Source organism: Metamycoplasma auris 15026 (assembly GCF_000367765.1).
Taxonomy (GTDB): domain Bacteria; phylum Bacillota_I; class Bacilli_A; order Mycoplasmatales; family Metamycoplasmataceae; genus Metamycoplasma; species Metamycoplasma auris_A.
Map to the genome: position 1 here is coordinate 1 of NZ_AORI01000001.1, position 57,671 is coordinate 57,671.

Consider the following 57,671-nt stretch of genomic DNA (forward strand, 5'->3'; position numbering starts at 1 on the left):
TGAATCACTAAAAGATGCTAGTGAAGAAATTAATGCATATGCTGAAAAAATAAGTTACACAGATACACTAGCAAACTTAGGTATATCAATAAACTCTAAAAGAAATGAAATAAGTAGAAAATTAGAAGCACTAAAAAAAGAATTAATGTCATTAAAATCTGGGGAAGAGTCAAAAATAAAAGAAATTGATGAAAAATTTAAAAATGACACTGAAGAGATCAATCATTTATTAGAATCGGAAAGAAAAGAAAAAATTGAAGTTAAAAAATTACTAACTCAATTTTCTAATGGCTTAAAAGATTTTGATAAATATATCTTATATGAAACTGGAAAAACAAAAGAATCATACGAAACATATTTAAACAATATTATAGATACTTCTGAAGAAATTGAAATTATAGATTCAACAATTGAAAAACTTTCTAAATTTAAGGAAGAAAATGAAAGAAAAAGAAACATTTCAATTAGTAATATCAAGAACTCCTTAAATAAAAAAGAAAAAGAAACTAGCGAAGCTTCCACAACTTTAGATATACTAAATAAAGAATATAATAGAGTAGATGCTGAAATAAGAAAAGAAAACAAAGATTACAATAAAAGTAAAAGTCAAAGTCTTATAAATCTATATACTAAAAATCTAAAAGACATTCAAGGTTCATTATGAGAACTTGAAACTGAATTAGCTTCTTTAATTAGTTACCAAAACAAATTACAAGAAGAAAAAACTGCCTTAGATAAAGAAAACCAAGAAATTGATAAACAACTAGAAAAACTAAATGAAAAAGCAGAAGCAATTAGTGAACTAGAAGAAGAGTATGAAGAAGAAATTCTATCTTTAGAAAAAAAAGCTTATGCATCTGAAAAACTTTTAGTTTCCTACAAAGACAAAATTGAAGAAGCTCTAAAAAATCTTAAATAATCTACTAATATATAAAAATAGACTTAAGGAAATTTGCTTACTATAAGCAGCCCTAAAGTCTATTTTTATATCTTAAAAAAGTTTGCTTATTTCAAAATTCTTCTTAGTCAGTTTATATCTTAGTTTTTACATCTCTAGAATCTAATCAAAATAAGATCTTTCTAAAGACTTTAATTAACAAATTAAAAAACACTCAAGAGTATTGATTTATCTTTCCAATAATTATTCAATATTACTGAATATTCCTTAATATTAATATAAATATACTTATAAACTTATTCAATTTAAAGCATTATATATTTAATAAATTATAATTTAAATTGGATACATCTACTTAATGCTTTTGCTATAAGTATTATAGCCTTGAATCTTGGTGTATCTAATTCAAAAATTTTATTTAATTTATCTGAAAGGAAATATCATGGCCGACGAACAAATGGTTGTTACATCGAGCCCAACAAAGAAAATTGGGTTCTTTGCAGCAATCCTTGTTGTTATTGGTTCAACAATCGGTGTTGGTATATTTCTACGGGCAAAATCAGTTTTAGAAAACTCGGCTGGAAATATATTATGAGCTATCCTAGTGTGACTAATAGCTGGTTTTGCTGTTATTACTCTAGCACTAGCATTAGTAGAAGTAGCATCTGGGCGTAATGACAACTTAGGTATGATTGGTTGAAGTAAGGCATTCAACACTTTAGCTATTTATAAAGCTAATAAGTTCTTCATGACTTACTTATATTTACCACTTACATACTTCTTTATGCCTTACTATGTTATAGTTCAATTCCAAGATGGACTTGACGGATTTGGCGTAACTCCTAACTTCGGCGCAGCAGCTCCTGCAGCACCTTGAATTTACTTTGGAATTGGTTTAGCAATGACAGTTTGAATGTTATTCTCAGCTGGTCTAAGTGGACGTGCTGGTAACATTCAAAACATCATTATAACCTCATTTAAGTTCATTCCTTTAGTAGCTATTGTTATTATAGGTTTCATTTTCTTTGGTCTACGTGTTCAAACACATGACAAAGAATTTTGAAAAGCAGTTAAAGCTACTGACCTATTTAATAGTAAATCTACATCATTCTTAGGTTTAACACCATTCTTAGGAATTTTTGGTTCATTTGCTGGTATCTTCTTTGCTTTTGATGGATTCTATGTATCTGCAGGTATCCAATCAGAAATGAAGAACCCAGAAAAAACACCTGCTGTTTTAGTAGTAGGTCTATTCTCAATCACAGCTATTTACATCATCATTGCATTAGCAATGTCACTTGGTGCTAAAACTGGTGGATTCTATGACTATGGAGGTCTATTAAAACAAAAAGGTCACGGATGAGCATTTGGTGTAATTAACATTTGCATTGCTATTGGGGTACTTGGAGTTCTTAACGGATTCTCAATGTGATGTACACGTTTCGTTGAAGACTTAGTTAAGGAAGGTGAAATTTATCTTCCAGTTAAGGCTTATAGATACATGAAAAATAGCAAGATGCCAATTGTTGGTGCTCTATTCTCATTAATTCTATCTGTTCCTTTAGCATTAGTTCTAACAATTATTGGAGCTTATGCTTACACACAAACTACTTGAAAAGATGTAGATGGAACTTATGGTAAGCACATGAGTGCTCTACTATCATTCTCAGACCTAATGGCTGACTGAATGGCTCTATTCTCCTTTGCATTTATCGTAATGGCTGTAGTTGGTGTTATCGAAAATAGAAAGAAAAACTTCATTGAAGTTGAAAAGAATAAACACACCTTGTGAGCTGGATACATTGCAATCATCATGGTTATGGGAACATTACTATTCAAGATGATTGACCCATTCATTTCCTTAGGATTATCAATTGCTCAAAAATCAAATTCTGACATAATCGGTTATGCAGCAACTTCTGGACTATTCATTGCTTATGTAATCTTTATGTTCGGAGCAACTCCTATTGAAAAAATTCTTGCTCTAAAAAGAAAACAAAGACTTGACGCTATCATTGAAGATAACTATGCACCAGCTATAGCTGACGTTAATGAAGCTAAAGAATTAAACGACCTAGTTTTACAAACATACGAAACTGCTCGTTAATTAAAATTTAAATTTTAATGACTAGATGCTTTAATTAGCATCTGGTTTTTTTATAAACTAATAAAAAAGAGCAAGAACTGCTCGTTTTTAATTGCTTAATAATAACTAATTAATCTTATTTATTAATTCTAAAGTCAATCACAGCTCTCCCAATTAATTCCCCTTTAGATAGCTTTTCAAAAACTTCCCCTATTTGCTCTAAGCTAATTACTTGGCCAACTTTAGATATTATACCTTTTTCACCTAATGCTAGTGCTTCTTTAGTATCTTGTCTTGTACCAACGACAGAACCTAATACTTGCTGTTCGCCTGAAATTGTAGCTAATATGGACAAAGGAAATTCAATTTTGTTATTTTTATCTTTCGGAGGTACTCCTACTAATACTTGTTTGCCAGCCCTACGTAAAATAGACATACCAAGTATAGCTGAGTTAGTTGCAACTGATGTATTAATTACTGCGTGCACACCACCATTTGTAATGCTTTTAATTTGCTCAACTAATGAGAAATAATTAGCATTAAATGTGTAATGTGCACCTTCATTTTTAGCTGATTCTAATTTCTTATTATTAATATCAATAGCAATAATATTTAGTCCCATTGCCTTAGCATATGCTATAGCAAAATGCCCTAGTCCACCAATGCCAATGATAGCAACATAATCACCTACTTTTAAATTAGCTTGCTTAAGTGCCTTGTAACTAGTTACTCCACCACATAATATAGGAGCCCCACCTAAAATATCTAAATTATTTGGTATAGGTAAAACATAATCTTCATTACCAATCGTATACTGAGCAAAAGTTCCTGGTTTAGTTAATGAAGTAACAACTCTAGAAGGACACAAAATTTCTTTGCCTCCTACACAATATTCACATTGGCCACATGCACTAAACATATAACCAATACCCACTCGATCCCCAACTTTTATTTTTTTGCAATTAGGGCCTATTTTTGTAACAATTCCTATTCCTTCATGGCCAGGCACCATTGGATATTTAGGTTGTCTAGGTCAATCATTATTAGCTATATGCAAATCTGTATGACATACACCGCTAGTTTCCAATTTAACTAAAACTTCATTATTTAGCGGTTTTGGTATATCAATTAGCTCAACACTATATTCTTTAGGTCCTTTTACTACGAAAGCTTTCATTTTATTCATCTTTAATCCAACCTTTATACTAACTATTAATAAATTATATTAGGTTATATTTCTTGATGCATGAATGTAGAAAAAATAGTCTTATTTTTTAAAATAAAAGAAAATTAAGCCTTCACAAGACAATAGGTTTAGACCAAACATAGAAAACTTGCGAAGCTATAAAATTGACGTGTTAAACAAAAAAGAATAAAAAAAACACAAGATATTGAAATATGTTCAAAATCTTGCTGATTTACTAGAACTATAGTACTAGATTAAAACCTATAAATAAAGCTTTTAACTTAAATTAAGAAGAAAAAACTATCAAGCAATTTTAGTTTGATAGTTTAAGATTATTTAGTTATTTAGAATTGATAATTTAAAAAAGTCTTTAAGTTTACCTATTCCGCTATTTTTAGCATTAAGTTCAATCGAGTTTAGTATATTATTAATTTCTTCATTGAAACTTGCTCCATAGTATTGGACATCATTTGTTTTGTTTTTATTAAGCTTTAAAAGTAGTAATGTAATATTAAAGTTATTATCTTCAAATAGATTGATTTCTTTTTTGTTTATGTATCGTTTATATGACTTGATTAGCATTTTAGTTTTCTTTTCATCAATGTCTTCAAGGCTTTTAATTTCAATATAAAAATCATGATATTTTTTTTCATCATTTTTATCAATAATTCTAAAAATAAAATCAGGATATGCTTTTAATATTTCATTATCACTATTGAAATATTCTAAAAAAATACCTTGAAAAACAGGGTTTTTGGTTCATACTTTGATTTTGTATTCATCAGTTAGTTCTATAACTTCATAATCTTTAAGTAAACTAATGAATTTCTCTTCAGTGGCTGAATCAAAGTATTGGTTATTTGCTAAGCCTTCTTCATTTTTGTTTAAATAAGCATATTCATTAAATGGTAAATTAATCATATGCTTTCTTAGATCATCTACAAAAAAATCAGTTCTTTCAGGTAGTAAATGGTTAGTTTTTATTTTGTAAACTGCTTTATTGGAATTTGTTTCTTTGTTAACTTTTGTATAAAAGATATCTTTGATTTGACTTAAATAGTTTTTAGCAATTATTAATCAAAATAGATTGATTGAAAAATCATCATAACCAAATGTATTTTGGCGTTTAAAATCATTGTATTTAAAGTTTTCAATAGCTTGAATTGTGCCACTAGAAAAATACATTTTGTTTTTGCTTAAGAAATTCTCTTTAAAAATTTCAAGATCGATGCTGTTGCTTATTTTATCAGTAACAACTTTCTTTTTGCCAAAGTGTTCGGTATAAATTGGGATATATCCATATTTTTGATATTCATTTTTATATTTTTCATACTCATCTTTTATTAAATTTATATCAAGAGTTCGTATAAGCTCATTAACATAATTTTCATTTTGAATCATTTTTTGGATTTCTTGCTTATCAATATATCCAACTTTGAAAGTTTCATTTTTATATTGATCCTTTAAAAAGATATTAATATGATTTTTCCTTGTTTCAGAAACATTTGAATAATAGTAATAATTAAAAGATATCGAATTTTGCTTAGCTTCTTCATTAGGATTTGGATTTCTTTTAATTCTGCCCAGAGTTTGAATACTTAATGAAGCAGATGAAACATTACGTAGTTGCACTAGCATACAAGCACGCGGAATATTTCAACCAGTAGCTGGACCTAATTTAAAAATAACGACATCAACATCACTACTATTTTTAGAAATTGCATTCAATGAATAAGAATTAAGTCTTATATTTGAATCAATATCATCTTCCCCAAAATACTTTACATAATTAAGATTATGAGCCTTAAGAACCTCAAGGATTTCATTAATGTTAGCATCAAATATTTCTTTATTTGATGCATCTTTATTATTAACTTGAATTAACATTGCAGGATTGATATTTTTTAGCGTTGGTTCTTTATCTACATCTGCATATCTATCTTTAATGAATTTAAACTTTTTACAAGCAACTTCTAAAATTTGTTTATTTGTAATTGTTTCTTCTTGAATTTCATCTAGTTTTTCGTTGTATATTCCATTTTTTTTAAGTAAAAGAATGTCATCTTCTTTAAGATCATTTTCAGTTAATGAAATAAGTTCATTATGTCCTTTAGGAGTTGCTGTCATTTTAATAATAAAATGGGCATTTTTTTGAAAAGCAACTTCATAATGTACAGATGCATCTTTTGTTTTGGCTAGTAACTTATCAATATTAGCATTTGAGTCAAGATCAAGAAACTTTATTTTCTTTTCATCAATTTCACCACCAAGGTGTGCTTCATCCCGAATATAAACCAATTTGAATTCTTCATTTTCAATTTGAGATAAAAATGAATCAATTATTCCTTCTTCACTAAAAATTCTTTTTTGTCCAAATGATTGATTACCAAAAATAAGTATTTTATTTTGTTTAGCAAGAATTTGGTAGTGACGGTCTTTGTCTTTGTTAAATTTTTTAGATTTATCACTTGAAGAAGGGGAAGTTATATGTTCAATTTCAAGATCTTTATTGATTAAATATTGTTTATATTCCAAGAAATTAAAATGCATTTGCTTAGGTAATTTTGCGGCTGAAAGCGTTATTATGACAAAGCAAAATTTTTCATGTGGATTTTGCTGAATTAGTTTGTCAATAACATTTAAAATCATAAATGTTTTTCCAGAACCAGTTGGGGCTTGAAATTCAATAATCTTCTTATTTTCAATGTCATATTTCGAAACAATCTTTTCAACTACTTTATTTTGTGAATTAGTTAGTTGCATCATCTTTATCCTTTGAAATAGGTTTTAGGGCATTTAGATTTCTTAGTATTTCAAGATTATTTAATTCAATATTTTTAATGTCAAAGTCTTGTAACTCTTTTATAAAAGTTTTTTTGATTTTTTCATTATCATCAGCATTGCTAAATATTGAGCTATCAAAATATTCAATTTCAAATACATTAAGATTTGAATCATATGGATTGTTTTTCTTAATTCATTTAAAATTTGAGTCGCCATTAGTGCCAAGGCCTTTGTTTATGCGATGTAATCTTTCATAGCAAATGTCTTTACCAATATTATTTTCATTATTTGTTACAAGAGTATAACTTCTATTTCCACCATCTTGTTTATTAAGTTCCATTACTGCATGACCTGTAGTTCCTGAACCTGCATAGAAATCTAAAACTCTAGCGTTTCTCTTCGGATTTAAATTTATTAAAAATTTCAATAATTGCAAGGGTTTAGGAGTTTCAAAATCTGTATTATTTAATATTGATATTAAAAGTTGTGTTCCGTGTGTTGTTGTGCATTCATTATATATATTTGAAAAATTATTACCTTTTTCACGTGAAACAATATCATACGAATTATTCTCATTTTTTGAAACAATAACTTTTTCATAAACTTTTTTAATAGCTTTTCATACTAATTGGCCATCTTTTTTTATTTGTTTAAATTCAATAAATCCATTTTTGTTTAAAAAATCAAATAATTGTTTACCCGGCAGATAAACATATGATTTAGGTTTCTTTATGTTTCTATAATTTTTAAAAAATGTTCCATCAGGTGCTTCTATTAAATAATCTCCACCTTCAGTATATTTAAATTTACTTTTAGATGATCTATGGTCTATGTCCTCTAATTTATAAAAACCTCTTTCATTATAGTATTCATCTTTAAGTGTATACTCTGCGCTATCTACTTCTTTCTTATTTCATTTCACTTTATCTTTGTTTTTTGAATAAACTAATATGAATTCAGTCTCTATATCTATGTTGGCTTTGCCAGCTCCACCTCCTGTATTTTTCTTTTGTCAAATTATATTTGCTACAAAATTTTCTTCCCCAAAAATTTCATCCATTAAAACTTTTAAATAGGCTTGTTCGCTATCATCAATTGAAACAAAAATTACACCATCTTCCTTTAGAAGTTGGCGAGCCATTATAAGTCTTTCATTTAGCATATTTAGTCAGCCAGTGCGACTAAATTTGTCACGGTATATAAATTTAGAAGCGCTTACATCATCTTTTTCACTAAGGTTATTACCATCAGTTCTTGAAGATTCAGTATTATATGGAGGATCAATATAGATTACATCAAACTTAGAAGAAGTTTGCTCTCTCTCTCTCTCTCTCTCAATTACTAATAAATTCTTAAGTGCATCATAGTTTTCTCCTATGATTAAGTAATTTTGGTTAGGATCCATAAAATTACCAAATGATAAGCTATCATTCTTCTTAAGTAAAGCTATTTGTTTTGCATCAACACTTGGTGCAACATCAAAAACAAATCCTAGTTTGATTCTTTTAATCAAAAATTGGTAAACATTTTGTAAATTTTTATCATTATCATCAAATTTACCAAGTATTAATTTGATAAGGTCTTTTTGATCTCCATTTAATTCGTTTGTAAGTTTTAGCTCTTCTGCTTTTTTTAGATATTCTTCTTTTAAGCTACTCATTCTATTTTTTTTCTCCATATGCTTTTTAATCTAATATTTATTATATAAAAAAGCTAGATATTATATGGGTTTGTTTATTGTAATTTTTAATTTTATTCTTACATTATAGTTTGGGGAAATAAAACATAATATGTTAGGATTGTTTTAGAAACATATATCCTTGTTATTAAGCAGATTATAGTATGTTTCTAACTAAGCTTAGGTGTCTTCCCTCTTAGAAAACAAAAGAAAAAATATATACTATAATACAAATGTTCTTAAAAGAACTACATTGACAGTCTAGTTCTAGCTGACCCTCCTACCATTTGAGATGGTGAAACAAGGAGACAGAACTACTATAAACTATTATGTCTATAGTTTTTTTAACTTTTAAAGTCAATAAATTATTTATAGTAAACTATATATCCTTATATATTAGGATGCTTCTATTAAAACAAGTAAGAAAATATAATAGAAGCAAAAAATGTATTTTATAATGGTTACATATAAACATAGTTTTCTTGTTTATTAATGGATTAGTTTCAGCCATCATTTGGTCTTGTATCCAGGTTAAAAAAAGAAACAAATGTAGGTTTAATTACCTACATTTTTTTATTAATTTTAGAATTTGTATAATTGCAAATAATAATCTTGGTTTTACAGAGTTATATACGATTTGTAATAATAAAAATGTTTATATATTTACCAAAGATTAATAAAGAAAATAACCAATTGAAAAAAGGAAGATTAGCAATATCTTGGAAGCATAAAATACATTCTCAAGTTAAAAAAATTATTGGTATATAGTGTCTAAAACAGAAATTTTTTTACAATTTTTTCAGTCTTTTTATCAAAGATTGAAAAATTAAGGGTAATATTGCCCTTTTTATTTCGTCTGCATAAAAATTAGGAACTCTATTCTTAATTAGTAAATAACAAAAAAGAACAAATTAACTAGTAAGTTTAATTATCTAAATCTATCTAAAATTTTAAAAAATGACCAACAAAAACTAATTAAATCTTAATTTTAACCTTTTAATTAAAAACTTCCATTAACTCTTCTTTTGATATCTTTCTTAATTGCCCTAATTCAAGATTTTCTAAACTTAGGTTTCCAATTTTTATTCTTTTTAAATATGTAACATTAAATCCAAAGAATTTAAGCATTTGCTTTACTTGATGAAATTTCCCTTCATAAATACTTAAATAGCCACTTGATTCATTAATGAATTCAAATTTGTATTTTGTAACCAAATAATCATTTTCAATTTTGATAACTGAAGGATAGTGTTTTTTTATTTTGTCATCAAAAATACTATCAATTTCAAAATAATATTTCTTTTCAATTTGAAATTTTGAATTCATAATTTGATGCCCAACTTTGCCATCATTACTAATAATAAGAAGCCCTTCAGTATCTTTATCTAGTCTTCCATAAGCAAAGAATTTCTTTCTATCTAAAGGTAAAATATCAAAAATAGTTTGGTTTTTAGTATCAAAATTAGAAGTGATGTAGCCAGAAGGTTTGTTAAAAAGATAATAACTATAAGCTTCATAGCTAACAATTTCATTATCTATTTTTATGATGTCAACCTCAGGGTTTACTAAGATAGGTTTATCTATTATTTCATCATTAATTGAAATTCGTTTTTGTCTAATGATTTTCTTTACTTTTAATCTTGAAATACCTAAAAATAAGGCAATAATCTTTTCAATTCTAATTTTCATTTTTAAATTCCTTATGATATACAAAAAGAAACATTTTAAATTATTTTAACATTTTAATTAGATAATCCAATTATTGTTTAATTTAGGTTAAAAGTGTTTTTTAGGCCTATTTTATTTTTAATTTTAGAAAAGTTTTTTGCTTGCAAAAAAAAGTTTTTAGAAGTTTTTAAGGACTAACAAAACTTTAATTTACTTTTATTTTTTTAGGACTACAATATATAAATAGAAAAGAAGGTTTGTTAATATTATGAGTTTAATTGAGATTAAAAATGTAACGAAAAAATATGGCAACAAACTGGTATTAGGTCCAATTAATTTAAGTATAAAAAAAGGAACTAGTGTTGCTATTTTTGGTGCCAATGGTGCTGGTAAATCAACATTAGTTGAAATTATTGCTAACACAAAAAATCCAACAACAGGCGAAGTTATTTATGCTTTTCCAAAAGAAAAAATTCCATATAAAATTGGAATTAGTTTTCAATCCCAAGTTTATCCAAATTTTATTAATGTCAAAGAATTAATAAAATTCTATCAAACACTATATAAAGGTATTATTGACAAAGAATATTTCAATCAAATGATTGAAAAATTCAATCTTAAAGAACTTTTTAAACAAAAAATTAATGCTCTTTCAGGCGGTCAGCGCCAAAGACTTAATTTATTTGTTTCTTTGTTCAATAATCCTGAAATTTATATTGGTGATGAAATTACAACAGGACTTGATGTCGAAAATCAACTTGAAATTATCAATCTTTTAAAACAAGAAATAAAAAATAAGGGGATGACTTTAATTTTAGTTAGTCATAATCTTAATGAAATTAAAGAATTATGCGAAAGAGTAATTTTCTTAGATCATGGACAAATAATTGATGATACAAGTGTGCAAGATATTCTTAAGCAAAATGAAACACTTCTAGATTACTATTTAAAAAAGATTAATTCTAATAAAAAAGAAGGTAAATAAGATGTTAAGACAATTCAAAGCAATGTATGGCTTACTTTTTAACTATTGAAGAAAATCATTTCATAATGTCTTTTTTGCTTTTATTTTTCCCATTATGTTTTTATTAATTCTAAGTGCGATTCCAACATTTTCAATCAAAAACTTAGTTCCCAGGCATGATTGCTTCAGCAGCTCCTGTTGTAGGCATTGTTTCACTTGCTATGTCTTTTAGCGATCTAAAAGAAACCATTATTTATAAGCGTATCTCTTTACTTCCTTTAAAACCTTGAATTTTTGTTGCAAGCATTATTTCATTTTATACAATTCTAATTTGACTTAGTGGGCTTTGAATTTTTCTTTTTTCTTTAATTTGATATAAACAACTGCCCCTTGTTACAATCAATTTTGGTTACATAATTCTTGGCATGATATTTCTTTCTATAATTTGTTCTTCTCTTGGCCTAATTGTTGCAACTATCACTAAGGATTACAAGAGTGCAAATGCAATTTCAATGCTTTTTTATTTACCACCTGCTTTTATATCAGGAATGTATTTACCAATTAGTATCATTATAAAATCAGAAGCTCTAAGAATCATTGCTATAACAATGCCATTTAGTTATCCTGTAAGCTTAATTAATTATGGATGAAATAGCAAGCAATCTTTATTATTTAACCAACCTATTTATGTATTTATTTTAATATCTTTAGGAATTGCTATTTTATTTGTTAGTTTAGCAATTATTACTTTTAAATTTCGCAAGAAAAATTAAAATTTCATTCTAAAAAAGCAACAAAAAAACTAGAAAATAAACAATTATTCTTCTAGTTTTTTATTTTATTTTTTTGCCTAACTTAAGATTTAGATGCTTCTTTGTTATCAATATCAACAATGGTATAACGTAATGGTTCACCCCCAAAAGTTTCATCAAAAAGAATTTTTTCAGCGCTGCCTTCTCTTTTATTACCATCCTTGCTTAGAACACCTTCACCCTTTTTTAAAACAGATACATATCTACCTAAATCAAAATCATCTTTAATTCTTTTTTCATTATTAAATAAATCAGGATAGATATATGAATATCTAAAAATTGTTGTTGATATTTTTTTAGTTTTTTTATCCTTTTTAAGATCGGCTTTGAAAATAATTCCTTCTTTGGTAATGAAATGCACTTCTTTAATTCAGTCATTATAAGTATCAGGTTTATTATTTCAAACTGCATAACTATAAATTTGATTTGTTTTTGGACGGTTGAAAGCACCTAGTTTTTGGGCATTTTTTTGGAGGTCTTCATTTAGATGATCAAATTCCCCTTTAAAGCCATTAAATACTTCATAGTTAATGAAAGTAAAGCGGTCTAAGTTAAATAAGAATCAAAGCCAATCCTCTGTAAAAAGCTTATCCAATTTTGAAGAAAATTCCTCATAGACAACATTATCTGTTACATGATGAGACAAAGCGACTGCATTTGTATAATACAAAGCTTCTTTGATTTCATTAAGATAAGCTTCGTCACGTTTTTTTTGGCTTTCAATATATTTATCTCTTTCTTCTTTATTTTCGAAGTTTAATCTTAAAAGCAAATCAATATATTCATATTTTAAAAATGTATTTCAGTTTGTTTCCTTATTATTCTTTGCTTCTTCTTTTTGTGATTTATTAATATTTATATCTGCATTATTTTTATTTATATTTTCCTTAGTAACACATGAAAGAGAAACCAAAGGTAAGAAAGTTAGAAACGGCATTATAACTAAGAATTTTTTATTCCATCTTTTTTTCTTTATTATATGCATTTCAAACCTCCTTGTCAATTAAAATACCTAATGCTGGAAAACCATTATTGTGCACCAAAACTTTTTCGAAACTATCATATCCAGCCTTATCCCCATGAATTACTCCTTGGTGAATGGCATCTGAAAGAATTTTTATTGAAACATCTTTTTTTCTTGCACCAGCTTGTTCATTTCTTGGTGGAAAATAAATAAATTTATCAAAACTTAATTCAGTATTGTCTTTATTTTTTGAAACTAAAATACGCATTAAGAAATCAGATTTTGATAAATAGAAAACATATCTACTTGATTCTTTAGATTCATCGCCTTCTTGAAAATGTATAAAATGGTTATTTTGAAATACTTTTTCTTTTGGTTCATACTCTTCATTTAATTGTTTTATTTTGTCAAGGAATTCTTTACTGTGTGTTGCATATTTTTGGCCATTTTTTCCTTCCTTAGTTGGAAGAGTTCACCAAGTTTCATAAGTTCAAACTGTTTCTTTTAGATTTTGAATGATATATAACCAATTTTTTGCATAAAAATCTTCTAGTTCTTTTTTTGCTTTTTTAGTTTCAATTTGCTCTTTATCTTTATTCTTGCTATCTTTATTTTTTGCTTCAAGAAACTTTTTTGAAAGGTCTTTAAATTCTTTAGATATAGCTTCCTTATTTTCTTGACTTTTTTCAAAAATTACTCTTTTTTCTTCATTAGTTTTAAAAGTCTTTTTAATTAAACTATCAATAAAGTTTTTGGTTTTAACTTCTTCTAGATCCTGAGAACTTAAGGCAATATTAAATTTATCCTCAATTAATTTATTTACTTCTAATGGCAGTTTAGTTGTGATACATGACACTAAGAAATAACTTGGAAGTAAACTAAGTAAAGAACTAGCAATAATTAATTTATTTTTATTCTTCATCAATTAACCTCATAACATATTTATATATCTTAGAATCTTCTTTATTTATCTTAGTTAAAACTTCAAATAGAAATTGGTTATATTGTTCTTTTGCTTTGTAAGCCATATAGTGTTCATCATTGAAAGTGTTGATTATTGTTGTGTCATTTATTTTATTTAAGGTTTGTTTAAATACTTCATTTAGAAGCGATGAATAGTCTTTTTCAAACTGTCTTACTCTTTCGTTTGCTATTTCAGTTTCAAGGTTTTTTAGTTGCTTGTCTATATTTTTCTTATTTTCAAGCACTAATAAATTGGGAATTAATTCAACAACATTTTTTTCTTTGCCATTATCTTTAGTTGTATATTTTCAAAGTCTTAAAACCTTGTTTCCATCATAAACTAAATAAATTGCTTTTTTATTTTTATATCTATCTAGTTTTAATAAGGACTCTTTTATTTTCTTAATTACTTCATCTTTTGTAAAAATATAATCATCTTTTAGTTTACTAAAAGCAATTAGATCAGCTAGTTTAGCATTAATTTTTTGATAAATTGGTTCAATTTTTTGCTTTATTTCTTGAAGTTTTTTATCATCAACTTCTTTAGGTTTTTTGCCTCGCCCTGTTGGTATTAATTCTTGTAAAATTTCATTAAGTGTATCCTCTTGATCAGCTAGAAAGCCATCGTCTTCATTATTCAACTTTTTAATATAATCATTAAAGTTTTTAGAAGTTAAGTTTATTTCATCAGTCTTACTACTATTTTCTGGCTTTTTCTTTCATTCGTTGTGCTTCTTCTCATCTAGTTCAAGTTTTTCTAATATAACTTCCAATTTTGAAATTTTTTGAATAATACTTGCTCCACGAGAAAACTTTGACTTTAAGGTTTTTTCATCCTCATTATCCCAAGATAAAAGTTTTATTATCTTACTAATATCATTTGAATTAGATTCATTAACTAACTTATCAACATTAGACAAAAATTCTTTACTTAATTCAATGTTTGGAATATCAAATTCATAGATTTCTGGAATCTTATTTTTTATTTGTTGAATTAGAGATTGATTTTTGTTTCTTACTTTGATATATTCATCAATTTTTTTCTTATCAGATTCATCTAATAAATCACCATAAGGATGATAGATAAATTTGAATTTATTAATATTATCTAAGCTTCATAATCAATCTTTAGAAAGGGTATTTTTAATTGTTTCGTTAGCATCTCGAATTAAGATTTTAAATTCACCAGTTTCAATAGGATCACTAAAAACAAAAAGTGGTGCATAAATGAAAGCAAATTTTAGGTCATTAATTTTTGAGGTTGGAATATTTTTTTGTTGGGAGATATATAAATCTTTCTTTTCTTTGTTGTTAGAAGAAACAAAATCAAGAAGGGCATTAATTGAAGCAGCTTTTTCGATAGAAAAATCATTAATATTTTTGTTATTGTTTTGATTGGAAGAAGGTTTTGTGTTAGTGTTATTGTTTGCTGTATTTGGGTTTTTTTTGATGCAGCTTATTGTAAATAATGGCAAAGAAATAAAAGAGAAACTAGTTAGTATTTTTAATGATTTTTTCATAAAATAAATCTTCTAAAGATTGATTTTTTTTGCCATTATATAAAATATTTCCGTTATGAATTAAGGTCACAGAATTAACATATTTATCAATTTCAGCAAGAACATGAGAGCTTATAAAGATTGTGATTTTTTGTTCTAGATTTAGTTTTTTTAATAAGCTAAAAAGTTCATATCTAGCAGTAGGATCTAAGTTAGCTGCAGGTTCATCTAAAATTAAAAGTCTTGGATTGTGAATTAAAGCTTGAATTAAAAGGATTTTTTTCTTTTGACCAGAAGAGAAGTTATATGGTTTGTCATGAATTAGATTTTCAATGTTAAATAGCTTTAGATACTTATGAATTTTTTCTTTAATTTCTTCTTTTTTGATATTTGATAAGTAAGCTAGATTATATAAGTATTCATAAACACTTAGTTCTTTAGGAAAATCAGCAACTTCAGGAATATATCCGATAATTGCTTTTGCTTGGGCATTTTTTATATCAATATTATTAATTAGAATATTTCCTTCAAAATTTGTATAAGCCCCAATAATGCTTTTAATTGTTGTTGTTTTTCCAGCACCATTTTCACCTATAAAAGCATGAAAGTCGCCATCTTGGACACTGAAACTAATTTGGTTAACACCACGGTTTGTTTTCCCAAATAATTTTTTTAAATTGTTTACTTCTAAGATTGCACTCATTACTTATAATCCTTTCTTGTATACAATTTGAAAACACCAACGAATAATAAAGCAATAATGCCTAATCAAATTACAAAATAAATATTTTTATTAACAATTAATTTATCTCTTTTAATTGATTTTACTTCCGAGCTTTGGAATAAAAAGTTATTATCACTTTGATTTAATTTATATCTTTTAATAACTTTATTTTTGTTTTCTCCATTTTTTGGAGGTCTGACATTAATATCAGTATCATATGAACTATAGCCACCGATTTTGTAGTTATAACCGCTAACTTTTAGAGTAATTTGGTTATTACCAAATGTTGAATGAATAGGTTTTTTTAACATGGCATCTAATAGGGTTGTATTTTGGTAATTGAAATAAATGTAGTATAGAATACCAACTGCAAAATAGATTTTTCTTTCAAATTCAGTTGCAATTTTTTTATCTAAAATTGCTTTTTTATCAAAAATTGTCACTGAACTATCTTCTATTTTAGTAATTGGATTATCAGGATTATCAGCTCCACTTAGATAAACTGAAGAAGAAATTTTATCTAATAACAATTGATTAATTGCATCTAATTTAGCATTTTTAGATAATTTATTTAGTTTTAATTTCTTATCATTAATTTCTTTAATAATGTTTTTTTCAATGAAGTCTTTTGCTATTTCATTGAATTTTTTTGATCTTAATAGCTCATAAACATATTGTCATTTGATTTTACCTACAATATCAGGAGCATTTGATGTATATTCATCTTCAGGAAAATCAACGTCTTTATTTTCAGCATTTTCTCTTGCATAAATTAAATTTGTATCAATTACATTATCAATAACCGATTTTGCTTTTAAAATACCAGGAACTATGTAATTATCTTGAAGTTTCGTACTATCAAAATTTGATTTAGTTATGTATTTATTTAGAGAAACATTATTTGTTAATTTATATTTATAAGCAATATTGTCTAAGCCATTATAGTAAACATATTTATCTAAATTTGAAAATTTGTTTTTGGAAAGAGATTCAAAAACATTGTTATTTTTTGCATTAAAAATATCAATAAATTGGTAAGGAAGAGATAATCATGAATAAATTTGTCAATCACTAGAAGACTTATTAGCAATATTAACTATAGTTTCTAAGTATTTTTCTTGGCCACCTTCATTATTTTTTTGTCCTTTACTAAATTCTTTATTATTCACACCATTTGGAATAATAAATAATTCATCTTGATTATTGTTTAAATAAAATAATTCAGTATTGCTTACATTCCCTGAAAGATGATTGTTTTTTTCTTCATTTAAAAAATAAGCTGCATTATTGATATTACTTGTTGCGTTAGCTGAAATTAAAGAGCCTCCTAAAGCCAAAGGAATAAAAATTACAAGTGGAATTGTCATAGCAATTTTTTGGTTTAATTTATAACCAATCAATGCAACAAGAAGTCCAATTAACATATAAACATTTAGTCCTACATATAAAAATAAAAAGGAATAAATAAATAAGTTTGCAGGACTATAAATTCCATATAGTGAAATAAGGGAAGAAACTAATAAAATTAAAGACCAAATTAAACCATAGAAAAATAATGTTAATAGCTTACCTAAAATAAGATTTTTTCTTGTAATGGGTTTCGATAATCCAAGCAACTCAATGCCTTCTTTTTCCATGTCTTTAAATATATTTAAAGACTTAATGGAAGCAAAGATAACTGTTGTTATCATCAATCCTAAAATATATAAAAAAGAAGAAAGTTCTTTATAAATTTCAGGAACTACAAATTTAAAAAGAAAGCCAATAATAAAAGAAGCAATTAAAACCAAGGAAGGTAGAATTATTGAATTCTTTCTTTTTAAATTTGTATTAAAAGTAAAAATAGAATATTTTAAAACTGATACTTTCATATATTTAATAACCTTTCTATCACAAGAAATTTTAACATTTTTTTTATTATTATAGTTTTATTTTTTATGCAATTTTTTTATATCTCGTACTTTCTTAAAGAAGCTAAAAAATACTTAAAGTAAGAATGATTTTTCTTATTTTTAAATAACAAAAAATAGGATTGCATTTTTAGTAATGCTAAATCCTATTTTTAAATTTCAGTTTTTTAATCTTATTAATTTGTTTCGTTATCTTTTGAATCTTGGTTATCTTGATTTGGTGTTGGTTGTTGGTTTTTCATGAATTCCATAGCTTGAGCTAATTTTTGTTCAAATTCATTAATTTTCTTTTCTAATTCATCAAAATTCTTATCTTCAATTAACTTTTGAATTTCTTCTTTTTCTTTTTTAATTGATGCAAGTTGGGATTCATCTAATTTCTTAGCTTCATCAGATTCGATTGATTTATCAATTTGGTGAATGATTTGTTCAGCTCTTACTGTTAGTTCAACTTCACGACGTTTTTTCTTATCTGCTTCACGGTTTAGTTCAGCTTCTTGCACCATTTTTTCAACGTCTTCCTTTGAAAGGGCAGAGGTATTTTGAATAGTAATACTTTGTTCTTGGTTGGTTTTTTTGTCTTTAGCTGTTACTTTTGTAATTCCATTAACATCAATTGAGAAACTAACTTCAATTTGGGGAACTCCTCTTGGAGCTGGGGCAATACCACTTAAATCAAATCTTCCTAAGAATTTATTATCATGTGCCATTTGTCTTTCACCTTGGGTAACAACAATTGAAACAGAAGTTTGGTTATCTGCAGCAGTTGAAAAAATTTGACTTCTTGTTACTGGAATTGTTGTATTTCTTGGAATTAAAGGAGCTACAATATCACCCTCAACAACAATTCCTAAAGTTAAAGGAGTAACATCAAGTAATAGCACATCTTGAATATCACCAGCTAAAATAGCACCTTGAATAGCCGCTCCGACACTAACTACTTCATCAGGATTAATTGATTTATTTGGTTTTTTGCCTGTAATCTTAGCAACTAATTCTTGAACGATTGGCATTCTAGTTGAGCCTCCAACTAGAAGCACTTCTGTAATATCATTTCAACTTAATTTAGCTTGTTCTAGTGCATCCATTAAAGGTTTCTTTGTTCTTTCAAGTAAATCAGTTGTCATAGCTTCAAATTCGGATCTTTTTAACTCTAATTCCACATTAATTGGGCCATTTGCATTCATAGCTAAGAAAGGAAGTGAAATGTTAGCTACCATTGATTCAGATAAGGCAATTTTAGCTCTTTCAGCTTCTTCTTTTAATCTTGCCATTGCCATCTTATCATTTCTTGGATTAAAGTCATATTTAGCATTAATTTCTTTAATTAATCATTCAACAATCTTATTATCTCAGTCATCACCACCTAGATGGTTATCTCCTGAAGTAGACAGCACTTCAAAAGTTCCATTTTCCATTTCAAGAATTGAAACGTCAAATGTTCCTCCCCCTAAGTCAAATACTAAAATACGGTGGTTTTCATCTTTGGATTTATCAAGTCCAAATGCAAGCGCAGCTGCAGTTGGTTCATTGATAATTCTAACTACATCAAGACCAGCTATAATTCCTGCATTCTTTGTTGCTTCACGTTGGGCATTATCAAAATAAGCTGGTACTGTAATAACTGCTTTTTTAACAGGGCTGCCAATCTTTTTTTCTGCATAATCTTTCATATAAGAAAGAATCATTGCACTAATTTCTTCAGGTTTGTATTCTTTTTGGTTTGCTTTAATGGTAGAAGCACTACCCATTAATCTTTTAATTGAGGCAATACTATCTGGATTAGTTTCAAGTTGTCTTTTTGCATTTTCTCCAATAATTGTTTCATTATTTTTGAATGCAACAACAGATGGAGTGGTACGTTTTCCGTTAGGATTTTCTAAAACTTTTGGATTATTATTTTCAATAATAGAAACTACTGAGTTAGTTGTCCCTAAGTCAATACCTAAAATAATTTCTTTTGCCATATTTTCCCTTTTAATCTCCTTGTTTAATATATCTTAAAAAACATATTTCGAATTACTCTAATCTAAGTTCCAAAATTATTTTACCACACTTTTTAGCACATTACAAAAAAGAGTGCTAATTTTTTTATTTTATTTTTTTGGTTTAAGTTAGTGCTTTTTTTAGCTAAATTTCCTTAAAGAAAAAAGCATTTTAAAAACTTAAGAAAGATAAAAGTTAAAAAATATGGTACTCAAATAATTTAAATATCATCAAAAATAAGGAAATTTTAAATCTTAATCTTTATAATTAGTTTTGTTAATTTCAAAACATAAAAAAAATATTTAATCTTAATTTAGGAAAAAATATGGGAAATAAAAAACACACAGGCCACTATATTGCATATGTTGTATTATTCTCATTAACAATGATTTGAATCTTTGCAACATTAGCAACATTAGGCTTTTTAGTTAATGCTAGCCAAAAAGCACCAGAAGCAGCTAAAACAACAAGTTTAGTTAGTGCAACTGCGATTGCTTTCTGAGCTGTTTTAGCTTTACTAGGTGTATCTATGTTTATTGTGCAAATTATTGCCACAATTAAGGCATTTATGCATGGTTCAGTTTGAGGTGGAATTCTTTATTTAATAGGTTTTGTATTACCTCCATTTGCTTTAATTGCTTCTGTTGTTGCAGCAGCACACACCTCAAAAATGTAATTAAACCATCCAATTAATTAAATAATTAAAGTAAAAAATGCTTAAATTACTTCATTAGTGCTTTAAGCATTTTTTTATTGTTTTTTTTAGAAATGAAATTAAATTTCTTAGGTTTATTTTTTATATACTTAAGAATATTTAATATTGAATTTTAATTAAGGAAATATAAAAATTATGGAAGAAAATAAGAAGCAATTAGTAGTAATAACAGGCGCAAATTCAGGAATTGGACTTGCTTGTGTTAATTTATTTTTAGAAAAAGGCTATCCAGTTTTAGGGATTGATAAAGAAATTGAGGTAGTAAGTCAAATTAAAGACAAAAATCTTGTAGTATCTAAAGTTGATGTTAAAGATTATGCAAGCCTTAAAAAATCTATTAAAGAAGCAAGACAAAAATTTGGAGATGTAGATTTATTAATCAATAATGCAGGGGTGATGTATCTAGAAAGATATGATAAACAAGATTTAAATGAAAAATATGATATGTTAGATACTAACATTAAAGGTGTAGTTAATGGCATGGATGCTGTTTTAAGTGACATGGTAAAAAGAAACTGTGGCACAATTATTAATATTTCAAGCGTTGCTGGCAGATATACATATAATAACCATGCAATCTATAATTCAACTAAGTTTGCAGTCAATGCTGTTACTGAACAAATAAGAAGAGAACTAGCGCATACAAATATAAGATTTTCTTTGATTGAACCTGCTATTGTGGATACTAATCTTTTAGAAAATACTAAAAACAAAGAAATATATGACGATTATAAAAAATGAAGAGATGAAATTAATGGTGGTCTAAAACCAAAAACAATTGCAGAAACTGCTTTTTATATTTATTCATTACCACAAGACATTTCAATCAAAGAAATTATGCTATCACACACAAATGAAACTGATGTATAGAATTTATTAAACAAAACAATTAATACAATAAAATAAATGTATAAATACTAATTTTAAAAAAAGAAGGGAACAAGTGTTAGATTACATTAAAGAAAAAAGAATTCATATTATTAATATCGTTCTATCAGCTATTGGTGCTTTTAGTTACCTAATTTTATTTATACTTATAATTCCATTTGGCTTTTTATTAGATTATATGGATAGAAGTGAATCACTACTACTAAGTTTAGTAGAAAGTGAATTTGGTGTTACCTTTCTTATCTTATTTGGTTTAGCTATTTTTGGTATTTCAGTAGCTAATTTAGTATTTGGAGTTTTTGGCACAATTTATGCAGGAAAAAATGACTATACAATTGGTCTAATTTTATATATTGTTGGCTTCTTTGTATTTCCTTGCAAAATAATAGCTGCTGCTTTATGTCTTATAAATCTTAAGAAGCTATACACTAAACAATTTCAACAAAATTCCTCTAATCAAGGACAAATTAACAAAAATAAAGAATAAAAAATTGAGGTTAGAAATTACCTCATTTTTTATATATTTCTTTTTGTTTTTCACTAAAAGCATGACCACGCATTTCGCTTTCATACTCAGCGCATCTTTTAACTAAATAAGAAAAAGCATATTCAAAATCTTCAAAGCTTAACTTTCGTATTTTTTCAATTCCTTCTCAACGCCGCCCTTTACTTATTTTATCAGCTACATACAGAATCTTATCTAGCAAGCTTAGTTCAATATCTAAAGAAGTATGCTTTTTAATAGCATTTAAAACTTCTTCATTATCATACTTATATACATCTTTTAATCAATAATATGCAGTAGTTTGATGCAATTTATATACTTCTAAATTGTTTTTATCATAGCCATATTTTTCTAAAAAAGCATATGATTTTTCGATATCTCAAAATTTAGTAATATCATGTGCTAGTCCAGCTTGGTAGGCATTTTTTATTTTGTAATTTAGATTTTTAGCTAACTCTGCTGCATATTCTGCAGTTCAGTGTAAATGAAAGTAGCGAAATTGTTTGTCTTTATTTTTTGGATCAAATAATAGATTTCTTGCAATATCATCAAAATATAAGAAATTTTTTCCAATGTATTCTTGAACTTTGTCTTCGACAACTAAGAAATTACCTTTTTTATATTCTGTGGATGAGTAGTTTCAAACTGGATTATTTAGTAATTTAACATTATATTTTTTAATGTTTATTTTTGAATATTTATTTCCACGATTGAATGCTACTAATTGAACTTTTTTTGCAATTTCATCAATATTTTTTCATTTATTCAATGAATTAATGTTGTCTGTCCCAATTAAAAAATAAATTTCATCATTAGAATATTTTTGTCTAAAATAATTAATTGTGTCAATTGTATAAGAATTACCTTTTCTTTTAGTTTCAAATAAAGAAATTTCCATCTTATCACCTAAAACTAATTCAATCATTTTAATTCGGTGTTCTGCATCAGCATATGCATTTTCTTTCTTAAATGGATTTTTGTTGGAAGGAACAAAAAATAACTTATCAAGTTCTAAATTTGAAATAGCAAATTTAGCTACTTCAATATGTCCTTTATGAATTGGATTAAAACTTCCTCCATAGATTGCTATTCTCATTCATCCTCCAAGTTTAGTTTTTTGTTATAAGACTTTGTATTTTTTCTTAAAAATTTAATGTTTTCAACATTCTCATTGATTTCTTTTTTATATTGGTCTAAAGTTTTAAGTGTATTTTTTCCAATTGCAAAGTTATTTTCAGAAATAATTTTTTCCACAAGATTTTTTGATTGATTTGCAAATAAATCTAAAGAATTATTATCATCAAAAATGGAAACTAATGTATTAAGTGCAACACCAAGGCCTCTTATCTTATTATCATCTCACATACTAATAAATAAACTGGAAACATATTTAAATAAAGTGTCAAAATCGTTTGTTAGCGCTGCCATTTTTTTGCTTTTATGAATCCAGATTCGCTCTTGGTTTCTTATTGAAACTGCAATTTCTTTACCTTCAAGATTTAAATCTTTTGCTCTTTGTGAAATGTTAATCGTAATTGCTCTTAATTCATTGAGTAAAACATTTAAGTCATCATAATCTTCTGACATAAAAGTTTTAGAATTGCTAATGCTTTTAATATCAGATACCAAAATGTGCTCTTTAGTATTTTCACCTTTTAAATCTTTGATAAACAAATAATAGTTTTTACCAAAAATGCTTCTTAATAAAAGATCATTTTCACAATTTATCAAGTCTTCATATGTGTTTATATTGCTATGAATAAGTTTTGGAGCAATAGCTTTCCCTACTCCAAAGATTTTGTTTACAGGAAGATTATAGAAATTATTTTTAATATCTTTTTTAGTTGTTTCTAAAATGCCAAAAGGTTTAGCTTTGTTTGTTGACATTTTTGCTAAAAACTTTGTATAAGAAATTCCAATGGAACATGGCATTTTAAAAATTTCAAGAATTTTATTTTGAATTTCTTTTGCCATTTCAATTGGTGAATGAAATTTTTTAACTTCATCAGTAACATCAATATAGCATTCATCAATTGAATAAATTTCAATTTTTGAACTAAAAAAGTCCTGAATGAATTTAAAAATTTTTTTGGACATTAATGAATATAATTCATAATGAGGCTCAATTACAACTAGATTAGCAATTTTGTCTTTTATTTTATAAAAAGGATCTCCTACTTTAAATCCTTGGTTTTTTACTTCATATGACATGGCTGTAACAATTGCCCTTCTTGAATTTGAGGCAATAACTACTGGTTTATTATTCAGAGATTCATTTTTTGAACGTTCACAACTAACAAAAAATGAATCCATATCAATATGAAAAATAATTTTAGCCATCTAATCCTTTTTTAAATGCACGATAGATTATTGATGCACATTCTAACCTATTTAAATGAACTTTAACATTTTCAAAAACACATAAGTCCCCTAAGTCAATGTTTTTTGCATCAAATTCAGTTTTGTTAATCATTTTAAAATAATTATCTAATATGACATTGATTTCTTGCTTATTTTTGTTAAGCAACTGCTTAATCATTATTTCAATACTAGAAAGAAAAATTGCACAACCTAAAGCATAATAGTTAGCATCAATTAAAATATCATCTTTAAAAGTTAAATGTAATTCAATTTCATCAACACAAACTGATGAATGTTCAAAAATACCACAGTTTTTTTTGTTATCTAACTTGTATTTTGGATTGGCATAATTATCAAAGATAATCCGTTGCTTTTCTTGATTACTATATGATTTCAATGAAGTTACCTCCATTTGCCAAAGTGTCAGCTAAGATATCAATATCTTTTTTTGTATTATACATAGCTAGTGAAACTCTTACATACGAATTACTATACTTATCTATGTTTTTAAATTTATAAGCACAAAAAGCTCCAGAGCGCACATAAATATCACGATTTCCTAAATAAGAAGCAACATCCTGCGATGGGATATTTTTAAAGTTAAATAAAATTATGCCATCGCCTTTTTTAGATGCAATTTCTATGTTTTTTAGTTTTGATAGTTTTGAGTATGCATAATTTGCAATTTCTTTTTCATGCGCAATGATTTCATTCAAATCAAAAGAATTAAAAAAAGAAATTGCCTCGCCTAATTGAATAATTCCAGCAAAATTTGGTGTTCCTGGTTCCCATTTGCTTCCTAATTCTCTTAAATTTCAATCAAAATTATCATAAATATCTTGCACTTGCCCACCACCAAATTTGATTGGTGATAATTTTTTTAATAGCTCTTCCTTGATAGCTAATATTCCAATACCAGTTGGACCATATAATTTGTTAGCTGAAAAAGCCAAAACATCACAAAAACTAAAATCAACTTTGTCATGCACTATTGCTTGTGCTGCATCATTGATTAAAATTGCATTATTTTCTTTACATTTTTTATAAATTAATGCCATATTATAATCAATTTGAAAATTATTAGTTTTTTGCGGAATGACAACTATTTTTGTTTTCTTGTCAATGGAATTAAGAAGATCATTTTCGTCACTTGCATATTTAATTTCAATATTTTTATGCTTGAAGTTTTCAAGAAATGGCACAATAGCTGAAGAGTGGTTGAAATAGCTTAAAATGATTTTTCCTTTATCAATGATTTTAGATAGCATCATGGCAATTTGGTTAAGACTATCAGTAGTTCCCTGGCTAAAAATAATTTCATTATCTTTAGCATTAATGAAATTAGAAACTTTATTTCTTACTTCCTTAATTTTTGAATTAATACTAATTCCTAATTTTGAGTCTGACGTTCTTGTAGAAATTGAGTATTTTTCGTAGTATTCAGATCCTTTATTTATCACAGATTCAGGTTTGAAAGTCAAAGCAGCATTATCCAAATAAACAATATTTGAATTATTTTTAAACATGGGAAAAAATTTCTTGTTGTCTACTTCAAACATTTTTATAATTCCTTTTTTTTAAAATATGCTAAATATTCAATATTCTTTGACTTGTCACCTAAAATTGGACTTTTAATAATTTCTTTTTGCAAAGCAAAATTATTTCTAGCTGCTATTTCAACTATCTTATTTTTAATGTAATCATGATGCTTTTCATCCACATATCCACCAGGTAAAACATATTTCTTGCTTGCTTCAAATTGAGGTTTGATTAAAACAATTAATTGCACATTATTTTTAAAAGTTTTATTACATACTAAAAGAACATGTTTTAAACTAATAAAGGAAACATCACAAGTAATTAAATCAATATCTTCTAAAAATAAGTCTTTCTCAATATTCTTTAAGTTAGTTTTTTCATAAACAACAACTTTTTTGTTAGTACGAAGTGAATAATCCAACTGATTAGTGCCGACATCCAAAGCATAAACTTTTTTGGCATTATTTTCTAAAAGAATCTGAACAAATCCTCCTGTAGAAGAGCCAATATCTAAACAAACTAAATCCTTAGGATTAATTTCAAATTTTTCAAGTGCTTCTTTTAGTTTATATGCTCCCCTAGAAACATATTTTTCTTTTTGATACTCAATTCTTATGTTAACTTTTTCATCGTATTTTTGACTTGCTAAAAATACTTTTTCATTGTTAACATAAATGCGACCTTGCATTGCTAAAGATTCAATTGTTTTTTCATCAATGTCATATTTTTTCTTAATAAGATCTTTTAAAATGAATTTCATAATCTATTTTTTTGCTATTTGTTTTGCTACTCTATCTAAAATTCCATTAATAAATTTATAGTCTTCATTAGGAGATAGTAATTTTGAGATATTAATCATTTCATTAATAACGACTTTTGGTTCATTATAAGTTAATTCATAAATTCCAAAAATAATAATTGCACGGCTTAGTGGACTAATGCGGGATCACTCTCATGAATTTAATAGAAACTTTTTAGCTATGTTTTTTAAAGTTTCATATTTACATTCAATTAATTCAAGAGTTTTCAGCTCATTTTCATTAATCACATTCAATTTATTATTTACAATTTCTTCTGTATTTAGATTGATATCAAAAAGTTCAAATTGGTAAATGTAATTAATGATATTTTTACGAAAATGATATTTTTTGACTAAAAAATTACCCTTATTTTGAATATCTTTTTTAGTTTCCATGTATTACTCCCAAATCCTAATTAATTTAATTTTTTTATCATTTTCATTTTTTGTTAGAGTAAATAAAACTGCATTTAATTCACATTTATTGTTTGAAACTTTAAATGGTGCTCTTGCATCATAACGCATTTTTTGATATACTTCTTCAAAATTTGAACCAATAGCACAGTCTCTTGGCCCACACATTCCAACATCACTAACAAAATATGTTCCCTTAGGTAGCATTCTTGCATCATTAGTTTGCACATGTGTATGTGTGCCAAAAATTGCATCAACTTTTCCATCAACATATAAAGAAAAAACGGCTTTTTCTGATGTTGTTTCAGCATGAAAATCAATTATTCAATAATCAGCTAAGGCTGAATTATAAACTTCGTCAAATTTATCAAAGAAATTGTTTGCAATTTGCTGTTTTCATGGTTCTAATAGTGGATTGAATGTAACACCCATAAATGACATAATTGCAATTTTTTTATTTTTAATCTCAAAAAAACGAATTCCTTGTCCTTCATAACCTTCATCAACATTTATTGGGCGAATTAAATCATTGTTATTAATGATTTCAAGGATTTCTTTCTTTGCTCAAACGTGGTTACCAAGTGTAAATGCATCAACGCCTGCTTCTTTTAGTTCCTTATAATCTTCAGGAACAAAGCCCTTTCTTCCAGAAACATTTTCAGCTTGAGCAATAACAAAATCAACATTATTATCTTTGATAAGCTTTTTAAGATTCTTTTTTACAAAATTTATACCAGGTTTTCCAAAGATATCTCCAAGAAATAAAACATTCAGATTTTCTTTTTTCATAGTACTAAATTATATATAATTTAATACCTTTATAACTAACTTATTATTACTAAAAAATATTAGAAATATCCTAAAATTTCCTAATCTTGAAACACATTTTATTCATTGTTTAGTTTCTCAATTACTAAATTATAAATTTCATCATACAAAGGTTTATTTGTTTGTAGCAGTAATGATAAATTGAGTTGCCCTTGGGCAATATTTTCATTATTATAACTATATCAAGAACCTTTTCTTGTAATAATTTGGAAACTTTCAGCAAGTTGAATTACTTCAGTAACCTTAGAAATTCCTTTTGAAAAAATAATTTCAATTTGTGTGCTTTTATAAGGTGGAGCTAACTTGTTTTTTACTATCTTACATTTAATTTGATTACCTGTTATATCACCATTATTTGTAATATTTTGCACTTTTCTTACTTCTAATCTAATTGAAGCATAAAATTTCAGAGCTTTTCCACCCGTTGTAGTTTCAGGATTACCAAATAAAACACCAATTTTTTCCCGAATTTGATTTAAGAAAATAATTGCTGTTTTATTTTTAGAAAGTGTTCCTGTAATCTTTCTAAGCGCTTTTGACATAAGACGCGCTTGCGCACCAATTGTTTGGTCGCGCATTTCACCATTTAATTCCACCTCAGGAACAAGCGCTGCGACTGAATCAACAACAATTAAATCAATTGCACCTGTTTTTACTAATCTATCCACAATTTCAAGTGCTTCTTCACCAGAACTAGGCTGTGCTAAGATTAGATTTTTAATATCTACTCCTAAATTTTTTGCATAGATTGGATCAATTGAATGCTCAGCATCAATAAATGCTGCAATGCCACCTGTTTTTTGAACTTCGGCAATTGCATGCAATGCTAAAGTTGTTTTCCCACTACTTTCAGGGCCAAAAATTTCAATAATTCTTCCTTTAGGTCATCCACCTATTCCTAGAATATTATCTATACAAAGTGAGCCACTACTAAAAGTATCGGGAATAATGCTAGGTTCCTCTCCTAAAAGCATAATTGATTCTTTCCCAAATTCTTTTTCAATTTCTTTTAGAATCAAACTTATATCAATGGTCTTATTTTCTTTAGTTTCTTTGTTTTCATTCATTTTTTATTGCCTCCAATCTATATTTTCATTATATACCTTTAATAAATGTCTAATTTGGGAAAAATTAGGGAAAAAAGAAAGAAAAAAGTAAAAAAAGAAACATTTTTCTTATTTCTAAGCTTTAAATGTTTCTTCTAGTTTTTTAATTGCTCAGTCTTCAATCTTAAAGGAAAAAGTCACATTTTTAGTTTTTTCATCTTTAACATAAGTATCAATAATTTGGTATGAATGAATTCCTTTGATTGTTTCGATTTTTTTAATAATTTCCTCTGTAGATTCAAATTTTGGTAGAGAAATTGTGATATCTCGAACTTTAATTGGTTCATGTTTATAATTTTTAAATTCAAGTTTGTTATCACTTAATTCATTCAGTTTTATCTCAGCAAAGAAGGCATCTTCTAAATTATATTTAGGATGCATTTTTCCAAGATAACCAATAAGTTTTTCATCTAAATAAATAAAGGCTGCTGCATTTGGATTAAAAATTTCAAGATTTGCTTGTTTAAAAACTAATTTCTTATTAGTTAAGGAAATTAAATCTCTTTTAATTTCATTGAAATCTTTGGAATTAGAAATGATTCCTAAAACATTAGTTTCTCTTCCAACCATACCAATATCAAAATAAGAATTGCATTCAAAACCTTGTTTTTTATTATGGAGCATAATAAAGTTAAGGGAGCTTATCATTGATAATCTAATTTGGGAGTGGTCGTAATTTTTTGCATCAATAGCATTGAGCTTTTCTTGCATTGAAAAAGGATTAAAAATATTGTCTTCAGGCTTTATTAATGTATATGTAATTACATTAGTGTAATTTTTTTGCACTAAATTTTTTATATAGTCAAATGTATTTGATTTTTCATAATTTAGCCGACTTATTTTAGGTTGCTTAAGTGGAAAATTATCATAGCCATAAAATCTAAAAACTTCTTCAACAAAGTCTTGAATGGTTTCTAAATCATAACGGTAATTTGGAAAAGTTACTGCCGAAAAATCTGACTTAAATTTAAAATCAAGTTTTTCAAGTTTACCTATTACTTCATCAAATTTTTTAGTTTTGCAGATATTAAAACCAGCTAATTTATTAATGTAGCTTTTATCTAAAAGAATTGTTTTTTTATGCAATCTTGGAGCATTAATTTGCGCTGAAAAATCAGTTAGATAACTACTTAAAAAGTTATAAGCTAAAATAAGCGCGCCGTTTGCTATTTCTTTACTTGCTCTTTGGGATGAAGCTGTTGCTAATTTGATTTGTTTAGCATTTTTTCTTACATCTGAAGGATTAAAAGAAGCAATTTCAAAAACAACTTTTTGACTTAAGTTATTATATTGGTAATTTTCAAGTCCAATTGTAGCAGCCAAAGCTACTGGGCTGACACCATTAAAAACACAAAGTCCATTTTTTAAATCTACTTCTTTATTACCTAAAATATTAAGTTTCCCTGAATAATATCCAACACTAAATTCATTGGATTCCAAATCATCTTTGTTATATAAATGACATGGAACTCCTGTATATAATAAAACTAAGTTAGTCAAATCAATTGCATTATTAAATGTTTTAATTCCATGTTTTCATAACAACATTTTTTCTTTTATTGAAGCATTTAAATTGAAGTTGGAAGCTTCAATTAAACTAAAAGCATTTGTGTGTTTTAAGTTATTTACTACAAAGTTTGAGATGAGATTATGATTTGCTTTTTTTGGTCATTTAATTTCACTATTGAAGTATGCACTTAATTCTTTAGCCATCACTAAATATGATTGTGCGTCCGCACGATTAGATAAAATCGAAATATCAATAATTCAATCATCTAAATCAAAATATTCAATTGGATCAATATTTAGATCAATTTTTTCAAGTTGAAAAATTTGATCTTGAAATTCAGTTGGAATTACTTCCTTATCAAAGCCAATTTCACTAAGTCCAACAAACATTCCTTCTGATACAATGTCTTGCATTTTTCTTGAAGAAAAAACTAGATTTTTGCTTCTTGAACCTGGGACAAATGACATGACGTATTGACCTTCTTGCATATTTGTAGCTGTAGTTTGAATAATGGCTCTGTGTCCGTCACCATATTCAACTTCACAAACAGTTAAACGGTCAGCATTTGGATTTTTATATACTTTTGTAACATAAGTTAGTTTGATTCCTTCAACATCAGCAAATTTATAATATGATTCAACTTCGAAACCAATTGAGTTGATTGCATTAACTACTTCTTGGACTGAAGTATCTTTTAGATTTGCTAATCTGCATAAATTCTTATAAGAAAAAATCATTTTTACTCCTTATTTAAATTGTTTTAAAAATCTTATGTCATTTGTATATAACTCACGAATGTCATCAATGCCATATTTAATCATTGCAATTCGCTCAATGCCAATGCCAGCTGCAAAAGCACTCATTGAATTAGTATATCAAGCTGCCCTTAGCACTTTTTCATTAAGCATTCCGGCTCCTAAAACTTCAATTCATTTATCCTTGTAAAAAATATCAACTTCAACACTTGGTTCAGTAAATGGAAAATAAGAAGGACGTAATCTTATTTTTATTTGTTGTTCAAAAACATAAGATAGCATCTCTTGCAATGTATAAATTAGTGATGAAAAAGAAACATTGCCAACACTAACTAAATCAAGTTGGGTAAATTGGTGTGTATGTGTTTTATCTTCTTCATCATTTCGATAGACTCTGCCAATGGCAAATTGGGAGAATTCTTGGTTGGCAAATTTTTCTAGTGCTCTTGCACTAATTCCTGTATTATGTGTACGTAGTAACTCGAAATTGTTAAGATACAATGAATCTTGCATTTCTCTTGCTGGATGACTAGATGGGATATTAAGATTCTCAAAATTATATTTATCATTCTCAATTTCAGAATAACTTAATTCAATATAACCATTTAATAAAAGTCATTCTCTAAAACGCATTGCAACTAAATTGATTGGATGAATAATTCCATCAAAAGAAACAGGAGTAGCATAATCAATATATTGGTCGCTTAGTTTTTTTTGGATTTCTAAATTATTAAGTTTTTCTTTTGCAGCATTAAAAAATAATTCAGCTTCGTTTTTTAGTTGCTGAATTTTTTTTCCAATTTCAGCTTTATTTTCTTTAGAAGCTTCTTTTAATTGCGTCATCAAACTTTTTAATTCATCTGAATTATTGAATTGATTTTTTGCAATCTTTAGGTCTTCTAAAGAATTGATTTTGTCTAAGTCAAACATCTTTTACTCCCTGTTTTTAATTTGTTTTCAGTATTCTTTAATTTTTTTCTCTCATCCTTCATTTTGAAATGCATATGCTTGTAAAGAACTTAATTCATTTGGTAAATAAGATTGATTAATTCAGTGATTTGGATAATCATGTGGATATTTATAACCAATACCGCGATTTAATTTTTTAGCTGAAGAATAGTGGGCATCTTTTAAATATAGGGGCGGTTCATAAATATAATTGTTATCAAGTAATTGTCTTATGTTACTAATTGCTAAATATGATGAATTAGATTTTGGGCTTAAAGCAATATTTAAAATTGCAAAACCAATTGGTAAATAACCTTCTGGAAGACCTAGTCTTTCAAATGCTTGAATTGCATTTAGAGTTTGTACCCCACACATTGGATTAGCAAGTCCAACATCTTCATACGCAGCACAAAGCATTCTTCGAAATAAGTCATCGACATTTCCTAACTTTAAAATTAAAAGTCCTCAGTATAAAGCTGCATCTGGATCAGATCCGCGCAGTGATTTATGAAATGCACTTAGTAAATCATAATGTCCATCACCATTTTTATCAGAAAAGAAATTAATTCTTGGAATAATTTCTTTGATGCTTTCAATAGTGATATTTGTATCAGCACTTAATTTGTTGATTAATTCAACAATATTAATTGCGATGCGAAAATCAGAATTAGCTTGGGTGGCTATGAAGTTTTGTATTTCTTTTTTTTCTAATCATGAAATTTGCAGTTTTTTGGCAATGTCAGATAATTTCTTTTGAATTTGGTCTTTGTTAGGACTTTCTAGTTCAATAATATGTGCTCTTGAACGTAGGGCTGGATTTAATTTAAAATATGGATTTTCTGTTGTGGTTGCATAAATACTAATATGTCCATCTTCTAAATATGGAAGCAAAATATCTTGTTTATCTTTATTTAGTCGATGAATTTCATCAATAATTAAAATATCGTTATTTTTAATTTTGATAATTAGATCTTCTTTTTTATCAATGGCAGCATTAAATAAATCATAGTTAACATTCATTGCATTTGCTAGAATATTTGCAATTGTACTTTTGCCAACACCGGGTTTACCATAAAAAATAAATGATGAAAAATCTTTATTTTTTATGATTGATAAAAATAGCTTCTTTTTTGCTTCAGAACAGATAAAATCATCCAAATTATCAGGGCGCATTTGACTTGCCAGATTTATATTCATGTATTTAATTATATCTAAAAAAATACCATAAATTTTTTATCCAAAATGAAACTAAATTATTTATTTTATAAATAATAATTGTTAGTTAAATGCCTAAAAAAAGCAAGCAAAATAAAATAAAAAAATTAAAGCCACATGAATGCAAAAGGCTTTAATTTCTAATTTAAATTAAATAATTATTTTTCGTCTGATGTTTCAGCTACAGGTTTAGTTTCCTTAGTTGCAACTACATCTTTTTTAATGAATTCTTTTTTTACTGAACCAATGTAAGGCAAGATTGCTACTGATCTAGCTCTTTTAATTGCTAAAGCAACAGCTCTTTGGTGTTTTGCACAGGTTCCAGTAATTCTTGATGAAATGATTTTTCCTTGTTGGTTTACTAATTTTGATAATAATTCTTCGTTTTTATAGTCAACATAAACAACAGGAGATTTACTTAAACAAAATTGACATGGACGTTTACGAACAAATAATTTTTTACGAACAATTCTAGCCATTTTTTTCTCCTATTTAAAGATCCCAAGTTAGTCCATCATAATTGATATCGGATTCTTCATCTTCATTTTTTTGTTCATTAGATGTACTATTAGGTATAGTTTGTTTTTTTTCTTCTTCAGAAATACTAAATTCTTTTTCAAATTCACTATTTTTTCTTCTTGATTCTCTGACTTCTTTTGATTCAAGTGGTTGCATACGATCGACACTAACTACATATGAATTAATTGGTTGTCCATTTTGGTCAGTAAATCTTGAAGATTGAAATGATCCCTCTACTAAAATTAGTGAACCTTTGTCTAAGAATTTATTTATGAATGCTGCATTTGATCTTCATGCCACACAAGGCACAAAGTCAGTAACAGGTTCAGTGTTAGGAATTGCATACTCCCTTTGAACTGCAACAGTAAATCTTGAGTATTCAATATTTGATGCTGTAATTCCTTTAAAAGGTTTTGATGCTAATCTTCCTACCAAAATAACTTTATTCATAAAAAGTATCTCCTTATTAGATTTCAAAAACTAAACTTATTCTTCAGTGGATTCTTTTTTAAGTGCTGGTTGTTCTTGTTTCTTTTCTTCTGTTGTTTGTGTTGATTGTCTGTTGTCTTGTCTTTCAAAAGTTCTTTTATTATCAAAATTTCTTCTTACAAATCTTTTTTGTCTTTTTGGTCTTAGACCTTTTTCTGAATCTAGGTTAATTACTAAACTTCTTAAAATTGATTTATCAATATTAAATTTTCTAGTTAATTCTTTAATTAGTTCAGGATTTGTTCTTGTGTGTACAAGGAAATAAGTTGCGTGTGTTAATTTTTTAATTGGATATGCTAATTCAGTTCTCTCTAATCGTTCGAATTTTGTGCTTTTTTCGTCTAGAACTGAAAATAACAATTCCTTCACACTTTCTTCTTTAGATGTAGGGTTAACTAAAATCATAATTTCGTATTTTGACATTATAGTTTTTTCTCCTTTTGGACTTTTGGACCATTTTTTGGCCAAGGAGTCTCACCCTTTTTTTTGTTAAACTTAATAGTTTTTAGACTATATTAACTTAATAATTATATATATTTAACTCTTATATTTAGATATTTTATTACTTTATAATTATCAAATTTCAAACGCTTTTTTTAAATTTATTATTCTTTTAATTTTTCTAGAATTTTCTTAGTTGTTTTGAAAGATATTTTTGCAACATTATATAGTTTTTGCTCACCAAAATCTTTAATGAATTTTGCCCCTAAATCAATGGTCGCATTGCTTGCTCCTAATATAAAAGGGAAACCATTATATTCTTTAGTTTGCTGTTGCATTTTTTGTAGCAAAATATATCTAGCCATCATGGAAGCACAAGCGACATTTAAATATTTTTCTTCAGCTTTTGTTTCTAAAACTAAAGAAAAATTATCTAATTTTAAGCTGCTATTAATTAGATTTTTTTCTTTTAGTGTAACAAGATGCTTTTCTAAATTTGGCTTGGATGCATATTGGTCAATTACAACAATTAAATTCTTTTTTAGGCTTTTTTGTAATCTTAAAATTGAATTAAAATGAATTAATGTTTTTAGGGCATTGTTATTAATTTTTAGTTTTGTTAAGTCATTATAACCTTTTTGACTTAGTGTTGTATCTTTAAAAATAGCTAAATTATTTTGCTTGATAATTTCAATTAATTCAATGATTTTTTTGTCGCTTAATTTCTTGCTATCTTTAATGCCTAATTCTTTTAGTTTTTTTATATTTTCTTTGGGAATAAAACAAGCTACTGAAACAACTGGACTAAAATAATCGCCAACGCCGCTTTCGTCAACACCAATGTATTCTAATTCAAAATCATTCATTATTTTTCTTCTTTACTATAAAAGTTATCAGCACTAACTGTTTTTAGATTTTTATTTGCTTTTGCTCTTTTTTCTTTAGCTAGATTTATATATTTATCTGGGTTATTTAGAAACTCATCAATGAAATATCCAACAGCACCTTCTTTGTTTGTTTGCTTCATAACTACAGTTGAAATGTTCTTAATTGCTTGTTCAGCATTAGCTGGAGCTACTCCGACATTTCCAATATCATACATGCTTAAATCATTGTATGAATCGCCCATAACGATTGTATCATCAATATCGATATTATAGTATCTCATCATTAATGAAATAACTTTCCCTTTGTCAACACCAATGGAAGTAATATCAAATACAGGACTTAAGCCTTCACCTTTGGATCAAGATGAAAATTCACCTAAATCTCCGTATCTTCTTTTTAGATATGTTAATAAATCTAAAACGTTTGTAGTTGGTTGGCAATCAAAAACAATTCCAGTTGGTTTTAAAGGTAGCTTTTCAAGATTAATTGATTCTTTAAACTTGGTTGCTTGATTGAAACCAAAAACTCTTTCAAGATGCGGATCACGATGCATTAATTGCACTCAGTCAGGCCCTTCAATTGCATAGTTAGAAATTTCATTTTTAACTTTTGGATCACCTAGAATATATAGCACTTCGTTTAAATCCAGATATGTAATTGTTGGAATAAAAAATGGATCAGCAGGATTATGAATATGCGCACCATTGTAATTTCCAACAATTGCATTTAAACCTAATTTTTCATAAACAGGCATAGTTGATCTTCATGGTCTACCTGTAATAATTGAAACAATATGTCCTTCTTTAACTGCTCTTTTAATTGCTTCTTCAGTTTTTGGATGCACTGTTCCAGCACCTGAATCAGCTAAAAGGGTACCATCTAAATCAAGCGCAAATAAGAATCTTCTTTGAGTTGAGACTTTATTAAAAGCCATTCCTTTTTCCTTTCAATAGTATTTTTTAATTTATCCTATGTTTTTTTAGTTGGTAACTATTTTTTAGTTAACCAATTAAACGACAAAAAGAGACATGCAGTCTCTTTATGTTACTTTTTAGTTCCAAAAATACGGTCTCCAGCATCTCCTAAACCTGGAACAATGTAATCATTTTCATTTAACTCTTTATCTTTTGTTGCTAAGTAAATATCAACATCAGGAAATTCGCTACTAATTTTATTAATGCCTCTATCCACACCTAAAAGACATAATAATTTAATATTTAAAAATCCGTCATTTTTTAGTTTTTTTATTGTATGAAAGGCTGAGCCACCAGTTGCCAACATAGGGTCGACAACAATAATATAACTATCTTTTGAAACTTCAGGAATTTTATAAAAGTATTCAAATACTTGTTTTGTTTCCTCATCACGATACATGCCAATATGCCCTACGCGAGCTTGGGGAATTAAATTTAAAATTCCATTAACCATGCCAAGTCCTGCTCTTAAAATTGGGATAATGACAATTTCTTTATCTAACTGTTGCCCTTCAAAAAAATGCCCAATTGGAGTTTCTACTACTAATGGTTTAGTTTTGTAATCTCTTAACATTTCATAAACCATTAGTGAAGTAATTTCGTCTAAATTCTGCCTGAATTCATTGTTGCTAGTATTTTTATCTCTTAATTTTGTTAACTTAGCATCAATAAGGGGATGTGAAAATATTTTTACCATAATTTTGTTACTACTTTTTTTTTTTTTTAGTGCGTGTGTTTATTTTTTTAGATTACTTGAATTTTAGTAATTTGAACTATTATCAACTTTGCCTTCCATAATCACAACTGATTTAGAAGTCCCAAGTCTATTTGCACCTAGCTCAACCATTTTTAAAGCATCTTCTTTAGATTTAATACCACCTGATGCTTTTATTAATAGATCATCTTTGGCAATTGATTTCATAATTTCAATGTCTTCAAAAGATGCACCACGGAATGAAAATCCTGTTGAAGTTTTAATAAAATCAGCACCTGATTGTAAAACTAATTCAGTTGCTTTGGCAATTTCTTCTTTTGTTAGAAGTGCTGTTTCAATAATAACTTTTAGAACTTTATTGCCACAAACTTCTTTAATTGCTTTAATTTCGTTTAAAACATATTCATATTGTTTATCTTTGAAACGGCCAACATTCATTACCATATCAATTTCATCAGCACCGTGTTCTAAGGCAATCTTAGTTTCAAATACTTTAACACTTGTAACATTGTATCCTAGTGGAAAACCAATTACTGTACAAATTAAAATATTTGAATCCTTTAATTGTTCCTTAGCATATTTTACATAAGAAGGAGCAATACATACTGATTTAAAATCATATTTAAGTGCTTCTTCAATGATTTTGTCAATATCTTTTGTTGTTCCTGCTTGACCTAAAAATGTATGGTCAATCATTTTATTTAACATTTTTTTGCCTCTTTTTTTATTTCCATTTTTTTATTTTTCTAACTTAGTTTAGCTAAAACTTCTTTGATTTCAAATGGGTTTTTACTAAATTGAATTACGCTTAATAAATCTTTTGCAAGACCAATATTGATTTCTTTGGATGAGTATAAAGTAAATAGCACGTCGCCTTTTTTAACATAATCATTTGAGGTTTTATTCAAATAAATTCCAGCTTCAAAGTCGATACTATCTTCTTTTTTACTTCGACCAGCTCCTAGTTTCATTGCAACTAAACCAAATTCAATTGCTGAATCAATTTTTAAATATCCTTCGTTATCTGAAATAACTTCATATTTGTATTTAGGATTAAATCAATTTTCTTTGTAAACTAAATCAATATCACCATCTTGCGCTTTAATTCATTCATTGAACTTTGTGATTGCTTTTTTATTGTCAATCACTTCTTTAATCATCGCTCTTGCTTCTTGTTCATTTTTTGCTTTATTTGCTAAAAGAAGTAAAGTAGAACCTGATGAATAAATTATTTCCATGAAATCTTTAGGTCCTTTGCCATTCAATGAATCAATGGCTTCAAGAATCTCAATTTTGTTACCAATTGCTCTACCAAGTGGTTTTTCCATATTAGTAATTTCAACAGCAATATTTTTATTTAGTTGTTTACCAATTTGAATCATTAGTTTCCCAAGTTCTTTAGCTTGATCTAAGTTTTTCATGAATGCACCATTGCCACATTTAACATCTAGCAAAATGCTAGTTGAACCAGTTGCTAATTTCTTAGACATAATTGATGCTGCAATTAAAGGAATTGAATCCACAGTGCCAGTGACGTCTCTTAGTGCATATATTTTTTTATCTGCAGGAACTAATTTTTCATTTTGCCCAACAATTGCCATGTTGTGTTTTTCAACAACATTCTTAAATTCAGCATCAGATAGTGAAATTCTAAATCCAGCTATTGATTCTAGTTTGTCAAGAGTTCCTCCAGTGTGCCCTAACCCTCTACCTGACATTTTTGCAATTGTTAAACCTAATGAAGCTAGTATTGGACATAAAACAATACTTACTTTATCCCCTACTCCACCGGTGGAGTGTTTATCAGCAATGACACTATTTAAATAAGATCAATCAATTGTGTCTCCAGAATTAATCATTGCATTTGTTAAGTAAGATGTTTCAACTTCATTCATTGAGTTTAATTTGATTGCCATCAAAAGTGCAGAAGCTTGGTAATCTGGAATATTTCCATTTACATAGTTTTCAACAAAAAACTCAATTTCTTCTTTGCTTAATTCTTGCTTACTTGCTTTTTTGTTTATGATATCAATTATTCTCATTATTGGAAGTCCTTAGCTAAGGATAAAGCTAATTTCATCATTTCATTGAATGAATTTTGTCTTTCTTCACTTGTTGTTGATTCATGTGTCACAATGTTATCTGAAATAGTTAATAATGTTGAAGCTTTCTTACCTAGTTTTTCAGCAACTGTAAATAAACCATATGCTTCCATGTCAACACAAACTGCACCACCTGAAATATCAACTCTATCTTGTGCTGTTTGGTAAGTGTAGAATGCATCTTCTGTAATAATTCTTTCTAGATGCACATTCATATTTAATTCTTTAGCATTTTTTAGAATTAAGTCATTTAGTTCTTTATCTGGATATACAACATTTGTAGTTGGTGAGTCTTTTAAAACTGTATCTCTAAATGTAGTTGATTGGCTATATGTGGAGTTAGCTAAAACTATTTCGTAGTTTTTTAAATCAGCTTTTAGCGAACCGGCGGATCCAATTCTAACGATTGCTTCTACCCCATATTCAGCAAATAATTCGTGTGAATAAATACCCATTGAAGGAACTCCCATTCCAGATGCACAAACTGAAATCTTATTTCCTTGGTAGTATCCTGTATACATAAACATATTTCTTACATTGGAAACTAATTCAGCATTTTCTAAATAAGTATCAGCAATATATTTTGCCCGAAGTGGATCTCCTGGCATTAAAACTAATTTTGCAAATGCATTATCTTTTGCATTTATATGTGGTGTCATTTTAATTTCCTCTTTTCCAAAATTAACTTAAAAATTTTTTTAAATTATTTATATTTTTTATAAATTCCATTAATATTTATCATTTAAATTATATTATTAATTTATTTTATAAAGATACTTTATATCTATTGGTCTAAATGTTGCTTAATTCAATAGATTTTTAAGTTAAATTATCTCTTAGAAAATTTCTGAAGTTTCTGTGATTAATTCAGCTCCTTGGTTAATCAAATCAACATTGCCATCCTTTTTATCATGGTCATTAAATAAAAGACACTGTATATTTTTTCCTTGGTCTAAAAATTCATTGATTAATGAATTATATCTTTGGTCAATTGATGATAATAAAACTAGACTACTACATAAACCTGCACTAATTCGATTTCTTGAAATAAATGAGTTTTTTGTTGGATGAATATCATTAGGAAATTCGGATAAAAATAAGCAGTTAGGATTTTCAAATTTGCCTAAATTTAGATTTTTTATTGCTCAATCAATTCCACAGGGTAACAATATTATTGTTTTGAAATTATTTCTAAAAAGAGTGTTTAGAATTGATTGTTCTAACCCAGGTCAAATTAAATTCAGAAATGTAACATTTTCTTTTTTACTTTTTAATTTGGATACATAGTTATTTATAGATTGCGTTTCATAAGCACCTGTTAAATAGATGCATTTGTTTGTTTTATTAAGAATTGATATATTGCCTTTATAATACAAAACAAATGGCGGCTGTGTGGTGTGCATTAGCTGTTTTGGATATAAATCATCAAGAATTGTTATATATTCAATTTGATGTTTTTTAAAATCTTGCATTCTAAGATTAAAATCATTTTCATCAATCATTTCTTTTTTTAATATAGCTTGGTAAATTTCTTTTCATTCGCCTTTATACTTAAGTGAAAAATATAATAAAATTTCATTCATTTTGTTTGCTCCTTTGATTTCTTAATGCTAATATGCTTTTTTAGAAATTTCTATCAAATGAAGAAAAAATAGCGAAAAAAGAAAGAATAAAAAAAGGCCTTTTTAATAAGACCTTTTTTGCACTATAAACCGCTTTTTGTACTGTGAATTAATTTAGAAATAATAAAGAACATCAATCATTGAACAACATTATGTAAAGGAGTTAAAAAATGGATAACAATCGATTATTTTCTAAAAGAATTATTACAAAATTAATTACACAGCGCCAACTATTTATCTAAGCTATTTTAAAAATAACTTCCTTGCTTTAGTTTGTTTCCCTTAGCAAAGGTTCCCCTACCAAAATTTGGGTTTCTAACTCATGGAGTTTACACCGTTGCACCTTAATTTAATAAGCTCGTCTCTGTTGCACTAGTCGTCAACTTCTAAAAAGAAGGTTGCCTAGGTTTATTAGACCTAGCATGATCACTACTTGCATCACAGCAAGTGCTAGAGCGGATTTTCCTCTACAATTACTTGCAGCAGTTGGCCATGCAAATAAAATTTTACATTAAAAAACTACAAGTAAGCATTTTACTTGTAGTCATTTTTTTCTGCAAAAACTAATTTATTTCTTTAGGATAAAAGTCATCAACATTTAAAGTATTTAACCCTGACCATTTAGATTCTGATTTTTTGCTGTTCAATTTCATGAATTTACCATATCCACCTTCTTTTAGTGTTAGGAGGATATATTCTTTTTTAGATATTCTTTTTGACTTTTCCTTTTCATCTACAGAATATTTAAATTTAAAGTCCTTTAAATGTTGTTCTTTTTCTTTTTCGTTATATCCAGAACTTGTAATAATATAGGTTATTGATTCAGGACCATAGTCATCTTCAGTAAAGTAAACATATTTTTTACCAAATCCTAAAAAACCACTAGTTTCATCTTTCAGATAATTAGTAAATTGGCGACGCTCATTTAAATCTTTAAAATATCCTGCCATTCCATAAAATTTATTACCTACTCCAGGAATTCATTTAAGGTTAGTTCCTTCTTGTAATTCTCACAATAAAGCTCTAGTTCCAGAATATAGATTTACCTTACTTCAATTATCACGATCTTTTGTTTCAGTTTCACGTCCAAACATTTCAAAGACAAGAAAATCAATTGCTACCTTCAAACGATAAACAGCTTTTCATTCATTTGTTTGCGACTTTTCTTTGAAATCTTTTTTGTCTTTAGTTTTTTTCGAATATTCACCATAAATTATTTTAAAAATATCATCGGCAAATTTCAATGCATCCAATGATGGAGTCATATTATGTGGATCATTACTATCGCTTGAATTAGACCCTCTATTAAATGAAAAAATTCCACTAATTGCATTTCCAACTGCATCATTTAATGTTTTCATATTTGTTCTCTTTGAAACATCAGGATTCATATTTATATTTCTAAGTGTTTTGTATAATAAGGAATTAGTAAAGTCACTTTTACCAAATAATAAGTTAACTAGTTTAACTAAGTTTTCTCCATTAATAGGTTTATCTTCCCCTACTAATTCACCTAATATATTTAAGTCTGATAGACTAAATCCAGATTTAATTTTATCTATTGCATCTATTATTCATTTGAATGGTTCTTTTATTTCAAATTTCTTGCTGTAATCAGTTAAGTGTTGTGTAGTTCTTTTTACAATCTTAGTTTTTAAATAATTATTATTAGCTAGATTTTCTAATATTTTTTTCAATAGTTCAGACAAGAATTTTTTGTCTTGTTCGTTTGTATCCTTTAAACCTAGAAAATCAATTAAGCTACTTGCAATATTTTCCATCAATTTATCGTCACTAGATAAGTTCTTAATCAGATTTGGAATATCTCCATTGATTTTATTTGAAACTCTTTCTAATACTTTGTTTAGTATCTCTGAAGATTTATTTTCTTTAATTTCCTTCTTGGATAAGAAATCATCAATAACATTTTTAATTAAATCTTTAAAGTATTGATTATCTAAAAATGCTTCTATTATTGGAACTAATTTATTTGATGATAATAAATCACTTTTAATATTCTTAATTGCCTTAGATAATTCTTCTTTAATTATCTTTGATATAGTTTCAACAGTAGCTTCTCTTATATCTTTATAACCCCCATCAGCCAAAGCACCATTCAAACCTTTTAATGAATTAATAATTAGTTGTTCAAGGCTGTCAAATAGTTTCTTCATTTCTTCGCCTTCACCATTTGAAGAATCGCCACGACCAGGATTGCCAGAAGGACTACTTGAATTTCCATTACTTGGTTTTAAAGCAGCTATTAGCTTAGGTATGTTAGTTGATAAATAATAATATAGAGAAGTTAATTCTTTTGTGAATTGTTCTTTAGAAATTGACTTATCAAATACTGCTTCAGCAGCTTTCTTAAAGAATTCTTCGTTTAGTGTCTCTTTATAATCAAACATCTTTAGTGTTGATAGAACACTATCTTTTATTTTGTTAGAATCAAATCCCTTGTCAAAAATTCCATTGTTTAATAATGAACCAAATATCTTAATAATTAAGTCTGAAAGTCCATCGCTTTTATTCAAATTACTAATTGATCTTGATAAGAATTCTGCAATGTCGTTAACTTGATCATTTATTGAAGTAAAGTTAAATTTCTTACCTACAACTTCTAAAGCAAACTTAATTAATTCTTTTAAGTATTTTTGATCCCCAATTAATTCACTTAAAATGGTTTTAAGTTTTTCATCAAACAAATTCTTATTTGTCTTTAAAAGCTTCGAAATTCATTTACCTATTGAATCTAAATCTTTTAGATTTTCAGTTCCATTCTTATTGTCAAAAAGCGAATTAATTAACTGTGTAATTAATTCTTTAAACTTAATTTCGTCACTTAAAAGAAGTTTTTGCAACTTTTGCTTAGTTTGTTTTGCAAGCTCTTTAACGTTAGAATCCTCTTTCAAAATTAAGTTACTAATATTATCAATTTGGGAACTAATAAAGTTTTTGAAGTTTGGACTATCAATAAGTTTTCCTATTAATTTCCCAACTTCTTTTTTAACTGTATCTTTATTTTGGTCATTAACTTTTGATAATACTAATTGCAGTAATTTAACAATTGCACTATCTTTAGCTTCTTTATTTTCACCAACAATTAAACCAAGTAACTCTTCAATATTATTTTTTTCAAATAACGAACTAGTTAATCTTGAAAGATCATTCTTAAATGCGACTCCTAGTTGACCTAGGTCTTTAATTTCTTTTTTATTTATTTCTTTAACTAAATTAATAAAGTTAGATTTTAGTGTTGTAAAAATCTTTGATTTAGGGAACTTTCCAAAGAATTTATTGATTGCAGGTAGAATAGTTTTTTTATCTTTTTCATCAATTTCAATCTTAAAATTCTTTTTTAAATAAAGAGTAATAAAATCAACAAAGAATTTGTAGTTTTCTTGTTTTTTTCCTAGTTGATTACTTACTTCTTCAACTATTTTAAAGATACCATTTTCCTCAGCATTTTCTAATACTGATAACAAGAATTTAATTGGATTTTCTTTCCTATATTTTTGATTTTCATCAAAAACAATGTTATTGATTGTTTCTTTGATTTTATCAACAACTTCTTTACTTAAAGCTGATTCGTAAAGCCCTTTATATCATGATTTAACTAAGTCTTCAATTGATTTGTAGTTGGAATTTAATTCCAATAATTCTTTTTCTAAACCATTAGCCTTAATTAGATTGCTTAAAGGCATAATAATGGCAAAGTTAGTAAATTTTTCTAAGATTAATTTTGCAAGATTATTATTTAGTCCATCATCAATTACAACTGAAATAAATTTCTTGATATTTTCTTTACCTTCTTGAGTTAAGTCAGCATTATTTTTTTTATCTGAAATATTCTTAATAAAATCAAGAAGAGGGTCTTTGTTATTTATAAAATCAGAAATTTTATCTGGTTCCAAAAATCTTTCTATATCAATTAATGAAGCAGTTAGATGCACCATTCCACTAACATATTTATCTTTGTTAAAGGAAGTTAATTTATCTGGAAGAAAACTAATTAATTTAAAGAATAATTTGTTTCCTTGATTAATTCCTTGTTTGTTATTAAGTGCTAAATTAATAAGGAATTTTTTTGTAATTTCTTGTTTTGGATTTTCATTATTTAGCACAATACTTTCAATAAGAAGTTTAAAAATTCCATAAGATCATTCATTTTTATCTTTTAATTTATTTAAATCAACTGCACTTAATAAAGACTTAATGAAATATTTAACATCAGCGACCTTTTCTTGATGCTTAATTTTATAAAGTCCATCTAAACTAGCAGTTATTTCATCAACTACTTTATTAAATAAATTTTCATTTTTTCTTATTGAGTCTAGCACAAAAGCATACAAATTAATTTGACTTTCTTCTATATCTTTTAAAAGCGCTTTTACAAATGAAGAAAAATCATTTTCTTTAAAATACTTAGCTCTTTTACTTTTATCTAAAAGATTTAAAGAAATTTCATTGATAATTTTTGCGAGTTCTTTATTAATTAAATTCTTATCAATCTTATTAAAGAAAATTTCTTTTAGAGGACCTATAAATAATTTATTAGTTAAAGCATTGCCAAATAAAGATTCAATGATTTTTGGTAAATTTGTTTTTAGAAAATCAAACATTTGCTTATTTTCTAAAAACTTATCATTAAAAATATCTTTCAATAAATTAAAAATGATTGTTTTATCTTCTAAAACAAGGGCAGTTTGGTTTCTTATTTGCTCTAAGGTTGTGTTATGGTGTGATTGTTTTTCAATTAAAGATAAAATCTTAGTATTAGAAGTTTTTAAAAGCAACATGAAGGTAGAAGATTCTAGAATTTGTTTAATTAGGTTTTTAAGTGAGACTAAATCTTTATTGTTTTTTAATAAATCATTAATTAAAGAATAAAAGTCTTTGTTACTAATTCCAATAGATGAAAATAAGCCCATTAAAAGCTTCTTTAATGAATTTTCATTTAAAGAATCTAAATTGATTGCAAATTCATCTAAAAGGAATTCTACTGAATTACTCTTTTTTTCTGAATCAATGATTTCTTTGTTTTGTTCAAGATTTTCAAAAGTATATGGAACATTATAAGCGCCATTACTTGAATCATTAATACCAAAAACAACTGCCTTAATTGTTTCAGGAATTTTGTTAAATAAAAGAGCTATTTTATGATCGGATTTTTCTTTGTTACTAAATAGTAAGTTATATTTATCTTTATCTATTGCCATTTTGGCAAAAATATCTTGACCTAATTTTTTATAAGCGTTTTTATTTGGATAAAAACTTAAGAAATCAGAGCCAAAATCTGAGATATTAGAAATAATTAAGTTTGGATTTTCAAATGAATAGAAATTAATTTCTTTTTCAGATGCAATTTTTTTAATAATAGCATTAAGTTTGTTTGTAGTTTCATTTAAAAACTTAGAAATTTCTTTATTTTGCTCAATTTTTTGTAGATGTAAAAAAGGAGTTAAATAACCTGTTAAATTAATATTAATGTTTGGATTAATTTGTTTAATTGCTTCAATTAGTTTTGGATAATTTGCAGCAATTTCATTTAATCTTTTTGTAATTTCAGCTTCTAAGTTTTTAAGTAGTGTATCTGAATTTTCAATTTGGTTGAAAATTAAGTTTAGTAGTTCTTCTTTTTTAAAAATATCATTAAAACCAAGAGAAATTGTTAAAAGATTAGCATCCTTTAAACTCTGAATTAAATTCTTTTTTTCTAACTTAGAATTAAAAGTTCCAAGTTTTTCATTGATTTTTTTAGTTTTTTCTAAGTGGGATGATTGCTTGTTTTCTTTTGTATCTAAAAGTAAAAGTCAATCATCAAGATTAGAAGCTACTAATCCATAGTTTTTATAGTCTTTTAAATTTGTATCTTTATCTTTTAGCATTGCAATGGCATTTGCTAAATAAGAAGCATAAGAAATTCCAGAAACTTGGTTTGTTTTAGGATCAAAATAGTTATTTATTTTTGAGTTATTTGTATTATTGTGTCCAATAGCATAATCATCACCAATTGCTAAATAACTAATGTTGCCCTTAAGTGGTCTTTGGATGTTATTTTTTATTTTAGCATCATCCTTTTTTTCATCTTTGTTTTCTTTTTTACATGAAGCTGAAACTAAAGGAAGGCTAAGTATTAAAGAAGTTGAAAGCAAAATCTTGCTTACTTTCTTAATCATCTTAGTTGCTTTCATAATAATGTCTCCTAACCTATTGATACATCTTCATAGATATATTGATAGTGTTCTGATCTTGTTTTTTCTTTTCCAAAAAACTTAATTACTTGTGGGATACCAAATTGGCCAATAATCATCAGCGAAATAAGACTTAATTTTCCAGCAATATGAAGGTTTTGATGTGATGTAACACCAGAGGATAGCCCTGTGTTACCAAAAGCTGAACAAGCTTCAAAAATAACATAGGTTAAATTGGTTTGGTTTGGATGTTCAAAAGTTGAATATGTAATAATTGAAAAAATAGTAACTAAAACTGATGCAATTGCAAAAACATTTACGGCTCTAATTAAAATATCTTTTCCTATTTGTCTTTTGAAGGCATTAATTCTTCTAGTACCAGTTATCATTGTTAGAATACTTAAAAAAATTACTGCAATTGTAGTATTACGCACCCCTCCGGCAGTTGATACTGGAGAAAAACCAATAAACATAAGAATACTGTGCACCAAAATAGTTGAATGACTAAAATGTGTGTAATCAACTGTTGAAAAACCAGCAGAACGCGTTGAACTAACTTGGAAAAAGATAGCAAAAATCTTATCCCCACTGCTTCCATAATCAGCATCTCTTCAAAAAGCATTATCTGCTTTGGAAGTATATTCTAAAAGAACTGTTAGACAAAAACCAATTAAGGTTGTAACAATGTAAGTGATGATTGTAAACTTTGTAAAAAGTTGAAATCTATGAACTGCATTGGTTTTTTTTAGCTGAATTCTTCTTCAAATATCATAAATTACAGGAAAGCCAACTCCTCCAATAATAAAGACAATAATAGTGACTGTTTGGAATGCAAAATCCTTATAAAAAGGTTGCAAACTTTTGTCTCCAAACAAATCAAAACCGGCATTATTAATGGAACTTATGGCATGAAAAATCCCTAATCTTAAAGCTTGTGAAAAATTCTGGTAAGGAATTTCATTTTGTGGCATATACACTTGCCCAAAAGCTTTTATATCTTCAGGTCTTGTTACAAAATTATCATTCTTTCTAAAATAAAGAAGCATTGTAAAAATCATTGAAGCAATGGCAGTTGTAATAATTAAAAATGAAATTGCTACCTTAATCATTTTTCTTGTTTCAAAAATAGTCGAGGATCCTCTTTCTGTTTGTGAAACCATATTGCTAAATAAATTTGATCTTAGGCCAAATATTGATTGGAATATATATAACTTAATTGTAAAAATTCCAATTCCACCCACTACCATACTAATGGCAATTAAAAATTGTCCGAATTCATTAAAAGTACTAGATGGCGTGAGTGTTGTTAGACCAGTATCACTAAAGGCAGACGTTGCAATAAATAGCGCATCAATATATTTAATTCCTTTTGGATGATTAGATGCAACATCAACCTTATGAGTAATGTTTCAAAAAAGTAAAAGCGAAATTAAAATTGTGAACAAAATATAGATAATAAAGATATATCTAATTGTTCCAATTTTTCGCAAAAATTTCAAAATCACATTTACTTTTTTTGCATTACTACTCTTAGTTTGCATGCGCTAATTATATTCCAAAATATATAAAATAGTATATTTTATAATATTTTAGAAGTATGCCTAACTAACTAAATTACTTAGTTTTTTAGCTAAAAATGGCCAAAAATTCAGTAATTTTCTTACTAAAATTAAGTTTTCTTTCTGCGATAGAAAACTAAAAAAATATTATGATAATATTTAATAAACATTATTAGTTTTTATAATGGGGTGTAGTATGGGAATTTTTAAAAGAGCAAGAGAAATTTGCATCATTGGAATTGGAAGATTTGGGCAAGCAATTGTTAAAAAACTAATTTCAGATAGTGCAAATAACTTAAGATTAGTTTTAATTGATAATGATGAACATAATCTAATTCAATTTAAGGATGATGTTGACGGTGTTTATGTGGCAGATTGTGCTGATATTAAAACATTAGAATCACTAAATGTCAAAGAATTTGATGTTGTTATTGTTGCAACACCAAATAATATTGAAATTGTTTCAGCACTTTTAGAATTAGGTGTTGAAACAATTATTGCAAGATCCTTAAATTCAAGACATGCAAGAATCCTAAAACAAATTGGCATTACGCAAACAATTTCACCTGAAGAAGAAGCAGGAAAAAAAGTAGCTATTATGGTTTCGGATAATTCCTTAACGCATTTTTCAGAAGATATTGTTGAAATTAAAGATGGCTATGTAAGTACAACAACTTCCATAAAAAATCCAAATATTATTAATAGAAATATCAGTGAATTACCATTTAGAGATGAATATAACGTCTTAATTTCTTTAATCCAAAGAGATAAAAAAACATTTCTACCAAGTGGGGATTTTATTCTTAAAGAAAATGACATGATTACTTTTATAGGAAGTCTAAAAGACATTATTGAAGTAACTGAATTTTGTACAAAAACTAAAAAAAATGGCAAGAAATAAGGGAAAAAAATGAGTTGCATTACAGATGAATTATTAAATAAATTTCAAGAAAATTATGATTCCAATTTAAGCAATAAAGTTATTGAAGGAGCAATCTTCAAAGTTGGTTTAAAACAAAGTTCATTAAATAATGAAATAGTAAAAAAACACAATTTCATATTTTCAAATGAAACAAAAGTTGGTAATATAACTAACCAAAAACAAAGTGGAAGATGCTGAATTTTTGCTGGTCTTAATTCCATAAGAATTAAATTAATGCAAGATCTAAACATCGAAAATATTGAACTATCACAAAACTATTTGCATTTTTATGACAAACTAGAAAAAGCTAATTTTTATTTAGATTGACTTGTAAATGAAGGAATTAATCTAGATAATGAAGATAGATTATTTAGACATTTTAACGATACACCAATTTCAGATGGGGGTTATTGAGAGTTCTTTGTAAACTTAGTTAAAAAATATGGCATTGTTCCTAAGGATGCAATGAATGAATCACACAGCTCCGAAGCAACTAATGATATGGTAAATCAAATCAACTGAAGATTGAAAGCATACACTTCTAGAATCAAAGAATTATTCAATGAAACAAAAAACAAAAACGAAATTCTAAAACTAAAAGAAGAAGCTTTAAGTGATGTTTATAATATCTTAATCAAAACCTTAGGAAGACCACCAAAAACATTCAAATTTGAATACATGGACAAAGATAGAAAATATGTTTCTTTAGAATGCATGAGCCCAATGCAATTCTTTGATAAATACATTGGCAATTTTATTGATGGCAAAGTTGATTTAGTAGCTGATCCAAGAAATAAATTTGCCCTTAATTCATTAATTCAAGCCCCTCTTTCAAACAATATGGTTGGCGGTATTCCTTTAACAATGGTCAATGTTGACATTGAAACTTTAAAGAGAGTTATGATTAACCAAATTAAAGGTGGCGAAGCAATTTGATTTGGTTGCGATGTTTCAACATTTTCAAACCGTGAAGGTATCTTAGATTCAAAATTGTATAACTATGATTTAACTCTAACTAAGACTCCTAAATTTAGCAAAAAAGAAAAATTTGAATCAAGAGCATCGGTTATTTCACATGCTATGAATATGGTTGGAGTTAACTTAGATAAGAATGACAATCCAATTACTTGGAAAGTTGAAAATAGTTGGGGAACTGACAATGGCAATAAAGGTTTCTTTTCAATGAGCGATGAGTGATTTAGCGATTACAATTACATGGCAATCGTTGATAAAAAATACTTAACAGCTGAGATTCTTGAAGCTCTAGATAAAAAACCAACATTGATTTCACCTTTTGATCCACTTTGTGCTGAATAATAAAAATATGCAAGTTATGGTTTGCATATTTTTTGTTTTTAAAGTTCAAAATTATTTATTAATTTATAATTAATAATTATTTATCGTTAGAGGCAAAATGATTTCAATTGACTTAACAAAAATCAAACGATTTAAGCATCTTTCAATTAATACAATTAAGAAGTTTCTTCACCCCATTGAAATCGAAGAATTCAATTGCTTAAAAAAAGAAAATAAACCAGTTTTTTTAGCAACAAGATGAGCCATTAAAGAATGCATTTATAAGATTGATAACTCATTGTTTGATTTTAAGAAATTATTAATAAAAAAAACTAATGAAGGTAAGTATATTTTTTTAGATTTTCAGCTTTCAACAACAATTGAAGATGGCTATGTTGCAGCTGTTGCATTTAAAAAAATTGATTAAGGAGTTTATACTATGAAATTAAAAACACGAATTTTTTGAAGAGCAATTCCACTACTTCACAATCTTACAGTTTTAAAATCAAAGGCAGCAAGAAATAGAAAAATGCCTGAATATTATAAACAAAGTGAAAAGCATTTTTATATTCAAAAACACTGTTCAAATATTCTTAAACATCTAAATGTCGAACTACAAGTTGAAGGATTTGAAAATATTCCAAATGGACCTTGTTTTTTAACACCAAATCATTCTACATACCTGGATCCATTAATCATAGTTTCAGCACTATGAAACCATGGGGATGGATCTAAGAAATCAAAACCAGCTACCTTTGTTGCACGAAACGAAGTGCAAAAGAAAAAAATGATTAAAAAAATAGCTGAATTAATTGATACTTTTTACATTGATACAAATAAGCCAAAAGATGCTCTTGCTATTCTTAGAGAATTTGGCCAATATGTGAAAAGAAATTCAACTTGTGGTGTGATTTTTCCTGAAGGAACAAGAACCAAAGATGGCAAACTACAAACATTTCATGCTGGGGCTTTTTTAACAGCACAATCAACTTATATTCCTTTAGTACCAGTAACAATTAACAATGCTGCAAATGCATTAGATAAAAATCGTGAAGGCAAACTAGTTGTAACAGTTAAATTCCACCCCGTAATTAGACCTCAGCAATTCCAAACACTAGACAAAAAAGATTTTGCTGAATGAATTAAAAGCATTGTTGCATCATCATACATAGACCAAACAATCACTTCTTCTGAAACAATTAAAAATACATTTTCAAAAAGATAAAAAGGATTACTTTTTAAGGTATGAATACTCTTGAAAATAAAAATTCAAGTGAGTTTATAAATCAAAATAACAAACATGTTTTTCGATTATCAAATTTTGATGGTCCACTTGATTTGCTTGTCACTTTAGTTAAAGAAAAAAATATTAGTATCTTTGAAATTGATTTAATTGAATTAGTTACTCAATATCTTGAAATCATTAAGAATATCAAACCATATGAAATCGATATTGCTTCTGATTATTTAATTATGGCAGCCTCACTTTTGCAACTTAAGGCCAAAATGCTTTTGCAAGATGGGCAAGAAGATGAGGAAGTCAAGCAAGAAAAGAAACGTTTGATTGAGCAAATTGCTGAATATGAAAAATTCAAAGAAATTTCAATTGTCCTAAAAGAAAAAGAAGAAAAAAGACAAGATATTTTTTCAAAAGAACCAGAAGAAGCTGATAACTTTAAAAAAGAAGTTGACCCTTCTAATTTAGATGGCTATTCCAGTAGTTCAAAATTAGTTATTACACTAAGAAAAATGTTTGAACGCACTTATTCAGAAATAATAAGAAACATCACAATTTCAACAATCTCAGTAAGCCCTGAACAACAAAAAAGTCGCATCATTAGCCTTTTTAGAAATCGTTTTGAAGTTTCATTTGAAGAAATTTTTGATGTTCCTTCAATGGGGCATTTTGTAATTACTTTATTAGCTATTTTAGATTTAGCAAGACAAGAAATTTTAGTTATAGAACAAAAAGAAGACGAAGGTTCAATAAGAATAACTAAGGGGGATAAATATGAATAATAAAATCATTGAAGCGCTTTTATTTATTCAAGGCAGTGATGGTGTTAGTCCCGAACAAATAAGAGATGTTTTTAAGCTTAATACAATCCAAGAAGGAAAAAAAATGTTAAAAGACTTTAAAACATTTTTTAATAACCAAGACCGTGGTCTTAAGGTATATGAATTTAATGATGTTTATAAGTTTTTAACAATTGAAGCAGCTAAGGAACATATTTCAGATTTATTAAGCATTGCTCGTAAGCAAAAACTTTCCAATGCTGCTATTGAAGTAGCTGGCATTGTTGCTTACAAGCAACCAGTAACACGTTCCATCATTTCAAACATTCGCGGCATTATAAGCGATGGGATTGTTGCTAATCTACTTGAAAAAGGCATCATTGAAGAAGTTGGCGTCGCTCAGAGTCCAGGAAATCCTATCCTATATGGCATTACAAACAAATTCTATGACTACTTTAGAATTAAAACATTAGCTGAACTTCCCATTTTCCCTGAGTTTGATCGTTACTCAAATGTTGAGGAAAATATGCCTGAAAAAGAGTTTAATCTTTTTGATTCCCAAAGAAGCGATACAAATAACGATGGTATTTTTATAAAGGATGATTTAAATGAATAAATTTATTGCAAAAAAAGATGATGTTGGACGTATTCTTTATAAATACATTCTTATTGTTTGTGACAATGTTCCTAAATCTAGAATTGAAAAAATCTTTCGACAAAAAGATATCAAGGTTAATGGAATTCGAACCAATGATAAACAATATAAATTGCAACTAGGCGATGAAATTATTGTTTATGGCCTTTTAGAAATTAAAAAGCCTGAAAAGAAAAATACAGCTAACATTAATTTCAAAGTAATCTATGAAGATAAAAATCTTTTAATCATTGATAAAGAAACAAATGTTGCCATGCATTCAGAAGAAAATTGTTTGGATGACCAAGTGCACAAATACCTTAATTTCAAAAAAACTTCTTCTTTTGTACCATCTTCCATTGGAAGATTGGACAAAAAAACAAGTGGCCTTGTAGTTTATGCTAAAAATTATCCAACTCTTGTAACTTTTGAAGCCGCCCAAAAACATTTTGAAAAAATTTACCAATTTATTTCTGAAAATTTCAATCAAGAAAAACTTGATATCACAGTTCGCCTAGAAAAAGATATTAAAAATGAAAAAATGAAAGTAAATCCTGACTTTGGAATTAAAGCTCATACAATCTTTTTTAAAGAAGGAAACCGTAAATTTGCCCAAATTCTGACTGGAAAAAAACATCAAATTAGAGCTACACTAGAATATCTCAAAGCCCCTATTTTAGGTGATACTAAATATGGTGGAAAAAAAGCAAAACGTCTATATTTACATTCATATTCAATTAAGTTTGCTGCTCTTCCTGAAGAATATGCTGAATATAATGACCAAATTTTTATTTCATATCCAAGATGATAGGAAAAAGTCTTATGAAGATTGAAAAAATTAAGAAATTAGCTAATGATTTATTATTAGAACCAGACAATGAAGTAGTACAGCTAACAAGAAAATTGCTTGCTTCAATTGATAAATCTTTGCAAGAATTAGAATGAATAGACCTAGAAAACATTAAACCACTTTCTCATATTAATGAAAAAGAAGTTGACTTTGAATGTTTAAGAGATGATGAAATAAATCTAGATAGCACAATAAAAAAATCTGACTTACTAGCCAATGCAGCTTCTCATGATGAGAATTTAGTTATTATGAAAAGAGTCGTCAATGAAGAATAAAAACCTTAATGATGTTATTAACAAATTAACTAATGATAAAAATAATGCAGTTAGCATTGTTTTTAATAATGCAAAACTAAATGACAGAGGAATTTTATCTAACTATATTTTTACAATCAAAGATAATTATGCTGACACTAATGTTGCATGTAGAGCTTCTAGTTTATTTTTAAAGACTTTTAAACCTCAGTATAAAGCAACGGCTCTTAAATTATTAGAAGAAGCAGGAGCCGCTTGTGTTGCTAGAACTAATTTGGACGAATTTGGATTAGCTGGTAGTGGTGAACATTCAGCTTATGGTTTAATTAAAAATCCTTTAAATGCTCAATATTTAGTAGGTGGCTCATCTTCAGGAGCAGCTGCGACATTTTATGATGAAATTGATTTTGCAATTGGCTCAGATACAGGAGATTCAGTGCGAAAACCTGCATCTAACATTGGCCAAATTGGTTTCAAGCCAAGTTATGGAGCAATTAGTCGTTATGGGCTTTTTGCATATGCTTCCTCACTAGATACAGTAGCTTACTTCACACATAACATAGAAGATCTCATTAAAATCTCTTCGGTTCTATACAAAAAAGATTTTCAAAATGATATGACTTCTATTGATTTAAGCTTTGATTATAATGATATTAAAGAAATTAAGCCTCTAAAAATTGCTTATTTAAATTGCTTTGACAAACTAAGTCCTTCTGTTGCTTTTGCTTATAAAAAGCTTCTAGAAAAACTAAAAAAAGAAAACATTGAATTAATTGAAATTCAAGAAGATGAAAAACTTTTTAATTCAATTGATGTAATATACAAAGTCATTTCATTTTCTGAAGCTTCATCTAATTTAGCTAATTTAACTGGCGTTGCTTTTGGGCAAAGAAAAGAAGAAAAAGATTGAACTGAAACATTTATTAAAACAAGATCCCAATATCTTGGCAAAATGGTTAAAAGTCGTTTAATTCTAGGCTCTTTATTTTTAGAAAATGAAAATCAAATTAAATATTTTGTTAAGGCTAAAAAATTAAGAAGAATTTTAGCTAATCATTTTACAAAAATTCATGAAAGCGCTGATTTATTTATATATCCAGCTTCCAATGACATTGCTTCCAAAATTAATGAAACTCCAAAATATCAATCATATTTAGATTTCATATTAACTTATGCAAATTTAGTTGGTAATCCTTCTTTAACAATGAAATTAGGAGTCGATAAAGAAACTTTGATGCCTTTTAATATCGCAGTTGATACAAAAATTTATCATGATACAAAGTTATTTGCGCACAGCTTATATCTAAAAAAAATCTTGGAGGATATTAATGAATAGTAGTTGAGAATTAGTTATTGGAATTGAGATTCATATTGAACTCAATACCAAAACCAAAATGTTTTCAAGTCAACCCAATTTGTATTCAGATATTCCAAATATTTATGTATCACCAATTGATTTAGCTTATCCAGGAACACTTCCTTCTTTAAACAAAGAAGCAATAATTAAAGGCATTAAACTCGCTAAAGGCTTAAAGATGAAAATCGATAATTTAGTGCGTTTTGATAGAAAAAACTACTTTTATCCTGATTTAACTAAAGGCTACCAAATCACCCAACAATTTAACCCAATTGGAAAAAATGGCATTATAAAAGCTAAGGTTGATGATATCTGAAAAGATATTTCAATTGAAAGAATTCATCTAGAAGAAGACACAGCTAAATCTCTTCACCAAGATAAATATACTCTTCTAAACTACAATCGATCTGGCGTCCCATTAATTGAAATTGTTTCAAATCCAGTAATGCATTCAGCTAAAGAAGCAACTGCATATGTTGAAGCAATTAGACAAATGGCTCTTGCACTTAATATCTCGGATGCTAAAATGAATGAAGGTAGTTTAAGAGTTGATGTCAATATTTCAGTAAGAAAAAAGAATTCAGACGATTTAAACACAAGAGTTGAAATTAAAAACTTAAATTCTATTTCAAACATTGAAAAAGCAATTGAATATGAAGCTAATTACCAAATAAATTGTTATGAAAATAACATTTCTTTTGAACAATGCACAAAAAGATATGATGAAAACAAAAATATCACAGTTATAATGCGTTCAAAATCAAGTGCAATTGATTACAAATACTTTCCAGACCCAAACATTCCTTATATTAGATTATCAAATGAATTAATTGATTCAATTAAAATTGAAGAGCTACCTTATGAAAAAGAACAAAGATATCTAAAAAATGGATTAAATAACGTACAAATTTCGCAACTTATTAATAACACAAGTTACGCTAATTTTTTAGATTCTTTGAATACTAACGACTTTAAAAAAACAACAAATATCTTTTTTTCAGAAATTGTTTCATATATCAACCAAAATCCAACCCAAAATGATTTAATTCTATCTAATTCAAAAGAAATTTCAAAACTAATTCAATTTGCCATTGATGAAAAAATTTCGAAAAATAATATTAAATTAATTCTTGA

At 27.2% G+C, this 57,671-nt stretch carries 50 protein-coding genes and 1 other RNA gene (1 of these 51 running past the window's edge); 17 read left to right on the forward strand and 34 right to left on the reverse strand.

Annotation, left to right across the window (positions count from 1 at the left end; genetic code table 4):
* Together MAU_RS03595 and MAU_RS00010 are read left to right on the forward strand one after the other, a co-directional pair.
* A partial coding sequence (locus MAU_RS03595; RefSeq protein ID WP_040543733.1) for a hypothetical protein occupies positions 1-919 on the forward strand: 919 nt, incomplete at its 5' end.
* A gap of 421 nt (positions 920-1,340) precedes the next feature.
* Positions 1,341-3,005 (forward strand): APC family permease, encoded by a 1,665-nt coding sequence (locus MAU_RS00010; RefSeq protein ID WP_004422975.1) that lies wholly within the window; start codon positions 1,341-1,343, stop codon positions 3,003-3,005.
* A gap of 115 nt (positions 3,006-3,120) precedes the next feature.
* Here the strand turns inward: MAU_RS00010 and MAU_RS00015 are convergent, their stop codons facing one another.
* The 4 genes from MAU_RS00015 to MAU_RS00030 form a co-directional block, all read right to left on the reverse strand.
* Positions 3,121-4,161 (reverse strand): zinc-dependent alcohol dehydrogenase, encoded by a 1,041-nt coding sequence (locus MAU_RS00015; RefSeq protein WP_004422979.1) that lies wholly within the window; start codon positions 4,159-4,161, stop codon positions 3,121-3,123.
* A gap of 345 nt (positions 4,162-4,506) precedes the next feature.
* Positions 4,507-6,933, reverse strand: coding sequence for a DEAD/DEAH box helicase family protein (locus MAU_RS00020; protein ID WP_004422981.1), 2,427 nt, complete (start codon positions 6,931-6,933; stop codon positions 4,507-4,509).
* The gene (locus MAU_RS00025; protein WP_238543378.1) at positions 6,920-8,632 is read right to left on the reverse strand and encodes a site-specific DNA-methyltransferase; all 1,713 of its coding nucleotides are present in this window, start codon (positions 8,630-8,632) and stop codon (positions 6,920-6,922) included. Before MAU_RS00025 ends, MAU_RS00020 begins: the two co-directional genes overlap by 14 nt.
* A 996-nt stretch (positions 8,633-9,628) precedes the next feature.
* A complete protein-coding gene (locus MAU_RS00030) occupies positions 9,629-10,321 on the reverse strand; it encodes a pseudouridine synthase (protein WP_004422985.1) in 693 nt (230 codons plus the stop codon).
* 247 nt (positions 10,322-10,568) lie between these two features.
* Between MAU_RS00030 and MAU_RS00035 the strand changes: the two genes are divergently transcribed.
* Complete coding sequence (locus MAU_RS00035) at positions 10,569-11,285, forward strand: ABC transporter ATP-binding protein (protein ID WP_004422987.1); 717 nt, start codon at positions 10,569-10,571, stop codon at positions 11,283-11,285.
* A gap of 155 nt (positions 11,286-11,440) precedes the next feature.
* Complete coding sequence (locus MAU_RS00040) at positions 11,441-12,037, forward strand: ABC transporter permease (RefSeq protein WP_004422988.1); 597 nt, start codon at positions 11,441-11,443, stop codon at positions 12,035-12,037.
* A gap of 82 nt (positions 12,038-12,119) precedes the next feature.
* On the opposite strand, the gene MAU_RS00045 is transcribed toward MAU_RS00040, so the two are convergent.
* The 6 genes from MAU_RS00045 to dnaK form a co-directional block, all read right to left on the reverse strand.
* Positions 12,120-13,013 (reverse strand): aromatic motif membrane protein, encoded by an 894-nt coding sequence (locus MAU_RS00045; RefSeq protein ID WP_193741203.1) that lies wholly within the window; start codon positions 13,011-13,013, stop codon positions 12,120-12,122.
* A gap of 16 nt (positions 13,014-13,029) precedes the next feature.
* Positions 13,030-13,962: an aromatic motif membrane protein gene (locus MAU_RS00050; protein WP_004422993.1), complete on the reverse strand. Its 933-nt coding sequence runs from the start codon at positions 13,960-13,962 to the stop codon at positions 13,030-13,032.
* The gene (locus MAU_RS00055; RefSeq protein ID WP_004423010.1) at positions 13,952-15,523 is read right to left on the reverse strand and encodes an aromatic motif membrane protein; all 1,572 of its coding nucleotides are present in this window, start codon (positions 15,521-15,523) and stop codon (positions 13,952-13,954) included. Before MAU_RS00055 ends, MAU_RS00050 begins: the two co-directional genes overlap by 11 nt.
* A complete protein-coding gene (locus tag MAU_RS00060) occupies positions 15,495-16,205 on the reverse strand; it encodes an ABC transporter ATP-binding protein (RefSeq protein ID WP_004423012.1) in 711 nt (236 codons plus the stop codon). Before MAU_RS00060 ends, MAU_RS00055 begins: the two co-directional genes overlap by 29 nt.
* Positions 16,205-18,097, reverse strand: a complete 1,893-nt coding sequence (locus MAU_RS00065; protein WP_004423014.1) for an ABC transporter permease — start codon at positions 18,095-18,097, stop codon at positions 16,205-16,207. Before MAU_RS00065 ends, MAU_RS00060 begins: the two co-directional genes overlap by 1 nt.
* Before the next feature lie 215 nt (positions 18,098-18,312).
* Positions 18,313-20,103: a molecular chaperone DnaK gene (gene dnaK, locus MAU_RS00070; protein WP_004423015.1), complete on the reverse strand. Its 1,791-nt coding sequence runs from the start codon at positions 20,101-20,103 to the stop codon at positions 18,313-18,315.
* 344 nt (positions 20,104-20,447) lie between these two features.
* Between dnaK and MAU_RS00075 the strand changes: the two genes are divergently transcribed.
* The 3 genes from MAU_RS00075 to MAU_RS00085 all read left to right on the forward strand — a co-directional run bounded on the left by MAU_RS00075 (position 20,448) and on the right by MAU_RS00085 (position 22,212).
* The gene (locus MAU_RS00075) at positions 20,448-20,798 is read left to right on the forward strand and encodes a hypothetical protein (protein ID WP_004423017.1); all 351 of its coding nucleotides are present in this window, start codon (positions 20,448-20,450) and stop codon (positions 20,796-20,798) included.
* A gap of 174 nt (positions 20,799-20,972) precedes the next feature.
* Entirely contained in the window at positions 20,973-21,707 is a 735-nt protein-coding gene (locus tag MAU_RS00080; RefSeq protein ID WP_004423018.1) for an SDR family oxidoreductase, read from the forward strand.
* A 73-nt stretch (positions 21,708-21,780) separates the two neighbouring features.
* Positions 21,781-22,212 (forward strand): hypothetical protein, encoded by a 432-nt coding sequence (locus MAU_RS00085; RefSeq protein ID WP_004423020.1) that lies wholly within the window; start codon positions 21,781-21,783, stop codon positions 22,210-22,212.
* A gap of 10 nt (positions 22,213-22,222) precedes the next feature.
* On the opposite strand, the gene MAU_RS00090 is transcribed toward MAU_RS00085, so the two are convergent.
* From MAU_RS00090 to MAU_RS00200, 24 genes are all read right to left on the reverse strand, one after another.
* Positions 22,223-23,326 (reverse strand): nicotinate-nucleotide adenylyltransferase, encoded by a 1,104-nt coding sequence (locus tag MAU_RS00090; protein ID WP_004423022.1) that lies wholly within the window; start codon positions 23,324-23,326, stop codon positions 22,223-22,225.
* Positions 23,317-24,570 (reverse strand): Y-family DNA polymerase, encoded by a 1,254-nt coding sequence (locus tag MAU_RS00095; RefSeq protein WP_004423024.1) that lies wholly within the window; start codon positions 24,568-24,570, stop codon positions 23,317-23,319. The genes MAU_RS00090 and MAU_RS00095 overlap by 10 nt, the downstream gene beginning before the upstream one ends.
* On the reverse strand, positions 24,563-24,988 hold the full coding sequence (locus MAU_RS00100) for an iron-sulfur cluster assembly scaffold protein (protein ID WP_004423026.1): 426 nt from the start codon (positions 24,986-24,988) through the stop codon (positions 24,563-24,565). The genes MAU_RS00095 and MAU_RS00100 overlap by 8 nt, the downstream gene beginning before the upstream one ends.
* Entirely contained in the window at positions 24,975-26,150 is a 1,176-nt protein-coding gene (locus tag MAU_RS00105; protein ID WP_004423028.1) for an aminotransferase class V-fold PLP-dependent enzyme, read from the reverse strand. The genes MAU_RS00100 and MAU_RS00105 overlap by 14 nt, the downstream gene beginning before the upstream one ends.
* 2 nt (positions 26,151-26,152) lie before the next feature.
* Entirely contained in the window at positions 26,153-26,890 is a 738-nt protein-coding gene (locus tag MAU_RS00110; RefSeq protein WP_004423030.1) for a TlyA family RNA methyltransferase, read from the reverse strand.
* A gap of 3 nt (positions 26,891-26,893) precedes the next feature.
* Complete coding sequence (locus MAU_RS00115) at positions 26,894-27,325, reverse strand: transcription antitermination protein NusB (RefSeq protein WP_004423032.1); 432 nt, start codon at positions 27,323-27,325, stop codon at positions 26,894-26,896.
* Between the two features lie 3 nt (positions 27,326-27,328).
* Positions 27,329-28,132 (reverse strand): TIGR00282 family metallophosphoesterase, encoded by an 804-nt coding sequence (locus MAU_RS00120; protein WP_004423041.1) that lies wholly within the window; start codon positions 28,130-28,132, stop codon positions 27,329-27,331.
* A 98-nt stretch (positions 28,133-28,230) separates the two neighbouring features.
* A complete protein-coding gene (recA, locus tag MAU_RS00125) occupies positions 28,231-29,238 on the reverse strand; it encodes a recombinase RecA (protein WP_004423044.1) in 1,008 nt (335 codons plus the stop codon).
* Between the two features lie 114 nt (positions 29,239-29,352).
* Positions 29,353-31,524, reverse strand: a complete 2,172-nt coding sequence (locus tag MAU_RS00130; RefSeq protein ID WP_004423047.1) for a phenylalanine--tRNA ligase subunit beta — start codon at positions 31,522-31,524, stop codon at positions 29,353-29,355.
* A 9-nt stretch (positions 31,525-31,533) separates the two neighbouring features.
* Positions 31,534-32,472, reverse strand: a complete 939-nt coding sequence (gene pheS / locus MAU_RS00135; RefSeq protein WP_004423050.1) for a phenylalanine--tRNA ligase subunit alpha — start codon at positions 32,470-32,472, stop codon at positions 31,534-31,536.
* A 3-nt stretch (positions 32,473-32,475) separates the two neighbouring features.
* Positions 32,476-33,687: a replication-associated recombination protein A gene (locus tag MAU_RS00140; protein WP_004423061.1), complete on the reverse strand. Its 1,212-nt coding sequence runs from the start codon at positions 33,685-33,687 to the stop codon at positions 32,476-32,478.
* 176 nt (positions 33,688-33,863) lie between these two features.
* Entirely contained in the window at positions 33,864-34,184 is a 321-nt protein-coding gene (gene rpsR, locus MAU_RS00145) for a 30S ribosomal protein S18 (RefSeq protein WP_004423063.1), read from the reverse strand.
* Between the two features lie 13 nt (positions 34,185-34,197).
* Complete coding sequence (locus MAU_RS00150) at positions 34,198-34,674, reverse strand: single-stranded DNA-binding protein (protein ID WP_004423065.1); 477 nt, start codon at positions 34,672-34,674, stop codon at positions 34,198-34,200.
* A gap of 36 nt (positions 34,675-34,710) precedes the next feature.
* Complete coding sequence (gene rpsF / locus MAU_RS00155) at positions 34,711-35,136, reverse strand: 30S ribosomal protein S6 (protein WP_004423067.1); 426 nt, start codon at positions 35,134-35,136, stop codon at positions 34,711-34,713.
* A gap of 182 nt (positions 35,137-35,318) precedes the next feature.
* Positions 35,319-36,020: a ribonuclease HIII gene (locus tag MAU_RS00160; RefSeq protein ID WP_004423070.1), complete on the reverse strand. Its 702-nt coding sequence runs from the start codon at positions 36,018-36,020 to the stop codon at positions 35,319-35,321.
* Entirely contained in the window at positions 36,020-36,976 is a 957-nt protein-coding gene (locus MAU_RS00165) for a Cof-type HAD-IIB family hydrolase (protein WP_004423072.1), read from the reverse strand. Before MAU_RS00165 ends, MAU_RS00160 begins: the two co-directional genes overlap by 1 nt.
* Positions 36,977-37,086: 110 nt before the next feature.
* A complete protein-coding gene (gene upp, locus MAU_RS00170; RefSeq protein WP_004423074.1) occupies positions 37,087-37,713 on the reverse strand; it encodes a uracil phosphoribosyltransferase in 627 nt (208 codons plus the stop codon).
* Positions 37,714-37,776: 63 nt separating this feature from the next.
* Positions 37,777-38,439 carry a deoxyribose-phosphate aldolase gene (gene deoC / locus MAU_RS00175; RefSeq protein ID WP_004423076.1) on the reverse strand — a complete coding sequence of 221 codons (663 nt, stop codon included), beginning with the start codon at positions 38,437-38,439 and terminating at the stop codon, positions 37,777-37,779.
* 38 nt (positions 38,440-38,477) lie between these two features.
* Positions 38,478-39,773 (reverse strand): thymidine phosphorylase, encoded by a 1,296-nt coding sequence (locus MAU_RS00180; RefSeq protein ID WP_004423078.1) that lies wholly within the window; start codon positions 39,771-39,773, stop codon positions 38,478-38,480.
* A complete protein-coding gene (gene deoD / locus MAU_RS00185) occupies positions 39,773-40,492 on the reverse strand; it encodes a purine-nucleoside phosphorylase (RefSeq protein ID WP_004423081.1) in 720 nt (239 codons plus the stop codon). The genes MAU_RS00180 and deoD overlap by 1 nt, the downstream gene beginning before the upstream one ends.
* 177 nt (positions 40,493-40,669) lie before the next feature.
* On the reverse strand, positions 40,670-41,416 hold the full coding sequence (locus MAU_RS00190; protein WP_004423083.1) for a DNA-processing protein DprA: 747 nt from the start codon (positions 41,414-41,416) through the stop codon (positions 40,670-40,672).
* A 215-nt stretch (positions 41,417-41,631) separates the two neighbouring features.
* Positions 41,632-41,953, reverse strand: an RNA gene (gene rnpB, locus MAU_RS03475) — RNase P RNA component class B.
* Positions 41,954-42,018: 65 nt separating this feature from the next.
* Positions 42,019-47,649, reverse strand: coding sequence for an SGNH/GDSL hydrolase family protein (locus MAU_RS00195; RefSeq protein WP_004423085.1), 5,631 nt, complete (start codon positions 47,647-47,649; stop codon positions 42,019-42,021).
* 11 nt (positions 47,650-47,660) lie between these two features.
* Positions 47,661-49,190 carry a TrkH family potassium uptake protein gene (locus MAU_RS00200; RefSeq protein WP_004423087.1) on the reverse strand — a complete coding sequence of 510 codons (1,530 nt, stop codon included), beginning with the start codon at positions 49,188-49,190 and terminating at the stop codon, positions 47,661-47,663.
* A 214-nt stretch (positions 49,191-49,404) separates the two neighbouring features.
* Here MAU_RS00200 and MAU_RS00205 point away from each other — a divergent pair, with 214 nt between their 5' ends.
* The 10 genes from MAU_RS00205 to gatB form a co-directional block, all read left to right on the forward strand.
* The gene (locus tag MAU_RS00205; RefSeq protein ID WP_004423088.1) at positions 49,405-50,109 is read left to right on the forward strand and encodes a potassium channel family protein; all 705 of its coding nucleotides are present in this window, start codon (positions 49,405-49,407) and stop codon (positions 50,107-50,109) included.
* A gap of 9 nt (positions 50,110-50,118) precedes the next feature.
* The gene (locus tag MAU_RS00210) at positions 50,119-51,447 is read left to right on the forward strand and encodes an aminopeptidase C (RefSeq protein WP_004423089.1); all 1,329 of its coding nucleotides are present in this window, start codon (positions 50,119-50,121) and stop codon (positions 51,445-51,447) included.
* Positions 51,448-51,544: 97 nt separating this feature from the next.
* A complete protein-coding gene (locus tag MAU_RS00215) occupies positions 51,545-51,853 on the forward strand; it encodes a 4'-phosphopantetheinyl transferase superfamily protein (RefSeq protein ID WP_004423093.1) in 309 nt (102 codons plus the stop codon).
* A 12-nt stretch (positions 51,854-51,865) separates the two neighbouring features.
* Positions 51,866-52,651 (forward strand): lysophospholipid acyltransferase family protein, encoded by a 786-nt coding sequence (locus tag MAU_RS00220; RefSeq protein WP_004423095.1) that lies wholly within the window; start codon positions 51,866-51,868, stop codon positions 52,649-52,651.
* A 20-nt stretch (positions 52,652-52,671) separates the two neighbouring features.
* Positions 52,672-53,445, forward strand: a complete 774-nt coding sequence (locus MAU_RS00225) for a segregation/condensation protein A (protein ID WP_004423097.1) — start codon at positions 52,672-52,674, stop codon at positions 53,443-53,445.
* Positions 53,438-54,058 carry an SMC-Scp complex subunit ScpB gene (scpB, locus tag MAU_RS00230; protein ID WP_004423099.1) on the forward strand — a complete coding sequence of 207 codons (621 nt, stop codon included), beginning with the start codon at positions 53,438-53,440 and terminating at the stop codon, positions 54,056-54,058. Before MAU_RS00225 ends, scpB begins: the two co-directional genes overlap by 8 nt.
* Positions 54,051-54,887 carry an RluA family pseudouridine synthase gene (locus MAU_RS00235; RefSeq protein WP_004423102.1) on the forward strand — a complete coding sequence of 279 codons (837 nt, stop codon included), beginning with the start codon at positions 54,051-54,053 and terminating at the stop codon, positions 54,885-54,887. Before scpB ends, MAU_RS00235 begins: the two co-directional genes overlap by 8 nt.
* A gap of 11 nt (positions 54,888-54,898) precedes the next feature.
* Positions 54,899-55,201, forward strand: a complete 303-nt coding sequence (locus MAU_RS00240) for a glutamyl-tRNA(Gln) amidotransferase subunit C (protein ID WP_004423105.1) — start codon at positions 54,899-54,901, stop codon at positions 55,199-55,201.
* Positions 55,191-56,516 carry an amidase family protein gene (locus MAU_RS00245; protein ID WP_004423114.1) on the forward strand — a complete coding sequence of 442 codons (1,326 nt, stop codon included), beginning with the start codon at positions 55,191-55,193 and terminating at the stop codon, positions 56,514-56,516. Before MAU_RS00240 ends, MAU_RS00245 begins: the two co-directional genes overlap by 11 nt.
* Positions 56,509-57,671, forward strand: the 5' portion of a protein-coding gene (gene gatB, locus MAU_RS00250; protein WP_004423117.1) for an Asp-tRNA(Asn)/Glu-tRNA(Gln) amidotransferase subunit GatB. The gene runs 262 nt beyond the window's last position; only the first 1,163 of its 1,425 coding nucleotides appear in the window; the start codon lies at positions 56,509-56,511; its stop codon lies off the right edge, out of view. Before MAU_RS00245 ends, gatB begins: the two co-directional genes overlap by 8 nt.